We start from the raw sequence: 42,001 nt of genomic DNA, 5'->3' as shown, positions 1-42,001 counted from the left end.
TTGATGTGTGTGGCGTGCTCGCAGCTCTACGTGACCCTCTTCGTCGGCAGCGTCAGTTGTGATTACGAGACAGGCTCCGCCAGGCCCCGCATGACCAGCTCCGCCTGCGCGCCCGCGCCGATCACCGCGACCGTGTCGGCGTCCGGACGGGCGAGCGCGTGGGTGCCGAGCGCGGCGGCCAGGCCGGTGCGCCACGCGGTCACGGTGGCCGAGTCGAGCTGGGCCAGCAGCTCACCGGTGCCGAGGTCGTGCAGGCAGACGACGCCGCGCAGCGCCGGCCGGCTGCCGGGGAACTTGGCGTTGACCTTCACCGTGTAGGCGGGGACCTCCGCGACCACGCCGGGCAGCAGCGCCGTGGCGGTGCCCTGGCCGGGCAGGTTCGCGATCACCCGGCGCGCGGCCGTCCCGTCGTCGGCGGCGGTGAAGCCGCGGCGCAGCGCGTCGAGGCAGGTGGCGGGGTCGAGCACCGCCTCCAGGTCGGAACGGGTCAAAAGGAGCGTCACCGGACCATTCTCCCGTTCCCACTGTCCGGTGACTAGCCGGACGGCCGACGCCATCCCGCCACGAGCACGTCCCAGTCGGTCAGCCAGTCGCGTCCCTGCTCGTCGATGAACGAGCCGGGCGGCGGGGTGATCCGGTGGTCGCGCAGCCATTCGCCGGGGCGCCGCATGGCGGGGCGGACCCGGCCGTCGCTCGGCATGAGCTGCGGCGGGATCGGCGCCGGCATCGGCGGACCCTGCGGCTCGGCGGCGGCATCGGCGACGTCCTTCTCCTCCGCCATGCCGATCGGGCCCTCGCGGCGCGCGTTGAAGAACTGGTGCACCGCCGGGTGCGTGCTCGACAGCACCATCTCCCGCGGCCCGAACATCACCAGGCCGCGGCGGAACAGCAGGCCGAGGTTGTCCGGCAGGACGCGGGCGGTGCCGATGTCGTGGGTGACGATGAGGAAGGTCGCGCCGAGCTCGGCGTTCAGGTCGACGAGCAGCTGGTTGAGGTAGGCGGTGCGGACGGGGTCGAGGCCGGAGTCCGGCTCGTCCGCCAGGATGATCTCGGGGTCCAGGACGAGGGCGCGGGCGAGCCCGGCGCGTTTCTTCATCCCGCCGGAGATCTCACCGGGCAGCTTGTCCTCCGACCCGGTCAGGCCGACCATGTCCATCTTCTCCAGGACGATCCGCCGGATCTCCGACTCGCCCTTCTTGGTGTGCTCGCGCAGCGGGAAGGCGATGTTGTCGTAGACGTTCATGGAGCCGAAGAGGGCGCCGTCCTGGAACAGCACGCCGAACTGGCGGCGCAGCTCGTAGAGTTCGCTCTCGCGCAGCCGCGGGACGTCGCCGCCGCCGACGTAGACGTGGCCGCGGTCGGGCCGCAGCAGCCCGACGAGGTTCTTGAGGAACACCGACTTGCCGGTGCCGGACGGCCCGAGCAGCGCGGAGATCTCGCCCGCCGGGACGGTCAGGGACACGTCCTCCCAGATGACCTGCCGGCCGAACGACTTCCTGAGCCCTTCCACCCGGATCTCGACGCCCATGGGCACTCCCGTGCCGGGGAACCGGGGGCGGGGGGTCCCGCGTCAAAGGTCCGGTCCCCCACCATCTCCGACTGTACGTCGGGATCACCGGCCCGGGGAGGCCCATTGGACGCCCGGTCCAGGGAGCGGGAATCCATCGTGCTCCGACGAATCCTGAAACAAAATCAGGTTCGGTCGACGGGCCGGAAGTCCGGCATGCCCGGACTGACCACGGGCGGCCCCGCAGGGTGCCAACGAGCCTGCCCGGAATTGGTCACCTTCTGCGTCTTACGTCCGCATTGACGGTTCTTACACCATGTCCAGGACCTCCGGCGCACCACAAGGGTGCGCCACCCCCCCCGCTGGAGGCACAAGTGCAGAACCGTCACAGGCGCGTCGGCGCCGCCGCCGTCACCACGGCCGCGGCAGGCCTGGTGGCCGCCACCCTCGCCACCGCTCCCGCCGCGTCCGCGGCCCCGGCAGCTCCCGCCGCTCCGGCCGCACCCGGCACGCTGGCAAGCTCGCTCGCCCACCAGCTCGGCTCCCAGACCGCCGGCTCCTACCTGAAGGGCGGCAAACTCGTCGTCACCGTCACCAGCGCGCAGGCCGCGCAGGCCGTCCGCGCCGCGGGCGCCGTGCCGAAGACCGTCGCGCGCAGCGGCGCCGACCTGAAGAAGGTCACCAAGGCGCTCGAACGCGACGCGACCGTCCCCGGCACCGCCTGGGCCGTGGACGCGGCCACCAACCAGGTGCTGCTGACCATGGACAGCACGGTCACGGGCGCCAAGCTCAAGAAGGTGCGGGCCGCGGTCGCCGAGCAGGGCGCGGCCGTCCGCACCGAGCGGGTCGCCGGGAAGTTCCAGAAGCTCACCCGCGGCGGCGAGGCCATCTACACGGGCGGCGCGCGCTGCTCGCTGGGCTTCAACGTCCGGTCCGGCAGCACGTACTACTTCGTGACCGCCGGGCACTGCACCAACATCGGCTCGACCTGGACGGACAGCTCTGGCCGGACGCTCGGCCGCACCGTGGCCAGCAGCTTCCCCGGCAACGACTACGGGGTCGTGCAGTACACCTCGACGCCCAGCGACACCCAGGGCAGCGTCAGCCTCTACTCCGGCACCCGCGACATCACCAGCGCCGGGAACGCGGCGGTCGGGCAGACCGTGTACCGCAGCGGCAGCACCACCGGCCTGCACAACGGCCGCGTCACCGCGCTGAACCAGCGGGTGAACTATGCCGAGGGCAGCGTCAGCGGCCTCATCCGCACCACCGTCTGCGCCGAGCCGGGCGACAGCGGCGGCTCCCTGTTCGCCGGGTCCACCGCGCTCGGGCTGACCTCGGGCGGCAGCGGCAACTGCTCGTCGGGCGGGACGACGTTCTTCCAGCCCGTCACCGAGCCGCTCTCCCGCTACGGGCTGAGCGTCTACTGATCTCGCGGCTCGACTGAGAAGACGGCACCGTGAGAGGCGGGCCGTCCCCACCCGGACTCCGTGGGGGCGGCCCGCCGCCGTGTCCGAGCCGGCCCGGGGCTCAGCCGGCGGCGGGGACCTCCAGGGTGCGGTGGATCTCGGCGATGACCGCGGGCTGCTGGTCGGTCAGGTAGAAGTGGCCGCCCGGCAGCACCTTCAGCGCGAAGCGCCCGTCGGTGGCCTGCGCCCAGCCGCGCGCCTGCTCCGGCGACACGTGCGGGTCGGAGTCCCCGATGATGGCGGTGAGCGGGACGGCCAGCCGCGTCCCGTCCCGGTGCGCGTAGTCCTCGATCAGCGTGAAGTCGTTGCGGATGTACGGCAGCACCAGCTCGCGCAGCTCCGGCTCCTGCAGCGCCTCGGCGTCGCTGCCGCCCATCTTGACGATCTCCTCGACCACGCCGTCGTCGTCCAGGTCGGAGACGCGGCGCTCGTCGCCGCGGTCGTGCGGCGGCCGGGTCCCGGAGGCGAACACGTGCGCGGGGGCGGCGCCCCGCTCCTGCAGCAGCCGCGCCACCTCGTAGGCGAGGACCGCGCCCATGCTGTGCCCGAACAGCGCGGCGGGCCGGTCCATCAGCGGCGCCATCGCCCCGGCGATGAGGCGGGCGGGCTGGTGGGCGTCGGTGACGAAGGCGTCCGCCATCCGGTCGGCGCGGCCCGGGTACTGGACGGTGTGCACCTCGACGGCCGGGCTGATCTCCTTGGCCCACGGCCGGTAGAACACCGCCGACCCGCCCGCGTGCGGCAGGCAGAACAGCCGCATCGACGCCCAGGGGCGCGTCTCGGCGCAGCGGAACCAGGTCACGTGATCAACTCCTCCTCGTACCGGCGGGAGGCCCGGCGCGGGTCCTGGGGCAGCGGCCAGGGCGCGACCCTCGGGTCCGGGACGAGCTTCGGCGCGGTGGTCTCCGCCGCCACCTTAAAGCCGCGGCGCCGGTAGTTGGCGATCGCGTTCGGGTGGTCGAGGCTGCTGGTGCGCAGCCACACGCGCGAGGCGGGGCCGGCGTCCAGGGCCCACAGCTCGCCGCGCTGCCAGGCGCGGCGGGTGCACTGCTCGACGAGGTAGCCGCCGTAGCCGCGGCCGACGAACGCGGGGGTGAGCCCGACCAGGTGGATCTCGGTGTCCCCGCCGGGCTGCGCCTCGACCTCGAAGAAGCCGGCGATGGTGCCCTCGGCCATGGCGATCCACGTGGACAGTTCGGGACGCTCCACCCAGGACCGCCACTGCGCGTACGTCCACGGGAAGCGGTCCGTCCAGCAGACGCGGGAGCCGACCGTCGCGTACAGGGCGCGGTTGACGTCGGCGGACGGCAGCGCGGCCAGCGTGAACGTCATCTCGACGCCGGGCAACGGCGCCGGACGCAGGTCGGCCGCGTCCAGCATCTCCATCTCCCACTCGGTGACCGAGGGGATTTCGAGATCAGCCACCCATGGCCTCGATGAGGCTCTTCGGTCGCATGTCGGTCCAGTTCTCGTTGATGTAGTCCAGGCACGCCTGCCGGGTGTCCTCGTCCTTGGCCACCGTCCAGCCGGCGGGGACCTCGGCGAACGACGGCCACAGCGAGTGCTGGCCCTCGCCGTTGACGAGGACGGCGTACGTGCCGTCGGGGTCCTCGAACGGGTTGCTCATCTGTATCCCTTTCAGTGACTGCTGCGCAGTTTGTCCAATCTAGCGGCCAGCACGGCGCCCATCTCGGCGGCCGGGCCCGGCTCCATGAGCAGGTGGTGGTCGACGTCGAGGGGGTAGTCCTCGATCTCGCCCTCGACGAGCGGGCCCCAGTTGGACCGTCCGGTGGGCGACCCTTCGGTGCGGCCCTGGAGCGCGGTGAAGAACACGATGTCACCGCGGAACCGTCCGGGCCGGTACTCCTCGGCCTGGCGGAGCCCGTTCTCGTAGTTGCGGTACACGTTGACGAGGTCGTCCTCGCCGAGGGTGGCGAGGGCGTCGTCGCGGTCGGCGAGCACCGCCATGATCTGCGCCAGGTCGGGGTTGCCGTCGGCGGCGACCATCTTCGCGTCGATGCCGATGGCCTCCAGCAGCTCGGGCAGGACCTCGCGCCGCTCCGATTCGAGGTCCTGGCCGTGGTAGGCGTCGATGAGCGCGAGCAGCCCGACGCGCTCACCGGAGGCCTGGAGCCGGACGGCCATCTCATAGGCGACGAGCCCGCCGAGCGACCATCCGGCAAGGTGGTAGGGGCCGGACGGCTGGACGGCCCGGATCTGCTCCAGGTAGTCCTCGGCCATCTCCGCCACCGAACCGGGCAGCTCGGATTGCGTGAACGCACGCGCCTGCAGCCCGTAGATCGGCTGGTCGGGGCCGAGGTGCCGCTGGAACTGAAGGTAGCCCCAGGACAGGCCGCCGGCCGGGTGGACGAAGAACACCGGCGGCCGGGTGCCCTGGGTGCGGATCGGCAGCAGCACCTCGAACCCGAGCCGGTCTTCAGGCTCGCCGACGCGGGTCAGCGCTTCAACGGTCTGGTGCGTGAACACGTCGCGAGGCGTCAGCTCGACGCCCGCCTGCCGGGCACGGGTGACGAGCTTCAGCGCGGCGATGCTGTCGCCGCCGAGGTCGAAGAAGCTGACGTCGGCGCCGACGCGGTCGAGGCCGAGGACGTCCGCGACGATCCCGCAGAGCTGCTCCTCCTCGGGCGTGCTCGGGTCGCGTCCGGCGGCGGCCTCGCCGTAGTCGGGGGCGGGCAGGGCGCGGCGGTCGAGCTTGCCGTTCGGGCCGACCGGGAACGTGTCGAGCCGGACGAACGCGGCGGGCACCATGTACTCGGGCAGCCGGTCCTTGACGAACTCGCGGAGGCCGTCGATCGAGGGTGCGATCACGTAGGCGACGATGCTCTTGACGCCGGGGGCGTCCTCGCGGGCGACGACGGCGACGTTCTGCACGGCCGGGTGCGCGGCGATCGCGGCCTCGATCTCGCCGAGTTCGATCCGGAACCCGCGGACCTTGACCTGGAAGTCAACGCGGTCGACGTAGTCGAGGGTGCCGTCCGTCCGCCACCGGACGAGGTCGCCCGTCCGGTACATGCGGTCGCCGGGCGCCCCGAACGGGTCGGCGACGTAGCGCTCGGCGGTGAGCGAGGCACGCCGCAGGTAGCCGCGGCCGAGCCCGGCGCCCGCGATGTACGCCTCGCCGACCACGCCAGGTGGGACGGGCCGGAGCCCCTGGTCCAGCACGTAGACGCGCATGTCGTCGATGGGCCGGCCCAGCACGGTGGACGTCTCGGACGGGTCGTCGAGCGGCGCACGCTGCCCTGCGATCGTGGTGTACGTGGTCGCCTCGGTCGGCCCGTACACGTTGCCGACCTCGGTCTCCGGGCACGCGGCGAGGACCTTGCGGATCGCGCTCGGCGACCCGGCCTCCCCGCCGGTGAGCACCTCGCGGAGCCGCGCGAACGCGTGCGGCCGCTCGTCGGCGACCAGGTTGAACAGCGTGGTGGTGAGGAACAGGCCGGTGAGGTCCCCGGCGGCGATGATCTCTTGGAGCGCCTCGCCGTTCAGGTGGCCAGGCGGCGCGACGACGGCGGTGCCGCCGTGCAGCAGCGGTGTCCAGACCTCGTAGATGGACGCGTCGAACGCGTGCGGCGAGTGCACGAGGACCCGATCGTGCGCCCCTCCCCTGAGCCTGCCGTCGGTGGCGAGGTCGAGCGCGTCCCGGTGCCGCAGCATGACGCCCTTGGGCACGCCGGTCGACCCGGAGGTGAACAGCACGCAGGCAAGCTGCTCAGGATGGCACGGGACACCGGGGTCGGTCGCGGGCTGCGCGTCCGTCTCCGGATCGTCGTCCACGACAAGGATCTGCGCAGACGTATCAAGACCGGCCACACGCTCCCGCATCGCCGAATTGACGACGAGAACGGGCGCGTCGACTTCGGCGACCGCCCAAGCCATTCGCTCGGCCGGGTAACTGTGATGAATTGGCGCATAGGCTCCGCCCGCCTTAAGAATTGCCAGCGAAACCACGACAATGTCGGCAGATCTTTCAAGCAGCACCGCAACGGGAACATCCCGCCCAACCCCGAGCCCGACAAGCCGATGCGCCAGTCGATTCGCCCTCGCGTCCAATTCCGCGTACGTGACCGACTCCCCCGCCGCGCGGACGGCGGTGGCGGTGGGGGTTTTGGCTAGTTGTGCGGCGAAGCGGGCGGTGAGGGTGTCGGGGCGGCGGTCTGTGGTGGGGCCTTGCCAGTCGCCGAGGACCTGGGTGCGTTCGGCGTCGTCCAGGACGGTGATGCGGGCGAGAGGGAGGTCGGGGCGGTGGGCGATTGCTTCGAGGATGCGGGTGAAGCGGCGCATCAGGCGTTGCGCGTCGGGCTCGGTGTAGAGGTCGGGGCGGTGGTCGATGCGGAGGGACAGGCCGCGGCCGGGGACGGCGGCGAACGTCAGCGGGTAGTGGGAGGCGTCGTAGCCGTCGACGTCGTGGAGGGTGAGGCCGCCGAGGGCGGTCCCGGCGGCGTCCGGGTCGAACGGGTAGTTCTCCAGGACGGTCATCGTGTCGAACAGCGTCCCGGTGCCGGTGAGGCGCTGGATGTCGGACAGGCCGAGGTGGTGGTGCGGCATCAGCGCGGCCTGCTCGTCCTGGAGCCGGGTGAGGGCTTCGGCGACGGTGTCGGCAGGGCGGACGCGGACGCGGATCGGCAGCGTGTTGATGAACAGCCCGATCATCTGCTCGACGCCGGGCAGTTCGGGTGGGCGGCCGGAGACGGCGGCGCCGAACACGACGTCGGTGGCGCCGGTGAGGCGGCTGAGCAGCGTGCCCCAGGCGAGTTGCAGGACGGTGTTGAGGGTGACGCCCTGGGCTCGGGCGCGCGCGCTGAGCGCGGTGGTGAGTTCTTCGGTGAGGGTCGTCCGGACGCGTCCAGGTGTATCGGCGCCAGGCTCAGGTGCACCAGGGGCGACGAGAGTGGGTTCGTGGACGCCGTCGAGGGAGCGCCGCCAGGCGTCCTCGGCGGCGGGACGGTCCTGGGCGGCGAGCCACGCCAGATAGTTCTTGTAGGGGGCGACGCGCGGCATCCCGGTGTCGTCGCCCTTGGCGAGGTACAGCGCGAACAGTTCGGTCTGCAGGACGGGCGTGGACCACCCGTCCAGGAGGATGTGGTGGTTGGTGAACACCATGCGGTGCAGGTCGTCCGCCAGCTTGATGAGCATGTAGCGCAGCAGCGGCGGTTTCGTCATGTCGAACGGCCGGGCGCGTTCGGCGTCGGCGAGTTCGCGCGCCTTGGCCTCGCGCTCGGTTTCGGGCAGGGCGGTGAGGTCCTCGTCCTGCCACGGAAGCCGGACCGTCCGGTGGACGACCTGGACCGGCGAGCCCTCCTTGCGCTGCCGGAACCCGGCGCGCAGGTTCGCGTGCCGGCGCAGGAGGGTGGTGGCGGCGGCCTTGAGCGCGTCCACGTCGAGGGGACCGCGCAGGTCGAACACGATCTGCGCCGTATAGACGTCGTGGCCCGAGTCGTAGAGGGCGTGGAAGAAGAGCCCCTGCTGCAACGGGGACAGCGGGAGGATGTCCTCAAGCTGCGACTTGCTCAATCCAGCTCCCATTCACCGTCGAGCTCGGCGGCGAGCTCGTCGATCTCGTCCTGGCTGACGTCCACGAGGGACAGGTCGGACGGGGTGAACCCGCCGACGGGTCCGTCGGCGGTGCCGTCCACGACGTGCGCGACGAGGCCGCGGAGCGCCGTGTACCAGCGTCCGGCGAGGTCCTCGATGGCGGCGGCGTCGAACAGGTCCCCGGCCCACGTCCACGTCGCGGACAGCTCGGGGCCGCCCGGTAGGTCGCGAGTGTGCGCGTTGACCTCGATGGCGTGGACGAGGCCGAGCGCGGCGTCCTGGCCGGTGCCGAGGGCGTCGCTGTCGGCCTGGTCGGCCGGTCCCCAGTCGGTGGCCTCGGGCGCGGTGGAGCGGCCGAGGTAGTTGAACGCGATCTGCGGGTGGGCGGCGGCGAGGCTCGTGCCGGCCGCCGGGTTGAGGTGGCGGAGCAGCCCGTACCCGATGCCGTTGTCGGGGATTTCGCGGAGCTGCTCCTTGACCCGCTTGAGCGCGGTGCCCATGGCCTGCCCGCCCTCGCGGACGTCGGCGGGCTCGACGCAGCCCGCGTCCAGGCGGACCGGGTAGATGGAGGTGAACCAGCCGGCGGTGCGGGACAGGTCGACGCCGGGGACGATCTCCTCGCGGCCGTGCCCTTCGAGGTCGATGAGGACGGCGGTCTCGTCGGACGTCCCGCGTTCGCGCCGCCATTCGGCGACGGCGAGGGCGAGGCCGGTGAGCAGCACGTCGTTGACCCGCCCGTGGAACGCGGCCGGGACCTCGGTGAGGAGCGGCTCGGTCACGTCGGCGGGCAGGTCGAGCGTGAGGTGCCGGGCCGTCCCGAACGTGTCGGCGGCCGGGTCGAGCGGCCGGGCGCCGAGGACGGGGTCGGGGGTGGCGAGGACGTCCTCCCAGAGCGGCAGCTCGGCGGTGCGGGCCGGGTCGGACGCCTCGGCGGTGAGGCGCTGCGCCCAGCGGCGGAACGAGGTCGGGACGGGGTCGAGGTCTCCCCCGGCCCACGCGGAGACCAGGTCGGGGAGGATGATCCGCCAGGACACGCCGTCCACGACGAGGTGGTGGAGGGTGAGGAGGAGGCGCCCGGAGGCGTCGGGCCCGGCGTCGAACCAGACGAGCTGCGCCATCGTCCCGGCGGCCGGGTCGAGGCGGCGCCGCGCGGCTTCGCCCTCCTCGGCGAGGACGGCGCGGAGGGACTCGGTGCCGAGGTCCGCGACGTCCACGCGACGGACGAGCGGCGCGGCGTCGACCGTGCCCGGCTCGGCGACCTCGAACTCCCCGCTGTGGATGCGGAGGCGGAGCATGTCGTGGTGGTCGAGGACGGCCTGGAGTGCCCCGGTCAGCGCGTCGAGGCCGATGTCCGGCGGGACCTGGAGGAGCATCCGCTGGCTGTAGCCGTCGACGGGGCCGTTCAGCTCCTGGAACCAGCGCATGATCGGCGTCGCGGGGACGCGGCCGATGCCCGCGCCGGGCGCCTCCGCCTCGACCCGCTCGCCCTCGCCGACCGGCTTCGCGGCCGCGGCCAGTTCCTCGACGGTCTGGTGCTGGAACACCTCGCGGGGCGTGATGACCAGGCCGGACTGGCGGGCGCGGGACACCAGCTGGATCGCGATGATCGAGTCGCCGCCGAGATCGAAGAACCCGTCGTCGATTCCGACGCGTTCCAGGCCGAGGACCTCGGCGAACAGGCCCGCTAGGGTCTCCTCCTGCGGGGTACGCGGTGCGCGCGACGACACCTTCGCGGCGAAGTCGGGCGCGGGCAGGGCCATGCGGTCGAGTTTGCCGTTGGACGTCAGCGGGAGGGCGTCCAGCTCGACGACGGCGGCGGGGATCATGTAGTCGGGCAGCGAGCGTCCGGCGAACCGGCGCAGGTCGGCGGTGTCGATGCCGTCGGCGGCGACGTAGGCGATGAGACGGTCGTCGCGGACGATCACGGCTGCGTCCCTGACGGCGTCGTGCCTGGTCAGGACGGCCTGGATCTCGCCCAGCTCGATCCGGAACCCGCGCAGCTGCACCTGCTGGTCGGCGCGTCCCAGGTATTCGAGGGTGCCGTCGCGGCGCCAGCGGCCGAGGTCACCGGTCCGGTACATGCGGGTGCCGGGCTTGCCGTGCGGGTCGGCGACGAACCGTTCGGCGGACAGGCCGGACCGGTTCAGGTAGCCGCGCGCCAGGCCGGCGCCCGCGACGTACATCTCGCCGACGACACCCGGCGGGACGGGCTGGAGGCGTCCGTCGAGGACGTAGACGCGCAGGTCGGGGATGCCGACGCCGATGATGCTGCCGGGCGCGGTGGCGGCGTGGACGCGGTCGAGCGCGATGTACGAGACGTGGACGGTCGTCTCGGTGATCCCGTACATGTTGACGAGGGTCGGCGCGTCCTCGGGGTGCCGGGAGTACCAGTCTTCGAGTCGTCCCAGGTCGAGGGCCTCACCGCCGAACACGATGTAGCGCAGGGCGAGGTCGGTGCCGGGGTTGTCCCTGTCGGCGGCCATCAGCTGGTAGAAGGCCGACGGGGTCTGGTTGAGGACGGTGACCTTCTCGGCTTCCAGAAGCTTGAGGAAGTCTTCGGGCGTGCGGGACGTCAGGTACGGGACGACGACGAGACGGCCGCCGTAGAGGAGCGGACCCCACAGCTCCCAGACGGAGAAGTCGAACGCGTAGGAGTGGAACAGCGTCCACACGTCGTCCGGGCCGAAATCGAACCATTCCTCGGTGGAGCGCAGCAGCCGCACCACGTTCTGGTGCGGAATCACCACGCCCTTGGGACGACCCGTCGAACCCGACGTGTAGATGACGTACGCGGGGTTGTTCGGGTCGATGGCAACGCCGGGGTTGGTGTCGGGCTGGCCGGTGACGTCGAGGTCTTCCGGACGAAGGGTGAGGACGGGGCGAGCGTCCTCGACCATGTAAGCGATGCGGTCTTCCGGGTAGTCCGGGTCGATCGGGACGTAGGCCGCGCCCGCCTTGAGCACGGCCAAGATCGCCACGACCAGATCGGCCGAGCGCGGCAGCGCCAGCGCCACGAACTGCTCCGGCCCGACGCCCTGCCCGATGAGTCGGTGCGCGAGGCGGTTGGCCTTGGCGTTGACCTCGACATACGTCCACGAGACGCCTTCGAACGTGACGGCCGGCGCGTCCGGACGGGCCGCCGCCTGTGCCTCGAACAGCGCGGGGATCGTCGTCCGCTCGACGTCGCCGCCCTTGCCGCCGGCCCAGCGGCGTAGCAGCGTGCGGCGCTCGCTCCGGTCGAGGATCTCGGCGGTGGTGATGGGAGCGTCGGGGTCGGCGACCAGTTCGCGGACGAGGCGCTCGAAGCGGTCCGCGATGCTCACGGCGGTGTCGGCGTCGAAGAGGTCGAGGGCGTATTCGAGACCGGCCTCGATGCCACCGGGCGCGCCATCGTCGCCGTGCCGTTCCTCCAGGTAGAGGGACAGGTCGTACTTGGCGGTCCCCGCCGTCAAAGGTTCGGCGCCGCCGGTGAGCCCGTCCAGTTCAAGCCGGGCTTCCGGGTTGTTCTGGAACGACAGGACGACCTGGAACAGCGGGTGCCGAGCCATCGACCGCGCCGGGTTGAGCACCTCGACGAGCCGCTCGAACGGAAGATCCTGATGCGCGTAGGCGGCGAGGTCGTGTTCCTTGACACGCGATATCAGCTGGCGGAACGAGGGCTCCCCGGACGTGTCGGTGCGCAGGACGAGCATGTTCACGAACATGCCGACGAGATCATCTAGGGCCTCGTCGGTGCGGCCGGCGATGGGCGAGCCGATCGGCACGTCCGTGCCCGCGCCAAGACGACTGAGTAGCGCGGCGTAGGCGGCCTGCATGACCATGAACAGGCTCGCGCCGTTCTCCCGCGCGAGGGCGAGGAGCCCGGCGTGCAGGTCGGCGTCGAGTTCGAACGCGTGCGTTCCGCCCCGGTAGGACGACTCCGCCGGGCGCGGCCGGTCGGCCGGAAGCTGCAACTCCTCGGGCAGCCCGGCCAGAGCGTCCCGCCAATAGGCGATCTGCTGCGAGACCAGGCTCTCGGGGTCGTCCTCGGAACCGAACAGTTCGCGCTGCCAGAGCGTGTAGTCCGCGTACTGGACGGGCAGCGGCGCCCACTGCGGCGCACGCCCTTCCGCACGGGCCGTATAGGCAAGCAGCACGTCGCGGGCGAGCGGCGCCATCGACCAGCCGTCCGCCGCGATGTGGTGCAGGACGAGCATCAGCACGTGCGTGTCATCGCCCAACCCGAACAGCCGGGCGCGCAGCGGCGGCTCCACCGACAGGTCGAAACCGCGTCCGACCTCGGCGGCCAGGGCCATCGGCAGGCCGGCCTCGCCGGTCTCGGTGATGTCGAGCCGGGGCCGCGCGGCGGCCGGTTCGAGGACGAGCTGCCGGGCCGTACCGGACCCGTCCGGGAAGATCGTGCGGAGGGACTCGTGCCGCGCCACCACGTCGGCGAGCGCCTCACGCAGCGCGTCCAGGTCGAGCACACCGTTGAGCCGCAGCGCGACCGGCATGTTGAACGTCGCCGACGCGCCCTCGAACCGGTTGAGGAACCAGAGCCGCTGCTGCGCGTACGACAGCGGCACGACGTCGGGACGCTCGGCCCGCACCAGCGCGGGACGCACGTCGCCCGCCGCGTCCGCCAGCCGCTCGGCGAGGCCGGCGACGGTCGGCGCCTCGAACAGCGCCCGGACGGGCAGCTCGGCGCCCAGCGCGGACCGGACCTTGCTGACCAGCCGGGTCGCGGTGAGCGAGTCGCCGCCAAGGTCGAAGAACCCGTCCTCAACACCGACCCTCGGCACGCCGAGGATCTCCGCGAACAGCCCGCAGAGGATCTCCTCCTGCGGGGTGCGCGGCGCGCGACTCGCGGCGGCGCCGGTGTCGGGTGCGGGCAGCGCGGCCCGGTCAAGCTTGCCGTTCACGGTCAGCGGCAGCGCGTCCAGGACGGTGAACGCCGGGACCATGTAGTCGGGCAGCCGCTCGGCCGCGTACCGGCGGACGGCCGCGACATCGACGTCCGGGCCGACGAGGTAGGCGGCGAGGCGCTTGTCGCCGGGCCGGTCCTCGCGGACGACCACGGCGGCCTGCGCGACGCCCTCGCACCCGGCGAGGACGTTCTCGATCTCGCCCGGCTCCACCCGGAAGCCGCGAATCTTGACCTGGTCGTCAGCGCGGCCGAGGTACTCGATCGTGCCGTCCGGAAGCCATCGGGCCAGGTCGCCGGTTCGGTACATGCGGTCGCCGGGCGCGCCGAATGGGTCGGCGACGAACCGCTCGGCGGTCAGACCCGGCCGGTCGAGATACCCGCGCGCGAGCTGCACGCCCGCAAGGTAAAGCTCACCTGCAACACCCACAGGGACGGGCTGAAGCGCGGCGTCCAGCACGTACGACCGCGTGTTCCGGTACGGACCACCGACCGACGGACGCTCGCTACGCGCGACCACCTGGTTCATGGTGTCGATGGTCGACTCGGTGGGCCCGTAGAAGTTGCGCGTGGTGAGACCGGGAATCGCACGCAATTCGGCCCACAGACTCTCGCTGATGGCCTCGCCACCAAGAAGGAGCTGTGTGGGCAGGTGCCGCCCATCGCCGTCCAGCAAACCCGCTTCACGGAGCGAGGCGAAGTGCGACGGGGTGGTGTTCACCAGGTCGATCTGCGCCCGCGCCACGTACTCCGTGTACGCCTCAACGTCGCGGCGGGTGTCGTCGTCGATGAGGTGCAGCTCGTGGCCGTACATCATCCACAGCAGGCCCATCCAGGACGTGTCGAACGAGAACGACGCCAGATGAGCGAATCGCATCCGCCGCCCACCAACGGCCTCGATCGCCGGATCGATGAACGCGTCCCGATGCGCCTCGAAGTAGTTGAGCACCCCCACATGCGGAACGGCCACACCCTTGGGCCGCCCGGTAGACCCGGACGTGTAGATGACGTACGCCGCGTTGTCCCGCCGCAACGCCCGCACCCGCTCGTCGTCAGACGGGTCGTGTCCAGGCCGCCCACCCACGTCCGCCGACCCATCGGCGGCGACGACCAAAACCGCCCCGTCGTGCGGCACGGTCCCGTCCGACTGGGCTTCGACGGTGATGGTGAGGGATGGGCGTGCGTCGGCCAGCATGTAAGAGATGCGATCGGAGGGATACTCCGGATCGATCGGGACGTACGCCGCGCCTGCTTTGAGGACACCCAAGATCGTTACGACGATCGCGGGGGTGCGCGGGAGGACGACGGCGACGCGGTCTTCGGGGCCTATGCCTCGGGCGATCAACTCGTGGGCTAGGCGGTTGGCGCGCTCGTTCAGGTCCGCGTACGTCAACGACGTGTCGCCGCAGACCAGGGCCACGTCCGACGGCGTACGGGCGGCCTGGGTCTCGAAGAGGGTTGGGAGGGTGCCGGTCGGGACGTCGGCGGTGGTGGCGTTCCAGCCGCCCAGCAGGGCCCGCTCGGCGTCGTCCACGAGGTCGACGGCGCCGATTAGGCGGTCGGAGTCGGTGGCGAAGGCTTCGAGGAAGCGGCGGATGCGGGCCAGGAGTGCCTCGACGACGTCGTGTTCGTAGACGTCGGGGCGGTAGTGCAGGCGCAGCGACAGCTTGTCGCCGGGGGCGGCTACGAACGACAGGGGGAAGTGGGTCGCGTCGTAGGAGTCGACACCCGCGATGCGGACGCCGTTCAACGAGCCGTCCATCGTGGACGGGTCGAACGGGTAGTTCTCGAGCACCGTCATCGTGTCGAACAGCGCGCCGCCGTGGCCCGCCGCGCGCTGGATGTCGGTGAGGCCCAGGTGGTGGTGGGCGAGGAGTTCGGTCTGCTCCTCCTGGAGGCGTTCCAGGAGGGAGGCGAGCGACTCGTCCAGCCGGTAGCGGACGCGGATCGGCAGCGTGTTGATGAACAGGCCGATCATCTGCTCGATGCCGGGCAGTTCGGGCGGGCGGCCGGAGACGGTCGCGCCGAAGACCACGTCGTTGGTGCCTAGGAGGCGGCCGAGGACGAGGCCCCACGCGCCTTGCAGGACGGTGCTCAGGGTGATGCCGTGGCGGCGGGCCGCGCGGGTGAGGCGGCGGGTGGTCTTCTCGTCGAGTTCGGTGATGGTGCGCTTCGGGGGTTCCGGGGCGCGGGCGGCGGCCTCGGGGGCGACGAGGCTGGGCTCGTCCACGCCGTCGAGAGCGCGGCGCCACGCTTCTTCGGCGGCGGCGCGGTCCTGCTGGGCGAGCCACGCCAGGTAGTTCTTGTACGGGGTGACGCGCGGCATCCCCGTGTCGTGGCCGCCCTGCATGTAGAGCAGGAACAGCTCGGTCGCGAGGATCGGCGTCGACCAGCCGTCCAGCAGGATGTGATGGTTCGTGAAGACGAGCCGGAACCGCTCGGGCCCCATATGAACGAGGACGAAGCGCAACAGCGGCGGCGCGGTCATGTCGAAGCCGCGTGCGCGTTCGCGAACCACTACGGCGTCGGCCTCGGCGCCGGAGGCGGTGACCTCTTCCCAGGGCAGTTCGACCGTGCGCGGGATCACCTGGACGGGGCGCGACAGGTCCTCGTGCCAGAACGCGGCGCGCAGGTTCGCGTGCCGGCGCAGCAGCGTCTCGGCGGCGGTGCGCAGCGCGGCGACGTCCAGGGGGCCTTCGAGGTCGAGGACGAACTGGGCCGTGTAGACGTCGCCGTCGCCCGCGTCGAAGAGGGCGTGGAAGAAGAAACCCTGCTGCAAGGGCGACAGCGGCAGGATGTCCTCAAGGTCCCCCCGGTTCACGATTTCTGCCTCCACGCGGTCTGCAGCTTGTCGATCTCGTTCTGGTCCAGCTCTACGAGCAGGTCGGACGGGGTGAAGCCGCCCGCGTCGCCGGCGGCGGCGTCGGTGGCGAGGGTGCGCAGGGCGGTGAACCAGCCCTCGGCCAGGTCCCGGACGTCGGCGGACTCCAGCAGGCCGCCCGGCCAGGTCCAGGTCGCCGACAGTACGGGGCCGCCGGGCAGGTCGCGGGTGACGGCGTTGATCTCCAGGACGTGCGCCATCGGCATCGCGGGGTCCTCGCCGGCCGGGAGTTCCTCGGTGGAGAGGGTCCAGTCGCCGTCTTCGCCGCCGGCTGCGACGCGGCCCAGGTAGTTGAAGGCGATCTGGGCGGGCGGGACGTCGGCCAATTCTTCGGCGGCGTCGCCGTCGCCGTAGCGGAGGAGGCCGTACCCGATGCCGCCGTCCGCGATCGCCCTGAGCTGCTCCTTCACTGTCTTCAGCGCGGCGCCGCCCGTGGCGTTGCCCGCGTCCAGGCGGACGGGGTGGATCGAGGTGAACCAGCCGGCGGTGCGGGAGATGTCGGCGCCGGGGACGACGTCCTCGCGGCCGTGGCCCTCAAGGTCGATGAGGACGCCGGTGCCGCGACCGCCCCGGTGCCGCCGCCACTGCGCGACGGCGAGGGCGAGGCCGGTGAGCAGGACGTCGTTGACCCGTCCGTGGAACGCGGCCGGGACCTCGGTGAGGAGGGGCTCGGTCACGTCGGCGGGCAGGTCGAGGGTGACCGAACGGGCGCGGGCCGCGATGTCGACGCGCGGGTCGAGCGGGCGCTTGGCCAGGTTCTGCGGCGGGCCGTCGACGATGTCGAGCCAGTCCTCCAGCTCGTCCTCGTCGCGTTCGGACGCGGTGAGCTTCTGCGCCCAGCGGCGGAACGACGTCGGCACCGGGTCGAGGGCTCCCCCGGCCCAGGCGGTGACTAGGTCGGGCAGCAGGATGCGCCACGACACGCCGTCCACGACCAGGTGGTGCAGGACGACGAGGAGGCGTCCCTGCTCCTGGCCCGCGTCGAACCAGACGAGCTGCGCGACCGTCCCGGCGGACGGGACGAGGCGGTCGCGGGCGGCGGTGGCCTGCTCGGTGATGACGGACTGGACCTTGTCGGCGTCCAGCCCCGCGACGTCGATGCGGGTGACGAGGTCGGCCGCGTCGGACGATCCGGGCGGCTGGACGACGGGCTGCCAGCCGTCCAGGCGGAGCCGCAGGATGTCGTGGTGGTCCAGGAGGGTCTGGAACGCGGCGGTCAGCTGCTCGATGCCGAGGTTCGGCGGCGTGCGGAGCAGCATCGACTGGTGGAAGCCGCTGATGAGCGACGCGTCGCCGTCCACCCGGTCGCGCAGCCACGCGACGATCGGGGTGACGGGGACGGGGCCGACCCCGGCGCCGGGCGCCTCGGCCTCGATCTCCTCGCCCTCGCCGACCGGCTTGGCGGTCGCGGCCAGTTCCTCGACGGTCTGGTGTTGGAACACGTCGCGCGGCGTGATGACCAGCCCGGACTGGCGGGCGCGGGAGACGAGCTGGATCGCGATGATCGAGTCGCCGCCGAGGTCGAAAAAGCCGTCGTCGATCCCGACGCGTTCCAGGCCGAGGACCTCGGCGAACAGCCGCGAGAGGGTCTCCTCCTCGGCGGTGCGGGGCGCGCGGGACGACACCTTCGCGGTGAAGTCGGGCGCGGGCAGCGCCTTGCGGTCGAGCTTGCCGTTGACGGTGAGCGGCAGCGCGTCCAGCTCGACGACCACGGCCGGGACCATGTAGTCGGGCAGGTCCTTGCCGACGAACCGGCGCAGCTCGGACGAGTCGACGCCCGATCCGGCGACGTAGGCGATGAGGCGGTCGTCGCGGACGATCACGGCGACGTCGGAGATCGCGTCATGGCGGGCGATGGCCGACTCGATCTCGCCCAGCTCGATGCGGAAGCCGCGCAGCTGCACCTGCTGGTCGCTGCGGCCCAGGTATTCGAGGCGGCCGTCGGTCAGCCAGCGGCCGACGTCGCCCGTCCGGTACATGCGGGTTCCGGGCGCACCGAACGGGTCGGCGACGAACCGCTCGGCGGACAGGGCCGGACGGTTCAGGTAGCCGCGCGCCAGGCCGGCACCGGACACGTACAGCTCACCGACGACACCGGGCGCGACCGGCTGGAGGTGGTCGTCCAGGACGTAAATGCGCAGGTCGGGGATGCCGACGCCGATGACGCTGCCAGGCGCGGTCGCCGCGTAGGCGCGGTCCAACTCGATGTACGAGACGTGGACGGTCGTCTCGGTGATCCCGTACATGTTGACGAGCGTCGGGGCGTTTTCGGGGTGGCGCGAGTACCAGTCTTCGAGGCGGCCCAGCTCAAGCGCCTCGCCGCCGAACACGATGTAGCGCAGCGCCAGGTCGGTGCCGGGGTTGTCCCTGTCGGCGGCCATCAGCTGGTAGAAGGCCGACGGGGTCTGGTTGAGGACGGTCACCTTCTCCGCAGAGAGCAGAGTGAGGAACTCCTCTGGCGAACGCGACGTCAGGTACGGGACGACGACGAGACGGCCGCCGTAGAGCAGCGAGCCCCACAGCTCCCACACGGTGAAGTCGAACGCGTAGGAGTGGAACAGCGTCCACACGTCGTCCGGGCCGAAATCGAACCACTGCTCGGTGGAGCGCAGCAGACGCACCACGTTCTGGTGCGGAATCACCACGCCCTTGGGACGACCCGTCGAACCCGACGTGTAGATGACATACGCGGGGTGGTCCGGCGAGATCGCGACGTCGAGGTTGGTGTCGTCGTAGCCGGTGGCGTCCAGGTCTTCCGAACGAAGGGTCAGGACGGGGCGGGCGTCCTCGACCATGTAGGCGATCCGGTCTTCGGGGTAATCCGGGTCGATCGGCACATAGGCCGCGCCTGCCTTCAGCACCGCCAGGATCGCCACGACCAGGTCGGCCGAGCGCGGCAGCGCCAGCGCCACGAACTGCTCAGGCCCGACGCCCTGCTCGACCAGCCGACGCGCCAGGCGGTTCGCCTTCGCGTTGACCTCGGCATACGTCCACGACACGCCATCGAACGTGACGGCGAGCGCATCCGGGCGGGTCGCAGCCTGCGCCTCGAACAGCGCCGGGATCGTGGCCCGCTCCACAGGAGCCGCGCCGGGACCGGCCCACTCGCCGAGGATCAGCGACCGCTCCTCCGCCGACAGGACGTCCGCGCCGCCGATGGGCGCGTCCGGGTCGGCGAGCAGCGCGGACAGGTAGCGCTCGAACCGCTCGATGAGCCGCCGCGCGGTCGCCGGGTCGTACAGGTCGAGCGCGTACTCCAGCTCGCCGTCGAACCCGTCCTCCTGCTCGGTGAGAATCATCAGCAGGTCGAACCGGGACACGCCGGCGGTCAGCGGCTCCACCTCGGCGCTGAAGCCGGGCATCTCCAGCCGCGCCTCGGGGTTGTTCTGGAACGTCAGCCCGACCTGGAACAGCGGGTGCCGTCCCAGGTGGCGCGGCGGGTTCAGCACTTCCACGAGCCGCTCGAACGGGACGTCCTGGTGCGCGTACGCCCCCAGGTCGGTCTCCCTGACCCTGCCGATCAGCTCGCGGAACGACGGGTCGCCGGATGTGTCGGTCCGGAAGACGAGCATGTTGACGAACATGCCGACGAGATCGTCCAGCGCCTCATCGGTCCGGCCTGCGATGGGCGAGCCGATCGGGACGTCCGTCCCCGCGCCGAGTCGGGTGAGCAGCGCGGCGAACGCGGCTTGGGCGACCATGAACGGGCTGGCGCCGGTCTCGCGGGCGATGTCCAGCAGGCGGGCGTGGACGTCGGCGCCGAGCCGGAACCGTTCCGTCCCGCCCCGGTAGGACGCCGCCGCCGGACGCGGCCGGTCCGTCGGAAGCTGCAACTCCTCGGGCAGCCCGGCCATAGCATCCCGCCAGTAGGCGATCTGCTGCGAGACCAGGCTCTCGGGGTCGTCCTCGGAGCCGAACAGCTCCTGCTGCCAGAGCGTGTAGTCGGCGTACTGGACGGGCAGCGGCGCCCATTCGGGTGCGCGGCCCCCGGCCCGCGAGGCGTAGGCGGTGATGAAGTCGCGGGCGAGCGGCGCCATCGACCAGCCGTCGCCGCCGACGTGGTGCATGAGCAGCAGCGCGATGTGCTCGTCCGGCCCCACACGGAACAGATGGGTGCGCAGCGGCGGCTCGGCGGTGATGTCGAACGCGTAGCCGGCGGCCATGGCGAGCCGCGTCGGCAGCTCCGCCTCGGTCGTCTCGACGACCTCCAGTTCGGGGCGGGCGGCGGCCGGGTCGAGGACGAGCTGGCGCGGCACTCCCCCGCCGTCCGGCAGGATCGTGCGGAGCGTCTCGTGCCGTTCCACCAGGTCGCCGACGGCGGCGCGGAGCGCGTCCACGTCCAGGCGGCCGCGGATGCGCAGCGCCGTCGGCATGTTGTACGTCGCGGACGGCCCCTCCAGCCGCTGGAGGAACCACTGCCGCTGCTGCGCGTACGACGGCGGCAGCACGTCGGGGCGTTCGCGCGGTTCCAGCGCGGGACGGGCCGGCGCCTCGGCGTCCGCCGCGCCCAGCAGCGCGGCGAGGCTCCGCACGGTCGGCGCCTCGAACAGGGCGCGGACGGGCAGTTCCACGTCCAGCGCGCGGCGGAGCCGGCTGACGACGCGGATCGCGATGAGCGAGTTGCCGCCGAGCGCGAAGAAGTCGTCGTCGGCGCCGATACGGTCGGTGCCGAGCAGTTCGGCGAAGACGGCGGCGACGGTCTGCTGCGCCGACCCGGCCGGGGCCCGGTACTCGGTCACCGGCGTGAGCGTCAGCTCGGGCTTCGGCAGCGCCTTGACGTCGACCTTGCCGTTCGGGGTGAGCGGCATCTCGTCCAGCACGACGACGGCGGCGGGCACCATCGACTCGGGCAGGTGCTCGCGGACGTGGGCGCGCAGCTCCTCCAGGTCGAGGGTCTGGCCGGGCGCGGCGACGACGTAGGCGACGAGCCGCTTCTCCACCGGCCCCGCCACGGCGGCCGGGGCCTCCGTCTCGGGCAGGTCGAGCCCGCCGACGGTGACGGCGCCGGCGGAGGCGACGACGGCCTCCAGGACGTGCCGGTACAGGCCGGCGAACCGTTCGGCGGTGTGCCGGTCGAACAGGTCGAGGGCGTATTCGAGGGTCCCCGCGTATCCGCCCGAGCCGTCGCGGGGGTCCTCCAGGATGAACTCCAGGTCGAACTTCGCGACCCCGGCGTGGACCGGCTCGACGGCGACGGTCAGGCCGGGCAGCTCGACGGACGCCTCCGGGATGTTCTGCAGCGTCAGCATCACCTGGAACAGCGGGTGGCGGCCCAGGTGGCGCGGCGGGTTCAGCACCTCCACGAGCCGCTCAAACGGGACGTCCTGGTGCGCGTACGCGGCGAGGTCGGTCTCCCGGACGCGGGCGAACAGCTCCGCGAGCGACGGGTCGCCGGAGGTGTCGGTCCGCAGCACCAGCGTGTTGACGAACACGCCGACGAGATCGTCCAGGGCCTCGTCGGTGCGGCCCGCGACGGGCGAGCCGATCGGCACGTCGGTGCCCGCGCCGAGCCGGGTGAGCAGCGCGGCGAGCGCCGCCTGCAGGACCATGAACAGGCTGACCTGGTGGTCGCGGGCCAGCGCGCGCAGGCCGTCCGCCAGGTCCGCCGGGACGTCGAAGGCGACCTGGTCGCCCCGGTAGGACGCCCGGTCGGGGCGGGGCCGGTCGGCGGGCAGCGCGAGCGCGTCGGGCAGCCCGGCGAGGGCGTCCTTCCAGTACGCGATCTGCCGGGCGGCGAGCCCGTCCGCGTCGTCCTCGGAGCCGAGCAGCTCCCGCTGCCACAGCGCGTAGTCGGCGTACTGGACGGCGAGCGGCGCCCAGTCGGGGGCGTGCCCGTCGCGGCGGGCGAGGTAGGCGGTGATGACGTCGCGGGCGAGCGGCGCCATCGACCAGCCGTCCCCGGCGATGTGGTGCATCACCAGCATCAGCAGGTGGTCGTCCGCGCCGACCCGGTACAGGTGGGCGCGGAGCGGGAGGTCCGCGGCGAGGTCGAAGCCGCGGGTGGCGTCGGCGAACAGCGCGCTGCGCAGGTCGCCCGCGATTCCGCCGATGACCAGCTGCGGTTCGGCGTCGCCGGCGGCCACGATGATCTGGTGCGGTTCGCCGTCGGTGTCGCCGAACCGCGTCCGCAGCGACTCGTGCCGGGCGACGACGTCGTGGAGCGCCGCGTACATCGCGGCGTAGTCGAGGGCGCCGGTGAGCCGCAGCGGGATCGGGATCGTGTAGGTCGCCGTCGCGCCTTCGAGCTGGTCCAGGAACCAGAGCCGCTCCTGGGCGTAGGACGCCGGCAGCGGGTCGGGGCGCTCCATCGGCCGCAGCACCGGACGGGCCGCGCCGGCGGCCGAGGCGATCTGCGCGGCGAGGCCCGCGACGGTCGGGGCCTCGAACAGCGCGCGGACGGGCAGCTCCACGTTCAGCGCGGCGCGGGCGCGGGCCACGACGCGCGTGGCCTTCAGCGAGTCGCCGCCGTGGTCGAAGAAGCCATCGTCGATGCCGACGCGGTCCAGGCCGAGGACGTCGGCGAAGATCCCGCAGAGGATCTCCTCGCGGGCGTCGCGGGGGCCGCGCGCGGTGAGGTCGGCGGTGAAGTCGGGTTCGGGCAGCGCGGACCGGTCGAGCTTGCCGTTCGGGTTGAGCGGCATCGCGTCCAGGACGACGATCGCGGACGGCACCATGTAGTCCGGCAGCGTCCCGGCGACGAACTCGCGCAGCCTCGCCGGGTCGACCCGGTCACTTCCAGGCGCGCCGACGACGTAACCGGCGAGGACGTTGTCGCCGACCGCGTCGCGGCGCGCCACGACGACGCTCTGCGTGACGGCCGGGTGCGCGGAGAGGGCGGTCTCGATCTCGCCCAGCTCGATCCGGAAGCCGCGGACCTTCACCTGGTGGTCGAGGCGGCCGAGGTACTCGATCTGGCCGGCGCGGTTCCAGCGGACGAGGTCGCCCGTCCGGTACATGCGCTCGCCGGGGCCGCCGAACGGGCAGGCCACGAAGCGGTCCGCCGACAGGGCCGGGCGGCGCAGGTAGCCGCGTGCCAGGCCGTCGCCCGCGAGGTACAGCTCGCCGGGCACGCCGGCCGGGACGGGCTGGAGCCGCTCGTCCAGGACGTAGGCGCGGGTGTTGGCGACGGGACGGCCGATCGGCGCGTGTCCCGCGGTGTTGCCGTCGTCGTACCAGGCGGTGACGAAGACCGTCGCCTCGGTGGGGCCGTAGAGGTTGGAGATCCGCGCGTCCGGCATCAGCGCACGGAGGTCCTGAAGGAGCTGCGGCGGCAGCGCCTCCCCGCCGAGCACCACGTCCCCCGCCTCCAGGCTCAGCCCGCCGCGGGACAGCAGCACCGACACCGCCGACGGGACGCCGCCCATCAGCGTCCCGGACCAGCCGCCGCGCTCGGCGACTTCGAGGAGGTCGCGGACGACCTCGATCTCGGCGCCGATGGTGAGCGGCACCAGGCACTCGAACACCGACACGTCGAAGTTCAGCGAGGTGGAGAACAGCACGCGCCGCATCCGGTCGGGGCCGTAGCTCGCCATCGACTCGGCGCAGAAGTCCACGACGTTCGCGTGCGAGATGACGACGCCCTTGGGGCGGCCCGTCGAACCGGACGTGTAGATGACGTACGCCGGGTTCGCGGGACGCAGCGGCCGGACGCGGTCGGCGTCGGTGACGTCGTCCCCGGAGAGCCCGTCGAGGGAGAGCGCGTCGAGTTCGACGCGCGGCGTCCCACCGGGCAGGCCGGCGGCCGACGTCGTGATGACGCAGGCGGGGGCGGCGTCCTCCAGCATGTAGGCGATGCGGTCGGCCGGGTAGGCCAGGTCGATCGGCTGGTATCCGGCGCCCGCCTTCAGCACGGCCAGCACCGCGACCACCAGGTCCGCGTCGCGCGGCAGGGCGAGCGCGACGAAGTCCTCGGTGCCGACGCCGCGCGCGATGAGGTGGCGGGCGAGCCGGTTCGCGCGGGCGTTCAGCTCGGCGTAGGTGAGCCGGACGTCCCGCGCGATGACGGCGGTCGCGTCCGGGGTGCGGGCGACCTGCGCCTCCACCAGGGCGGGGACGACTTCGGGCACGACCGGCAGGACGGTGTCGTTCCAGCGGTTCAGCAGCGTGTCGCGTTCGGCGTCGTCCAGCAGGTCGACGGCGCTGAGCGGCAGGGTCGGGTCGGCGGCGACCTGGGCGAGCAGCCGCTCCAGGCGGGCCGCCATCGACGCGGCGGTCTCCGGGTCGAACAGGTCGAGCGCGTACTCCAGGGCGCAGTCGATCCCGGCGGGGGCGCCGGCCGCGTCCCGCGTCTCGTCCACCAGCAGCGCGAGATCGAAGCGGGACACGCCCGGGTCGACCGGCTCCAGCGCGACCGTCAGGCCGGGCAGCTCCACCCGCGCGGACGGGTTGTTCTGGATCGAGATCATCGCCTGGAACAGCGGGTGCCGCGCCATCGACCGCTGCGGGTTCAGCACCTCGACGAGCCGCTCGAACGGGACGTCCTGGTGGGCGAACGCGGCGAGGTCGGCCTCGCGGACCCGGCCGAGGAGCTCGGCGAACGTCGGGTCCCCGGCGGTGTCGGTGCGCAGCACGAGCGTGTTGACGAACACGCCGACCAGGTCGTGGACGGCCTCGTCGCCGCGGCCCGCGACCGGCGAGCCGATCGGCACGTCCGTCCCGGCGCCGAGGCGGGTGAACAGGCCGGCGAGCGCGGCCTGCAGCACCATGAACAGGCTGGCGCGGTGGTCGCGGCCGAGCGCGGTGAGCGCGGCGTGCAGGCCGGGCGACAGCGTGAACGGGTGCTGGGCGCCGCGGTAGGTGGCACGGGCGGGGCGCGGCCGGTCCGCCGGGAGCGTCAGCTCCTCGGGCAGGCCGGCGAGGGCGTCCCGCCAGTGCGCGAGCTGACGGGCGATGACACTGCCCGGGTCGGCCTCGTCGCCGAGGACCTCGCGCTGCCAGATCGCGTAGTCGGCGTACTGGACCGGCAGCGGCGCCCACTGCGGCTCCTCGCCTGCGGCGCGGGCGGCGTAGGCGGTGATGAGGTCGGTGGCAAGCGGCTCCATCGACCAGCCGTCGCCGGCGATGTGGTGCATCACCAGCAGGAGCAGGTGGTCGTCTTCGGCGATCCGGAAGACGTGTGCGCGGACGGGCGGCTCAGCGGCCAGGTCGAACCCGCAGGTCGCGGCCTCGAACACCGCGTCCGGGAGGCCGTTCGGACCGCAGTCGGTGATCTCGGGCTCGGCCTCGAACTCGTCCAGGGCGAGGACGCGCTGGTAGGGCTCGCCTTCGACCTGCACGAACACGGTCCGGAGCGCCTCGTGCCGCGCCATCATGTCGTGCATCGCGGCGCGGACGGCGTCCAGGTTCAGCGAACCGGTCAGGCGGAGCGGGATCGGGATGTGGTAGGTCGCGTTGGCGCCTTCGAGGTCGTGGATGAACCAGAGGCGACGCTGCGCGTACGAGACGGGGACGAGGTCGGGGCGCTCGGCCGGGACGAGCTTCGGCCTCGCCTCCTCCTCGGAGTCCTTGATGGAGGCGGCAAGCGCGGCGACCGTGGGGGCCTCGAACAGCGCGCGGACGGCCAGTTCCGCGTTCAGCGCGGCGCGGGCGCGGGCGACGACGCGGGTCGCCTTCAGCGAGTCGCCGCCGAGGTCGAAGAAGTTGTCGTCGATCCCGATCCGCTCCACGCCGAGCACCTCGGCGAAGACCTCGCAGAGGGTCTCCTCGCGGGCGTCGCGGGGCGCGCGGCCGGCGGCGGACGCGGTGAAGTCCGGCGCGGGCAGCGCGGCCCGGTCGAGCTTGCCGTTCGGGTTCAGCGGCATCTCGTCCAGGACGACGATCGCGGACGGGACCATGTACTCGGGCAGGGCGTTTGCGACCGACCGCTTCAAATCGGCGGTGTCGACGCCATCGGAGACGACGTAGCCGACGAGGACGGTGTCGCCCGCGTTGTCCTGGCGGGCCATGACGACGCTCTGCGTCACGGCCGGGTGCGCGGAGAGCGCGGTCTCGATCTCGCCCAGCTCGATCCGGAAACCGCGCACCTTGACCTGGTGGTCGAGGCGGCCGAGGTACTCGATCTGGCCGCGGTCGTTCCAGCGGACGAGGTCGCCCGTCCGGTACATGCGCTCGCCCGGCTCGCCGTAGGGGCAGGCGACGAAGCGGTCGGCGCTCAGCTCGGGCCGGTGCAGGTAGCCGCGCGCCAGTCCGTCGCCCGCGAGGTACAGCTCGCCGGGGACGCCGGCCGGGACGGGCTTGAGCGCCGCGTCCAGGACGTACGCGCGGGTGTTGGCGATCGGGGCGCCGATCGGGGCGTGGCCGGCGGTGTTGCCGTCGTCGAACCAGGCCGTCACGTAGACGGTCGCCTCGGTCGGGCCGTAGATGTTGGAGATGCGGGCGTCCGGGACGAGGGCGCGCAGATCTTGGACGAGGCGGGCCGGGAGCGCCTCGCCCGCGAGGACGATGTCGTTCGCCTTCAGGTCGAGGGCGCCCGTGGCCAGGAGCGCCGACATCGCGGACGGGACGCCGGAGACGAGCGTGCCGTGCCAGCCGCCGCGCTCCGCCACGTCCAGCAGGTCGCGGACGACCTCGATGTGGCCGCCGACCGTCAGCGGGGTCAGCCACTCGAACACCGACACGTCGAAGTTGAGCGACGTGGAGAACAGGACGCGGGCGAGGCGGCCGGGCCCGAAGTCCTTCTTCGCCCAGGCGCAGAAGTCGGCGGCGTTGGCGTGGGAGACGACGACGCCCTTGGGACGTCCCGTCGAACCCGAGGTGTAGATGACGTAGGCCGCGTTGCCGGGGCGGAGCGGCCTCATCCGGTCGGCGTCGGTCGGGGCCTTGGCGGACTCGCCGGTCAGGTCGAGGTCGTCCAGCAGGACGCGGGGCGTCGTGCCCGGAAGGTCGGCGGCCGATGTCGTGATGACGCAGGCCGGGGACGCGTCGTCCAGCATGAACGCGATGCGGTCGGACGGGTACGCCAGGTCGATCGGCTGGTACGCGGCGCCCGCCTTGAGGACGGCGAGGGCCGCCACGATCAGGATCTCGTCGCGGGGCAGGGCGAGCGCGACGAAATCCTCGGCGCCGACGCCGCGTCCGATCAGGTGGTGGGCGAGGCGGTTGGCGCGCTCGTCCAACTCCCGGTAGGTGAGGGTGGCGCCGTCGTGGCTGACGGCGGAGGCGTCGGGGGTGCGGGCCGCTTGCGCTTCGAACAGCTCAGGGACGACGGCCGGCTCAACCCGCATCGCCGTGTCGTTCCACTCGTCCAGGACGCGGGAGCGCTCGGTGTCGTCAAGCAGCTCCACCTCGCGGAGCGGCGTGGACGGGGCGGCGTCGCCCAGCGCCCGCAGGAACCGGACGTAACGGTCCAAATGCGTGGAGACCTGGTCCTCGGTGTACAGGTCGGGGTGCGCCTCGAAGTCGACGCGCATGCCGTTGCCGTCGAAGTTGTCGTAGATGTTGATCGACAGGTCGTCGATCGGGCCGGTCGTGATGGCGTGCGTCCGCGCCGGCAGGCCCGCGAAGTCGAACCGGTAGTCGAACGCCATGATGTTGATGACCGGCCCGTACAGGCGGCGGCGCTCGCCGAGCAGCTTCAGATCGCGCAGCAGGTCCTCGCGCCGGTAGCGCTGGTGGCGCAGCGCCCGCGCGCTCGCCCGCGTCACCGTGCGGACCAGTTCGTCCACCGTCATGCCGGGGCGCACGGTGACGCGCAGCGGCAGGACCGTCGACAGCATGGCCGGGGTGTCCAGGGCGGCCTGCGAGGTGCGGCCCGACACCGCGAGGCCGAGGATCACGTCCTCGGTGCCGGTCATCCGCGCCACGTACGCGGCCGTCGCGGCGATCGCGAGGCCCTGCGTCGCGGTGCGCAGCCGGCGGGCGCCCGCCGCCAGATCGGCGGTCTCCCCGGGCGGGACGACGGTGATCAGGCTGCGGTAGTCGGAGGTCGGCTCGGCCATCTCGTCCGACAGCGACACCGCCACGGGCTTGTCGGCGAACCGCTCCGTCCAGTAGGCGCGGTCCCGCTCGAACCGTTCCGACCTGCGATACGCGTCCTCGGCGGCGAGGAGCGCCCGGTAGTCGCCCAGCTCGGCCGGGACGTACTCGCCGCCGTCCGCGAGCAGGGTGTAGACCTCGGCGGCGCGGCGGCTGATCAGCAGGCCGCTGTAGGCGTCCAGGATCGTGTGGTGGGCGCGCAGGAACCAGCGGTGCAGGTCCGGGCCGAGCCGTAGCAGCGCCGTGTGGAACAGCCGGTCGCCGTCCGGCGGCAGCGGCGCCGACATCCGCTCCCGCATCCACGCGCGCGCGGCGGCGTCCGGGTCGGGCTCCCCGGACAGGTCCACGAGCGGGATCGACACGCTCGCGTCCGGGTCGAGGACCTGCCGCGCGGCCCCGTCCCGCTCGGTCAGCCGCGCGTTCATCGCCGGCGCCTCGTGCGCCGCGATCCGCGCCACCCGGTCGAACAGCTCGTGGTCGACCGGCCCCTCGATCTCGATGTACTGCGCGATGTGAATCGGCGTTTCCGGCGCCAGCTGCTGCGCGTACCAGACGCTCTGCTGAGCGGCCGAAAGAGGAACGAACTCGGTGGACATCAAGCGGCACTTTCCCGGTCGAAGGGGGTTTCCTTTGCGCCCGGCCTCGGAACCGGCGCGGTGCCGGCGGGCGGAAATTCAGAAAGAATGACCACAGAACTGATCGGGCTCTCCCCGTCCCCTTTCACCCCGAGTTCCCGCCGGGAACGCGATCGGCCCGCGTTATCCCGGAGTCAACACCCTGTGGTCCCGCCAATACAGAGCGCCGTCGCTTTCCGCCCTCGACCGGAACCGCCTTCGACCCACGTTCTACTCAGGAGTAGCGGAGTCACAGTCAACCAGCCTGTCACATGCCTCGCAATCCCCTCAAAAGTAGAACTTGGCCGGTCCCGTTGCTAACAGGAGTGACAAAAGCGCCGGTCCGCACCCCGCGATCGGACGGCCGCGACGCTCACCGGGTGACAAAGGTTGACAACCGAATCGGCCCAGTCCGGTCACCCAGCGTGATCTTCGGCGGTCGTCAGCGGGCCGGATACTCGTGCACGACCACCGCGGCGGCGCCCACCCCCGGGTGCCGCTGCAGGACCGCCTCGATCTCGCCCAGCTCCATCCGCACCCCGGCGATCTTGACCTGCCGGTCGACGCGTCCCAGGTACTGCAGGGTGGGCCGGTCCTCGCCGCCCGCGCCCGCCGGCAGCAGCTTCACCGCGTCGCCCGTCCGGTAGAGGCGGCCGGTCGGGGACGCCCTGTCGAACGGGTCGCGGTAGAACGCCTCGCGGGTGCGCTCCTCGTTGCCGAGGTAGCCGCGGCCGACGACGACCCCGCCGACGAACAGCTCGCCCGTCTCGTCGATGTCGCAGGCCGACCAGGTGCCGTCGTCCTCCTCGCGGAGCACGTAGAGGCGGGTGTTGACGATCGGCGTGCCGATCGGGAGGCGGAGAAGGTCCAGGTCACCGGCGGTCACGGTGTGGTGGGTGACGTCGTCGGAGCACTCGGTCGGGCCGTAGGCGTTGAGGAGGCGGGCGTGCGGCATCGCGTCCAGCCAGCGGCGGGACAGCTCGGCCGGGAGCTCCTCGCCGGTCGCGATCATCCAGCGCAGGGCGGTCAGCGAGCCGGGGGCCAGGTCGTCCAGCAGGTGCCTGACCATGGTCGGGACGAGCTCGACGATCGTGATGCCCTGGTCGTCCACGGCGCGGGCGAACGCCTCCGGGTCGTGCGCGACGTCGTCGCCGACCACGTCGATGCGGCCGCCGAGCAGCAGCGGGCACAGCATCTGCCAGATGGAGATGTCGAAGCCGAGCGGGGCGGTGAACGCGACGACGTCCGCGCCGGTCAGCTCCAGGTCGATGATCTTCGCCCAGAGGTGGTTGAGCATGCCCTGGTGCTCGACGACAGCGCCCTTGGGACGGCCCGTCGAGCCCGACGTGAACAGGACGTACCGGGGCCGATCAAGGGCGTCGAGGCGGGGTTCGCCGGGCCACGGCTCAAGCTCGGCGGTCGCCTTGACGACCCGGCAGCCGGCCTCCTTCGCGCCTTCGAGCAGGGCGGGCGCGGTCTGCCCGGCATCCACCGTGACCAGCACGGACGCGCCCGCCTGGTCGAGGACGTCGCGGACGCGCCCGGCCGGCCAGGTCTCGTCCGCCGGCACGTACAGGGCGCCGACCAGCTCGATCGCGAGGAACGCCGCGATGACCGTGGCGCAGCGCTCGCCGCCGACGCCGACGACCGTGCCCGGCTCGACGCCCTCCGCCTCCAGCAGCGCGGCGATGCGGCGGGCCTCGGCGGCCAGCTCGGCGTAGGACAGCGTGCGGTACCGGTCGGTGACCGCCGGGCGGTCGCGCTCGGCGGCGAACCGCTCCACCCGGGTGATGACGGGGTCGGCGAGGTCGACGTCCCGCTCGCGGAGCATCCCGTGCCGGACGGCCAGCTCACCGGCCCGCTCCGCCTGCGCCGCGGGCACGTCCAGGGCGGGCAGCCCGGCCAGGGGGAGCAGCCGGTCCACGGCGGGTCCGCGAGCACTCATCATTACTCTCCGTGATGTAGAACCACTCCGCTGTAACGGCAATACAAGCGGAGGGCATAGCTTATGTCCGGTGTTCGCCAGAAGCACCTCGCATTCCACCCTACCGATGGGTAAGTAGGGGGTTGCGATGGGAAGATGCCCGCAGGTACGGTGATGCTCCGCATGGCTCTGGCGTGAAGCCCGCGGCGTACTCGGGGGAAGATGAGGGAATTGTTTCTTCATTTGAGGGTGGACGCGTGCCGATAATCACCTCGCCGCAGGAATTCAACGTCGACGACCTTTACGTCGATCTGCGGCATGTCATCGACCGGCCGATCTACCTCAAATGCGAGGGCTTCAATTTCGCCGGCTCGGTGAAGCTGAAGGCGGCCGCCGCGATGGTGGAGGCGGCCGAGCGGGACGGCGCGCTCACCCCCGATTCGGTGATCGTCGAGTCGTCGTCCGGCAACCTCGGGATCGCGCTCAGCCTGATCGCCGCGAGCCGCGGCCTGAAGTTCGTGTGCGTCACCGACCCGCGCTGCAACCCCGCGTCGATGCGGGTCATGCGGGCGCTCGGCGCGGAGGTCCGCGTAGTGTCCGACAAGGACGCCAACGGCGGCTACCTCGGCGGCCGCATCAGCCACGTCCGGAACCTGTGCGAGTCCGACGGGCGGTACGTGTGGCTGAACCAGTACGCCAACCGCAACAACTGGATGGCCCACTACCGTGGGACCGCTCCAGCGATCGACCGCGAGTTCCCCGACCTGGAGGTTCTCTTCGTCGGCGCCGGGACGACCGGGACCCTGATGGGCTGCGCACGCTACTTCCGCGAGCGGAAGCGCCCCGTCACGATCGTGGCGGTCGACGCCGTCGGCTCGGTCACGTTCGGCGGCATCCCGGAGCGCCGGATGGTGCCGGGCCTCGGCACGAGCAGCCGGCCCGCGCTGGTGGACGAGTCGTTCATCGACGACGTCGTGCACGTCCCCGAGCCCGACACGATCCGGACCGTCCACGCGCTCGCGTCCCGCGGGTTCCTGTTCGGCGGATCCACCGGCACCGTCGTGTCCGGCGCGTCCCGCTGGCTGGACGAGAAGTACCCCGGCGAGGACCCGGTCGCCGTCGCCATCGCCCCCGACCTCGGCGAGCGCTACCTGGACTCGATCTACGAGGACGGCTGGGTGCGCGAGCACTTCGGCGACGTGCTCTCCGACGCCGCCGGTATCCTCGGCGACTGATCATCGAGAAAACACGGAGTTTCCCACCATGACGCAGGTTCCAGCATTCGCCGTGATCTCCGGCGCCCAGGTCCACGAGGCGGTCGGCGGGCGCGAGGCGGAGGTCACCCGGATGGTCGAGGCGGCCTACCGGCTGCACGGCGAGGGGCTGACCGTCAACCCGGACTCCTACTTCCTGCGCTTCCCGGACCGCCCGTCCGACCGGATCATCGCGCTGCCCGCCTCGGTCAAGGGCGACGTCGGCGTGCACGGCATCAAGTGGATCTCCAGCTTCCCGGGCAACGTCGCGAACGGCATCCCGCGCGCCTCGGCCGTGCTGATCCTGAACGACGCCGAGACCGGCTACCCGTTCGCGTGCCTGGAGAGCTCGATCATCTCCGCGGCCCGCACCGCCGCGTCCGCCGCCCTGGCCGCCGCCACCCTCGCCGACGCCCGCGGCGACCGCCCCCGCCGCGTCGGCTTCATCGGTGTCGGCCTCATCGCCCGCTACATCCACACCTACCTGGCGGGCAACGGCTTCACGTTCGACGAACTGGGCATCCACGACCTCTCCGCGTCGCACGCGGAGGGCTTCAAGGAGTACCTGGAGCGGACGGAGAAGGGCGAGGTCACGATCCACGACTCGGCGGAGTCGCTGATCCGCTCGTCCGACCTCGTGGTCTTCGCGACCGTCGCCGGCGAGCCGCACGTGCACGACCCGGCCTGGTTCGAGCACAACCCGCTCGTGCTGCACGTGTCGCTGCGGGACCTCTCCCCCGAGATCATCCTGGCGTCCTACAACGTGGTGGACGACGTAGAGCACTGCATGAAGGCCAACACGTCCCCGCACCTGGCCGAGCAGAAGGTCGGCAACCGAGACTTCGTGGCCGGCACCCTGTACGACGTCCTGACGGGCGCGACGACGCCCCCGGCCGACAAGCCGGTGGTCTTCTCCCCGTTCGGCCTGGGCGTCCTGGACCTGGCGGTGGCGAAGTACGTCTACGACCAGGTCACAGCATCGGGCGCCCTGCACACCGTCCCCGACTTCTTCCACGAACTGAAGCGCTACGGCTGACGCTCTGTCGCCACGAGCGACCCGAGCAGGGCCAGGGCCTCGCTGCTGCTCGACCCCGGCTCCGCATGGTAGACGACGAGTTCCTGCCCGGGACTCGACCGGACGTCGAACGTCTGCATGGTCAGCGTCAGGGCGCCGACCTCGTGATGCCGGAACCGCTTGCTTTCGAGCGCCTTCCCGCGCGCGTCGTGCCGGGCCCACAGCTCGACGAACTCGGGGCTGCCCTCCAGCAGTTCGGTGAGGACCCGGCGTATCCGCGGATCGTCGGGCGCCTCGCCGTGCCCGAGCCGGAACCCGGCCACGCTGTTGCGCGCGACCTCGTGCCAGTCCCGGCAGAAGGTGCGCGCGACCGGGTCGGTGAAGACGACGTGCATCAGGTTTCGCGAGTGCGCCCAGTCATGGAAGAGCGCATCGGCGATGGCGTTGGACGCGAGCACGTCGTAGGCGCGGTTGTAGACGATGGCCGGGTTGCCGGGCCACGCGTCCATCAACTGGAGCAGGCTCGGGTCGACGCGCCCGGTCACCGCGACCTGCGCCCGCGGACTGAGCCCGGCGAGCCGGAACAGGTGCCGCCGGCCGTCCTCCGCCAGCCGCAGCGCGACCGCGAGGGCGTCGATGACCTGCGCTGACGGCGTCCGCTCCCGCCCCTGTTCGAGCCGCACGTAGTAGTCGACGCTGACCCCGGCGAGCATCGCGACCTCCTCCCGCCGCAGCCCGGGAACCCGGCGAAAACCCACGTTGGGGAGACCCACCTCGTCCGGCGTGACCTCGGCCCGCCGAGCGCTGAGATAGGCGCCGAGCTCAGAACGCGTCATCCCGCCATGCTAGGTCGCGGGTTGTCCACGTTCCTGGGTGCGCTACTCCCAGGAACGTCGCGGCCTGCCTCTTTCCGGGCGGTTTCGCCACCGTCGGAGTCATGTCACTCTCACACACCTGGGACCTCACCGACCGCGTCGCCGTCGTGACCGGCGCCGCACGCGGCATCGGCCGCGCCACCGCGCTCCTCCTGCGCGACCGCGGCGCCCGCCTGGTAGTCACCGACCGCTCCCCCACCGTGAAGGACCTGGCCTCCACCGACGTCGCGCCCCTGGTCGGCGACGTCGCCGACGAGGACCTCGCCCGCTCCACCATGCAACTCGCCCTCGACCGCTTCGGACGGCTCGACATCCTCGTCAACAACGCGGGCCGCACCCTCAACAAGCCGATCACCGAGACGACCGTCGACGACTTCGAGGGCATCCTGCGCGTCAACGCGCGCGGCAACTTCGTCCAGGCCCGCGAGGCATTCCGCGTCATGGAGGCCGGCGGAGGCGGCGCGATCGTCTCGATCGCCTCCGTCTCCTCGGTCGTCGCCTTCGAGACGCAGACCGCCTACGCCGCGTCCAAGGGGGCTCTGGCCCAGATGACCCGCGTGCTGGCCATCGAGGGCGGGCCCAAGGGGATCCGCTCCAACGCCGTCCTACCGGGCGTGATCGACACCGACATCATGGAAGGCGTCGTGGAGAACGGCCGCGAGATGCTCGCCTCGTTCGGCCCGGCCCATCCCATCGGCCGCATCGGCCGCCCGGAGGAGGTCGCCGAAACCGTCGCCTTCCTGGTCTCGGACGCGTCCAGCTTCATCACCGGCGCCCTCCTCCCCGTGGACGGCGGCTGGACCGCCCAGTGATCAGAGCCCGATGTTGGCCTTCGATCCCATGTACGAGCCCGCGCCGGGCCACCCGGCGCGGGCCAGTTCCACGAACCGCTCGGCAAACCCAAGGCCCGGGAGGTCATCGAGCTGGACGAACTTCACTGCGCGGATCGTCCTGGTGTCCCTACCCGCGACCGCGCCGACCGTCCCGCCGAGGCGCCGGGTCTCGAGGGTGACGTGAAGGACGTGCGCACCTCCGTCCGGCAGGTGGTCGCAGACGTAGAGCAGCCGTCCGACCTCGACGTCCAGCCCTGTCTCCTCACGCATCTCCCGGACCAGCGCATCGCCCAGGGGCTCGCCCTCCTCGACCTTCCCACCGGGCAACGACCACGACCGTCCGGTATCGGTGTCCTGATCGAGCACCAGAATGCACCCGTCCTCGACAAGGAACCCTGTGACCCGAACCAGCATCCCCGCAACCTACCGAAGCCGGACGATCCTGGGACGGCCGAACGCGGTGTTGTCGATGACCACCTGCGCCAGTCCGACCGGATCGACCTCGGCCATGTAGAGGCGCTCGGCAGGCACGTACCGGTCGCGGTGCAAAGCCTCCGCCTCAGCGCCTTCCATGGCCTCGTCCCGGGCAATGCCCCGCCGGCCGGCCAGTTCCGGGTCGACGTCCAGCCAGATCCGCAGGTCCCAGTGCTCATTGATCTCCGGGCGGAACGCGAAGACCCCGTCAACGATGAGCACCGCGTCGGATGGTGCCTGAACGGTGACCGCTGAGTGGTCGCGCTGCGTCAACGGATCGATGCTGCACAGTGCGCACCGTCCCGAACCGTGCGGCGCGGACGGTTCCAGGAGCAGCGCCTTGGCGGCCGCATAGTCGAAGGCATTGCGGTAGTAGCCCTCCCCGGAGAAGTCGTCCAGGCTCGCCCTGAGCACCGGCCGCCCGGCGGCGCTGATCCGCTCGGCCAGTTCGTGTCCAAAGCTCGTCTTCCCGGCAGCGGTCAGCCCGTCGATCGCCACCCGCAGACGAACGCCGCCCCGGGAGGCGACACGCGCCGCGACCCGCTCGGTGATCGCGCTTCGCCGAGCCGAGACCGGCGGCAGTAGGGGCTGCCGCCATGTCGAAACCGAATGATGCACCGGCGCCCGCTCGACTCCCACGCGCCGACGCTACTCGCCGGTGAGGGGCGTAAGCGGAGGCTCGGGGCGCCCTTCCTCATCCAGAACGATCATGTCCGGAAAGTCTAGGTCCGCCTAGGACGGCGTCAGGCGGCCTGCACTGCTGGTTTGAGGGCGTAGTCGCACCACTGCCGGAAGGTGGTGGGGGTGTCGGTCGCGTGCTGGGGCGTGCGGACGATCGCGTCGTCCAGGCCGTTCTCCTTGGCGGTCATCATGTCGAGCATGCTCTGGACCATGGCGCCGGACATGCCGCGGCCGGTGAGCTGCTCTTCGAGGGCCCGGCCGGGGACCTGCTCGTACTGGACGGAGGTTCCGAGCACCTCTGAAATGACGGCGGCCATGTCGTTGTAGGACAGGTTCTCGGGGCCCAGCAGCGGGACCCCTTCCCGGCCGGTCCAGGTGGTGTCGAGCAGCAGGCGGGCGGCGACGGCGGCGATGTCCCGCGTGGCGACGACGCGCAGTTCGCGGTCGGGAGAGATCACGTCGAAGAACCGGCCCTGCTCCTTGATCGTCCGGACCTGGCGCAGCACGTTGTCCATGAAGCCGGACGCGGCCAGCGCACGGAAGGCGACACCGGTGCCGGCGATCAAGTCGTCCATGGCCAGCGATCCGGTCACGTGCCCGGCCTTGCCCGCGTAGGGCGTGTCGCGGCCGAGGGCGCTGACGTCCACGACCCGCTTGACTCCGTGGCTGCGCATCGCCTCCGCCGCGGGCCTGGTGAAGCCTGCGAAGGCTTCGTCCACACTGGCGGCGCGGGGGTCGGGCGGCAGCAGCCAGAACACGGCGTCGGCACTGTCGAAGGCCCGGGCGACGACCTGCGCATCGCCGTGCGACCCTTGGACGACCTCGACCCGTTCGCGGACGCCGGCGGGCAGCTTGGCCGGATCGCGCGCGATGACGCGGACCGGCCGGTCGGCGGCGAGAACGGTGTCGAGGACCTGGTGCCCGATGTTTCCGGTGGGAGTGGTTATGACGATCATGACGCCCCTCCAGCGGCAGGCCAACAAGTAAACTCTACCGTACCGTTTATTTTTGAGGACGCAACCCGATGAGCCCAGAAGGCGCGACCCGGAGTCGGCAGCGGCGCGGTGCGGAGCTGCGCCGCCACATCCTGTTCGTGGCCAAGGACGTCTTCCTGGAGACCGGCTACGAACGGGCGTCGATGGACACCGTCGCGGCGCGCGCCGGAACGTCCAAGCGGTCGCTTTACGCGCACTTCGAGAGCAAGGACAAGCTGTTCCTCGCCGTCCTGGACCTCATCCGCGAGCTGTACCTGGTCAAACTCAAGACCCCGGACGCCTACGCCGGCGACCCGGCCGAGGCGGTGACCCTCTTCTGCGGACGCTTCCTGCAACTGATGACGTGGGAGGCCCAGGTCCGCACCTGCCGCCTGTGCATCGCCGAAGCCGAACGCCTGCCCGGCAGCTCAAGCGCCTACTTCGACGCCATCTTCGCCACCACCCAGGACATCCTGACCGCCTACCTGGCCGAGCACTACACCCTGGACGCCGCGCCCCTCGCGGAGGACCTGCTGTCCCGCACCGTCCTCCCCCGCCTGTTCCGCACACTCCTCAACGTCGAGGACGCACTCAAGGACGACCCCGACGAGCAGTCACTCCCCACCGCCGTGGACCTCCCCACCATCCGCCAACTAGTCTCCGCAACCCTCCCCACCTGACCACGGAAGGAACGACTGTCGCGCCGGCGAACCGAGCACCGCGAGGGACAACCTTGCGCCGACTCCCGCCGCGTGCCACGCACCACTGCCAGCCCACGATCTTGATACCGAGCCGGCGTCGTCATGTCCGGCGCCGAGGCAGCCGACCGCGTTACGGACCTCGGCCAGCCGGGTGTTCATAGTGGTTCCAGCGCCACGCCATGTCGCGGCGGGTGCGGCTTCTGACCCGTCAAGTTGCCCATGGCATTCGCACCATAGAGCCGACTCCTTCTCCCCGTCCTGGGTTTACCGGGATGTCACATCTGGCCACTCTTCCGAACTTCCCGCCCAGCCCGACGAAGCGTGTCACCCTTGCTGCTCTGTGACATCAAGGGGGATTTCATGCACCCAGCGACGGCGCTTACCGACCCTGAAGCCCTGTTCCGGCTGCTGCAACGACTCGAACCCAAGATGTCTGTGTTGCCGAATCTTTCCGGTCCTGGGATCACGGGCGGACTCGTCCTACCTTCCTCCAGCGATCCCGGCACGTCTGACATCATGATCGTCGCGGACGGCACGCCGACTGCACGCGCCGCAGCTGAGAAGCGATGGTGGAGCGAGCACCGCCTCGCAATCGAGCAGAGCGTGGAGGATAGGCGGGTTTCAAGGATCACCGTCATATTTCCGGGAGCATGGCCATCGCGGGTTTACCGTACGGGCACGGGCAGGGTCAAAGCCCGTCTCATATCCGCTGTCTACCACCTCTGGGTGGACAGGCTGAGATTGCACAACGCAGCCGGCGAAATCGATGACGAGGCTCGCGCCGCACTACTCCGAGGGCTGATCACACCGGTCGGCCCTGAGGACGAGAAAAGATACACCCCACCTTCACTCTATGCTGTTGAAAGCAGCGACCAAGAGGCCGACGAGGCCGGACGGGCGCTACTGGACGACAGCCCCGATCCACATCCGGGACTGACCGTCCTTTTCGGTCCGGGAGGTATCGGCAAGTCCTTCTTCTTGCGCCGGGTCTCCTCCCGTATGGCCAAACAGTCCGAGTTCGAACCGAGCGTGGGCATCCCCGCCTACGCGGAACTCCCACTGCTACTGCACACGGACGCATTGGAAACCTGGCTGTCTGCCCAGGGAATCCACCTTCCACTGGCGGACATCAGGGTGCTCATCGAAGAGGGCATAATCGTTCCCGTCCTGGACGCCCTCGACGAACTCGTACGCGGACAGGCTCGCGAGGGCAGCCGGATGTTCCTCAACCGCTTGGGCCAGAGTTTCGGCCCCCGTGCCCGCGGAGTGCTCAGTTCACGCGACTACTACCTCAACCTCGACCCGCTGGTACGCGATGAACTCGGTGACCGTGCCTCCTACCTGACGGTCGGCTACTTCAATCGACAGGGACGGCGCCGTTACATCCAAGTACGCACCGGGCTCAGTTCTGACCATGCCGCACGTTGGGCCCACCAGCTCGAGACCCAGGCAAAAGAGGCGCTTGTCGGCGCGGGCGACGAAGAGATCGCCTCCCTGGTAGGCCACCCTCTCTTCCTCGACGCCTTCTGCCAGATGATCGAGGCAATCCCCGATGCCAAGCGAGCCAACGAAGCCGCCACCTTCCAACTGCGCTCACCCAATATATTCGGCGAAATTCTAGAACGAGTCCTGACGCGCGAGCACACCGAGAAATTCTTGCCGAGCTGGCGAGGCAACGGGTACGAGTCCCAACTCGCTGACCGCTGGAAGGATCCATTCACTCCCGCACTACAGCAACTAATCCTGCGTCGTATCGTGCTGATGGTCGCCCAGCGGGGCGGAACGGACGCACTCAAGCACAGCGCCGAGGATCAACGTTATGCGCGTCTCCGACATGGCTTGTTCAGCTTCTCCGAAACTGAAGAGCCGCTCACACTCCAGCAGATCATCATCGAGGAGTTGGGTGAGCCGGAAGCTGAGCCACACGTGCCGGAGTCAGAGCGGGAGGCGGTGTGCGCCCACGCGGTCGACGTGGTGGTGGAGGCGATCCGCAGCCATACCCTGGCCGACACTCAGCCCGACCAGCCCAAGGGACTGGTGTTCGCAACCCGGCACCGCGCCTACTTCGACTACTTCCTTGCCCAAGCCGTACTGGACGAGCTGATTTCGTCTCTCGTACCGAACCACCAACTGGACGAGAATTTCGTGCTCTGGTGCATCGAACACAATATCGTGGAGCACAGTGAGCAGAAGGAGGCACCTCCCTTCGCCAGCTGCCTGGACTTCGTCCTTTGGCATCGCGAGGAACTTGCCGACGCGGTCGAGGAGACCGCCAGGTACTTGGGCCCGGAACCTGCTGAGGCGGACTTTTCCGAAGAACTCGCCTCATACATCTGTTCGCTAGCGTTGGCGCTACTCCTACGCTACGGACAGCAGCGCGGTGGTACGCAGTTGGTGGGCTTCGACGCTGCTTCCGACCGCCAGTGCACGATCAGTGTGAACGCCGACATCGTGCCGACCATCAAGAATCTCCGGATCGATTCTTGCCTGTTCCCGGACCTGACCGTCGACAACGTCGACATCGTGGACGTGGACGTGGTCGACTCCGAGTTGCGTTCCCTTCGGTTGGACGGTGCACTCAAATGGGAGCGAGTTTCGCTCTCGGCACAGATAGACGAACTGGTACTAGGGGGCCGCGCCGAACTGGAGAACTGCATCCTCGACGTACACGGCGCAGGCGCTGACAACCCTCAACTCGACCTAGGGCGGGACACGAAGGTCACGATGCGGGGGTGCAGTCTCAGCCCGGTGTTGTACGAACGGCTGCACGACCTTTCACGGGATCACGGGACTTGGCTGCAACTTTCAGATTGCAAGCCGATCGAGGTAGGCACAGTCGAAAGGTACTCGCCCGGCAGAAAGTTCGTGAACCGGTTCGTCAACCTCAGCAAGAAGCACGGCCATCCCGAGTACGGCGTCTTCCGCGAGAAGCTCAAGGGACGCTCCCTGGCGACGTCAATGTCACTGGCCGCAGCCCTGGAGGTACTTGCCCGCAACCGGGTCATCGAGAGCGCCAACGCCACCATGGTAAAGATGACCAAGGACGCCGAGCCCTACCGGTATAGCGGCAAGGCGGCCCCCGGTCAGCGGTCCTATGATGAAGTAGCCGAATTCTGGGATCCGATCGTGACGGAACTCGACGACGTCTTTAGACGCTAAGTACTCCTCGCGTACGGCCGCTCTTTCCGTGCAGCTTTCACACCTCCGCGATATGGGCGCCGGATTCACGCCCCGATGGAAAGGCACGGGCGTTTTGTGTGAGTGCGCCGAGGGCGGACCTGGAGAGCAGACGCCCGCCCGAACTGCCTCGGGCGTGGTCGTGGGGTTGCGTGCTGGGAGTCGGGCCCTGATCTCCCAGCTCTGCGCGGCATTGGGCGTGCCGTCCGGGAGATGGATGTTCTCGGCGCGTTCCGGGGCGGGGCGGGATCTCCGTACCCGGTCCGCCCCTCGTGGGTGTGGAGGGCGGCCCGCAGGTCACAAAGCAGATCCGGGAGCATCGCGCCGACGCTACTCGCCGGTGAGGCCGTCGACGGATTCGCGGAGGAGGTCAGCGTGGCCGTTGTGCCGCGCGTACTCCTCGATCATGTGGCAGAGGATCCAGCGCAGGCTCGGCACCCCGCCGTCGGCCCAACTCCACTGGGCCAACCTCTCCAGCCCTCCATCGTCCAGCGCCTCTGTGACCAGGGCCCTCGAACGGGCCGCGGCGTCCTGCCAGATCGTCCGCAACTGGTCGGGTGAGTCGTCGGAGGCCGAATGCCATGGCCACTCGGGGTCGGTCTGCCAGTCGACCGCGTCCCATGGAGGCTGCAGGTCGTTGCCGTGCAGTCGCAGCGAGAACCAGCACTCCTCGATCCAGGCGAGGTGCTTGAGCAGCCCGCCCAGCGTCATCGAGGAGGCGCCGACCGTCGCCGCCAGCCGGGCCGCGTCCAGTCCCGCGCACTTCCACGCCAGGGTCGCGCGCTGGTACTCCAGGAACCCGACGAGCGTGGCGGTTTCACCGGCCGTAAGCGGAGGCTCTGGGCGCCCTTCCTCATCCAGAACGATCATGTCCGGCAAGTCTAGGCCCGCATGAGGACGGTGTCAGGCGGCCTACATCGCGTGCTGGGCGTGCTCTAGACCACGGGGACCCCCGGCGGTGCGTGGCCGCCGAGCGGGCGAAGGCGCGCCCACGACCTGGTCGGCGGCTTCCCGCGCCCATGAGGGGAAGGCGTTGGTGTTGCGCGCTCTACGCAGGGGGTATCGGGCCTGACTCTCACAGGTCTAGTGCCCCGGTGGTGGGAGTTTGTTGAGGATGTCTCTGGCCTCGGCGGGGATGGTTGGTTCGGCGGTGATGTGGTGTTCGCCGATGGCGATCTCGACCGAGTGCAACGG

20 protein-coding genes are annotated in these 42,001 nt (G+C 70.9%); 6 read left to right on the top strand and 14 right to left on the bottom strand.

All coding sequences use genetic code 11. The features are described from left to right. Positions 1 to 62: 62 nt before the first annotated feature. Both HUX53_RS34805 and HUX53_RS34800 read right to left on the bottom strand, forming a co-directional pair. Positions 63 to 503 (bottom strand): hypothetical protein, encoded by a 441-nt coding sequence (locus HUX53_RS34805; protein WP_176407528.1) that lies wholly within the window; start codon positions 501 to 503, stop codon positions 63 to 65. 32 nt (positions 504 to 535) lie between these two features. Then, entirely contained in the window at positions 536 to 1,528 is a 993-nt protein-coding gene (locus tag HUX53_RS34800) for an ABC transporter ATP-binding protein (RefSeq protein WP_176407527.1), read from the bottom strand. 353 nt (positions 1,529 to 1,881) lie between these two features. On the opposite strand from HUX53_RS34800, the gene HUX53_RS34795 reads away from it, so the two are divergent. After that, positions 1,882 to 2,937: a S1 family peptidase gene (locus HUX53_RS34795; RefSeq protein WP_176407526.1), complete on the top strand. Its 1,056-nt coding sequence runs from the start codon at positions 1,882 to 1,884 to the stop codon at positions 2,935 to 2,937. A gap of 100 nt (positions 2,938 to 3,037) precedes the next feature. Here HUX53_RS34795 and HUX53_RS34790 read toward each other — a convergent pair whose 3' ends face one another. From HUX53_RS34790 to HUX53_RS34760, 7 genes are all read right to left on the bottom strand, one after another. Beyond that, the gene (locus tag HUX53_RS34790; protein WP_176407525.1) at positions 3,038 to 3,778 is read right to left on the bottom strand and encodes a thioesterase II family protein; all 741 of its coding nucleotides are present in this window, start codon (positions 3,776 to 3,778) and stop codon (positions 3,038 to 3,040) included. Beyond that, positions 3,775 to 4,401: a GNAT family N-acetyltransferase gene (locus tag HUX53_RS34785; RefSeq protein ID WP_309237572.1), complete on the bottom strand. Its 627-nt coding sequence runs from the start codon at positions 4,399 to 4,401 to the stop codon at positions 3,775 to 3,777. Before HUX53_RS34785 ends, HUX53_RS34790 begins: the two co-directional genes overlap by 4 nt. Further along, positions 4,394 to 4,603 (bottom strand): MbtH family protein, encoded by a 210-nt coding sequence (locus HUX53_RS34780; RefSeq protein ID WP_176407524.1) that lies wholly within the window; start codon positions 4,601 to 4,603, stop codon positions 4,394 to 4,396. Before HUX53_RS34780 ends, HUX53_RS34785 begins: the two co-directional genes overlap by 8 nt. Before the next feature lie 11 nt (positions 4,604 to 4,614). Further along, positions 4,615 to 8,508 carry an amino acid adenylation domain-containing protein gene (locus HUX53_RS34775; protein ID WP_255205933.1) on the bottom strand — a complete coding sequence of 1,298 codons (3,894 nt, stop codon included), beginning with the start codon at positions 8,506 to 8,508 and terminating at the stop codon, positions 4,615 to 4,617. Continuing rightward, a complete protein-coding gene (locus HUX53_RS34770) occupies positions 8,505 to 16,253 on the bottom strand; it encodes a non-ribosomal peptide synthetase (RefSeq protein WP_176407522.1) in 7,749 nt (2,582 codons plus the stop codon). The genes HUX53_RS34775 and HUX53_RS34770 overlap by 4 nt, the downstream gene beginning before the upstream one ends. Then, the gene (locus tag HUX53_RS42335; RefSeq protein ID WP_176407521.1) at positions 16,250 to 28,882 is read right to left on the bottom strand and encodes a non-ribosomal peptide synthetase; all 12,633 of its coding nucleotides are present in this window, start codon (positions 28,880 to 28,882) and stop codon (positions 16,250 to 16,252) included. Before HUX53_RS42335 ends, HUX53_RS34770 begins: the two co-directional genes overlap by 4 nt. Positions 28,883 to 29,342: 460 nt before the next feature. Then, positions 29,343 to 30,845 (bottom strand): amino acid adenylation domain-containing protein, encoded by a 1,503-nt coding sequence (locus HUX53_RS34760; RefSeq protein WP_176407520.1) that lies wholly within the window; start codon positions 30,843 to 30,845, stop codon positions 29,343 to 29,345. Between the two features lie 236 nt (positions 30,846 to 31,081). Between HUX53_RS34760 and sbnA the strand changes: the two genes are divergently transcribed. Both sbnA and sbnB read left to right on the top strand, forming a co-directional pair. Then, positions 31,082 to 32,059, top strand: coding sequence for a 2,3-diaminopropionate biosynthesis protein SbnA (gene sbnA / locus HUX53_RS34755; protein WP_176407519.1), 978 nt, complete (start codon positions 31,082 to 31,084; stop codon positions 32,057 to 32,059). Positions 32,060 to 32,087: 28 nt separating this feature from the next. Beyond that, a complete protein-coding gene (gene sbnB / locus HUX53_RS34750; protein ID WP_176407518.1) occupies positions 32,088 to 33,113 on the top strand; it encodes a 2,3-diaminopropionate biosynthesis protein SbnB in 1,026 nt (341 codons plus the stop codon). On the opposite strand, the gene HUX53_RS34745 is transcribed toward sbnB, so the two are convergent. Then, positions 33,104 to 33,928, bottom strand: coding sequence for a helix-turn-helix transcriptional regulator (locus HUX53_RS34745; RefSeq protein ID WP_176407517.1), 825 nt, complete (start codon positions 33,926 to 33,928; stop codon positions 33,104 to 33,106). The two genes, sbnB and HUX53_RS34745, sit on opposite strands and share 10 nt — an antisense overlap. Positions 33,929 to 34,029: 101 nt before the next feature. On the opposite strand from HUX53_RS34745, the gene HUX53_RS34740 reads away from it, so the two are divergent. Beyond that, positions 34,030 to 34,779, top strand: a complete 750-nt coding sequence (locus HUX53_RS34740; protein WP_176407516.1) for an SDR family NAD(P)-dependent oxidoreductase — start codon at positions 34,030 to 34,032, stop codon at positions 34,777 to 34,779. Here HUX53_RS34740 and HUX53_RS34735 read toward each other — a convergent pair whose 3' ends face one another. The 3 genes from HUX53_RS34735 to HUX53_RS34725 form a co-directional block, all read right to left on the bottom strand. Beyond that, positions 34,780 to 35,214 carry an NUDIX domain-containing protein gene (locus HUX53_RS34735; RefSeq protein ID WP_176407515.1) on the bottom strand — a complete coding sequence of 145 codons (435 nt, stop codon included), beginning with the start codon at positions 35,212 to 35,214 and terminating at the stop codon, positions 34,780 to 34,782. Between the two features lie 9 nt (positions 35,215 to 35,223). Next, positions 35,224 to 35,913: a uridine kinase gene (locus tag HUX53_RS34730; protein ID WP_176407514.1), complete on the bottom strand. Its 690-nt coding sequence runs from the start codon at positions 35,911 to 35,913 to the stop codon at positions 35,224 to 35,226. A 104-nt stretch (positions 35,914 to 36,017) separates the two neighbouring features. Further along, a complete protein-coding gene (locus HUX53_RS34725; protein ID WP_176407513.1) occupies positions 36,018 to 36,911 on the bottom strand; it encodes an NAD(P)H-binding protein in 894 nt (297 codons plus the stop codon). A 68-nt stretch (positions 36,912 to 36,979) separates the two neighbouring features. On the opposite strand from HUX53_RS34725, the gene HUX53_RS34720 reads away from it, so the two are divergent. Both HUX53_RS34720 and HUX53_RS34715 read left to right on the top strand, forming a co-directional pair. Then, positions 36,980 to 37,609, top strand: coding sequence for a TetR/AcrR family transcriptional regulator (locus HUX53_RS34720; protein WP_176407512.1), 630 nt, complete (start codon positions 36,980 to 36,982; stop codon positions 37,607 to 37,609). A 351-nt stretch (positions 37,610 to 37,960) separates the two neighbouring features. After that, complete coding sequence (locus HUX53_RS34715; RefSeq protein ID WP_176407511.1) at positions 37,961 to 40,789, top strand: hypothetical protein; 2,829 nt, start codon at positions 37,961 to 37,963, stop codon at positions 40,787 to 40,789. Positions 40,790 to 41,137: 348 nt separating this feature from the next. On the opposite strand, the gene HUX53_RS34710 is transcribed toward HUX53_RS34715, so the two are convergent. After that, a complete protein-coding gene (locus HUX53_RS34710; RefSeq protein WP_176407510.1) occupies positions 41,138 to 41,677 on the bottom strand; it encodes a DinB family protein in 540 nt (179 codons plus the stop codon). Between the last annotated feature and the right edge of the window lie 324 nt (positions 41,678 to 42,001).

The sequence above is a fragment of the Actinomadura sp. BRA 177 genome (assembly GCF_013372625.1).
Taxonomy (GTDB): Bacteria; Actinomycetota; Actinomycetes; order Streptosporangiales; family Streptosporangiaceae; genus Spirillospora.
Note: the sequence above shows the minus strand (reverse complement) of the source record. Positions and strands in the feature narration are given on the sequence as shown.

What these genes read in the sequence shown, in the direction of transcription:
- HUX53_RS34760 (WP_176407520.1), bottom strand. Translation starts at nt 30,845, where the DNA reads ATGAGTGCTCGCGGACCCGCCGTGGACCGGCTGCTCCCCCTGGCCGGG.
- HUX53_RS42335 (WP_176407521.1), bottom strand. Translation starts at nt 28,882, where the DNA reads ATGTCCACCGAGTTCGTTCCTCTTTCGGCCGCTCAGCAGAGCGTCTGG.
- HUX53_RS34710 (WP_176407510.1), bottom strand. Translation starts at nt 41,677, where the DNA reads ATGATCGTTCTGGATGAGGAAGGGCGCCCAGAGCCTCCGCTTACGGCC.
- HUX53_RS34735 (WP_176407515.1), bottom strand. Translation starts at nt 35,214, where the DNA reads ATGCTGGTTCGGGTCACAGGGTTCCTTGTCGAGGACGGGTGCATTCTG.
- sbnB (WP_176407518.1), top strand. Translation starts at nt 32,088, where the DNA reads ATGACGCAGGTTCCAGCATTCGCCGTGATCTCCGGCGCCCAGGTCCAC.
- HUX53_RS34800 (WP_176407527.1), bottom strand. Translation starts at nt 1,528, where the DNA reads ATGGGCGTCGAGATCCGGGTGGAAGGGCTCAGGAAGTCGTTCGGCCGG.
- HUX53_RS34725 (WP_176407513.1), bottom strand. Translation starts at nt 36,911, where the DNA reads ATGATCGTCATAACCACTCCCACCGGAAACATCGGGCACCAGGTCCTC.
- HUX53_RS34745 (WP_176407517.1), bottom strand. Translation starts at nt 33,928, where the DNA reads ATGACGCGTTCTGAGCTCGGCGCCTATCTCAGCGCTCGGCGGGCCGAG.
- HUX53_RS34740 (WP_176407516.1), top strand. Translation starts at nt 34,030, where the DNA reads ATGTCACTCTCACACACCTGGGACCTCACCGACCGCGTCGCCGTCGTG.
- HUX53_RS34780 (WP_176407524.1), bottom strand. Translation starts at nt 4,603, where the DNA reads ATGAGCAACCCGTTCGAGGACCCCGACGGCACGTACGCCGTCCTCGTC.
- HUX53_RS34720 (WP_176407512.1), top strand. Translation starts at nt 36,980, where the DNA reads ATGAGCCCAGAAGGCGCGACCCGGAGTCGGCAGCGGCGCGGTGCGGAG.